Annotated in this window: 60 protein-coding genes and 2 tRNA genes (1 of these 62 only partly in view); 32 read left to right on the top strand and 30 right to left on the bottom strand. The window is 68.4% G+C overall.

Annotated elements, in window-relative coordinates; all coding sequences use genetic code 11:
* Positions 1 to 1,024: the 3' portion of an MATE family efflux transporter gene (locus G7B71_RS05590; RefSeq protein WP_243406116.1), read on the top strand. It extends 314 nt beyond the left edge of the window; only the last 1,024 of its 1,338 coding nucleotides appear in the window; its start codon lies off the left edge, out of view; it ends in the stop codon at positions 1,022 to 1,024.
* A gap of 103 nt (positions 1,025 to 1,127) precedes the next feature.
* Here the strand turns inward: G7B71_RS05590 and G7B71_RS05585 are convergent, their stop codons facing one another.
* Positions 1,128 to 1,811, bottom strand: a complete 684-nt coding sequence (locus G7B71_RS05585; RefSeq protein ID WP_166038725.1) for a DUF4197 domain-containing protein — start codon at positions 1,809 to 1,811, stop codon at positions 1,128 to 1,130.
* A 99-nt stretch (positions 1,812 to 1,910) separates the two neighbouring features.
* Between G7B71_RS05585 and G7B71_RS05580 the strand changes: the two genes are divergently transcribed.
* A complete protein-coding gene (locus G7B71_RS05580; RefSeq protein WP_166038723.1) occupies positions 1,911 to 4,076 on the top strand; it encodes a primosomal protein N' in 2,166 nt (721 codons plus the stop codon).
* A gap of 10 nt (positions 4,077 to 4,086) precedes the next feature.
* Here G7B71_RS05580 and G7B71_RS05575 read toward each other — a convergent pair whose 3' ends face one another.
* Together G7B71_RS05575 and G7B71_RS05570 are read right to left on the bottom strand one after the other, a co-directional pair.
* Positions 4,087 to 4,359: a hypothetical protein gene (locus G7B71_RS05575; protein WP_166038721.1), complete on the bottom strand. Its 273-nt coding sequence runs from the start codon at positions 4,357 to 4,359 to the stop codon at positions 4,087 to 4,089.
* A 274-nt stretch (positions 4,360 to 4,633) separates the two neighbouring features.
* Entirely contained in the window at positions 4,634 to 5,071 is a 438-nt protein-coding gene (locus G7B71_RS05570; protein ID WP_166038719.1) for a DUF488 domain-containing protein, read from the bottom strand.
* A gap of 85 nt (positions 5,072 to 5,156) precedes the next feature.
* On the opposite strand from G7B71_RS05570, the gene trmFO reads away from it, so the two are divergent.
* Complete coding sequence (gene trmFO / locus G7B71_RS05565; protein ID WP_166038717.1) at positions 5,157 to 6,503, top strand: methylenetetrahydrofolate--tRNA-(uracil(54)-C(5))-methyltransferase (FADH(2)-oxidizing) TrmFO; 1,347 nt, start codon at positions 5,157 to 5,159, stop codon at positions 6,501 to 6,503.
* A gap of 23 nt (positions 6,504 to 6,526) precedes the next feature.
* Here the strand turns inward: trmFO and G7B71_RS05560 are convergent, their stop codons facing one another.
* The 6 genes from G7B71_RS05560 to eno all read right to left on the bottom strand — a co-directional run bounded on the left by G7B71_RS05560 (position 6,527) and on the right by eno (position 11,975).
* Positions 6,527 to 6,976, bottom strand: coding sequence for an EF-hand domain-containing protein (locus G7B71_RS05560; RefSeq protein WP_166038716.1), 450 nt, complete (start codon positions 6,974 to 6,976; stop codon positions 6,527 to 6,529).
* Positions 6,977 to 7,060: 84 nt separating this feature from the next.
* Entirely contained in the window at positions 7,061 to 7,705 is a 645-nt protein-coding gene (locus G7B71_RS05555) for a squalene/phytoene synthase family protein (protein ID WP_166038714.1), read from the bottom strand.
* A gap of 6 nt (positions 7,706 to 7,711) precedes the next feature.
* Positions 7,712 to 9,127: a pyruvate dehydrogenase complex E1 component subunit beta gene (locus G7B71_RS05550; RefSeq protein ID WP_166038712.1), complete on the bottom strand. Its 1,416-nt coding sequence runs from the start codon at positions 9,125 to 9,127 to the stop codon at positions 7,712 to 7,714.
* Positions 9,127 to 10,179 carry a pyruvate dehydrogenase (acetyl-transferring) E1 component subunit alpha gene (gene pdhA / locus G7B71_RS05545; protein WP_166038710.1) on the bottom strand — a complete coding sequence of 351 codons (1,053 nt, stop codon included), beginning with the start codon at positions 10,177 to 10,179 and terminating at the stop codon, positions 9,127 to 9,129. Before pdhA ends, G7B71_RS05550 begins: the two co-directional genes overlap by 1 nt.
* Before the next feature lie 105 nt (positions 10,180 to 10,284).
* Positions 10,285 to 10,596 carry a septum formation initiator family protein gene (locus G7B71_RS05540; protein ID WP_166038708.1) on the bottom strand — a complete coding sequence of 104 codons (312 nt, stop codon included), beginning with the start codon at positions 10,594 to 10,596 and terminating at the stop codon, positions 10,285 to 10,287.
* Positions 10,597 to 10,700: 104 nt separating this feature from the next.
* A complete protein-coding gene (gene eno, locus G7B71_RS05535) occupies positions 10,701 to 11,975 on the bottom strand; it encodes a phosphopyruvate hydratase (RefSeq protein WP_166038706.1) in 1,275 nt (424 codons plus the stop codon).
* A gap of 179 nt (positions 11,976 to 12,154) precedes the next feature.
* Between eno and G7B71_RS05530 the strand changes: the two genes are divergently transcribed.
* The 5 genes from G7B71_RS05530 (at position 12,155) to G7B71_RS05510 (ending at position 14,287) form a co-directional block, all read left to right on the top strand.
* Positions 12,155 to 12,805: a hypothetical protein gene (locus G7B71_RS05530; RefSeq protein WP_166038704.1), complete on the top strand. Its 651-nt coding sequence runs from the start codon at positions 12,155 to 12,157 to the stop codon at positions 12,803 to 12,805.
* Positions 12,798 to 13,199, top strand: coding sequence for a phage holin family protein (locus G7B71_RS05525; protein ID WP_166038702.1), 402 nt, complete (start codon positions 12,798 to 12,800; stop codon positions 13,197 to 13,199). Before G7B71_RS05530 ends, G7B71_RS05525 begins: the two co-directional genes overlap by 8 nt.
* Positions 13,196 to 13,618 carry a DUF3618 domain-containing protein gene (locus tag G7B71_RS05520; RefSeq protein WP_166038700.1) on the top strand — a complete coding sequence of 141 codons (423 nt, stop codon included), beginning with the start codon at positions 13,196 to 13,198 and terminating at the stop codon, positions 13,616 to 13,618. Before G7B71_RS05525 ends, G7B71_RS05520 begins: the two co-directional genes overlap by 4 nt.
* A gap of 3 nt (positions 13,619 to 13,621) precedes the next feature.
* Positions 13,622 to 13,984 carry a hypothetical protein gene (locus tag G7B71_RS05515; RefSeq protein ID WP_166038698.1) on the top strand — a complete coding sequence of 121 codons (363 nt, stop codon included), beginning with the start codon at positions 13,622 to 13,624 and terminating at the stop codon, positions 13,982 to 13,984.
* Positions 13,985 to 14,062: 78 nt separating this feature from the next.
* Entirely contained in the window at positions 14,063 to 14,287 is a 225-nt protein-coding gene (locus G7B71_RS05510) for a DUF4170 domain-containing protein (protein ID WP_166038696.1), read from the top strand.
* On the opposite strand, the gene G7B71_RS15825 is transcribed toward G7B71_RS05510, so the two are convergent.
* The 3 genes from G7B71_RS15825 to G7B71_RS05495 all read right to left on the bottom strand — a co-directional run bounded on the left by G7B71_RS15825 (position 14,284) and on the right by G7B71_RS05495 (position 16,781).
* Positions 14,284 to 14,583: a Smr/MutS family protein gene (locus tag G7B71_RS15825; protein ID WP_347708440.1), complete on the bottom strand. Its 300-nt coding sequence runs from the start codon at positions 14,581 to 14,583 to the stop codon at positions 14,284 to 14,286. The two genes, G7B71_RS05510 and G7B71_RS15825, sit on opposite strands and share 4 nt — an antisense overlap.
* Before the next feature lie 217 nt (positions 14,584 to 14,800).
* Entirely contained in the window at positions 14,801 to 16,057 is a 1,257-nt protein-coding gene (locus tag G7B71_RS05500; RefSeq protein ID WP_166038692.1) for a murein transglycosylase A, read from the bottom strand.
* Between the two features lie 73 nt (positions 16,058 to 16,130).
* On the bottom strand, positions 16,131 to 16,781 hold the full coding sequence (locus tag G7B71_RS05495) for a Tim44/TimA family putative adaptor protein (RefSeq protein WP_166038690.1): 651 nt from the start codon (positions 16,779 to 16,781) through the stop codon (positions 16,131 to 16,133).
* Between the two features lie 194 nt (positions 16,782 to 16,975).
* Between G7B71_RS05495 and secB the strand changes: the two genes are divergently transcribed.
* From secB to G7B71_RS05475, 4 genes are all read left to right on the top strand, one after another.
* The gene (secB, locus tag G7B71_RS05490; RefSeq protein ID WP_166038688.1) at positions 16,976 to 17,497 is read left to right on the top strand and encodes a protein-export chaperone SecB; all 522 of its coding nucleotides are present in this window, start codon (positions 16,976 to 16,978) and stop codon (positions 17,495 to 17,497) included.
* Positions 17,498 to 17,528: 31 nt separating this feature from the next.
* Entirely contained in the window at positions 17,529 to 19,145 is a 1,617-nt protein-coding gene (gene murJ / locus G7B71_RS05485; protein WP_166038685.1) for a murein biosynthesis integral membrane protein MurJ, read from the top strand.
* 1 nt (position 19,146) lies between these two features.
* Positions 19,147 to 20,145, top strand: a complete 999-nt coding sequence (gene trpS, locus G7B71_RS05480; protein WP_166038683.1) for a tryptophan--tRNA ligase — start codon at positions 19,147 to 19,149, stop codon at positions 20,143 to 20,145.
* 87 nt (positions 20,146 to 20,232) lie between these two features.
* Complete coding sequence (locus G7B71_RS05475) at positions 20,233 to 20,895, top strand: DUF4136 domain-containing protein (protein WP_166038681.1); 663 nt, start codon at positions 20,233 to 20,235, stop codon at positions 20,893 to 20,895.
* A 78-nt stretch (positions 20,896 to 20,973) separates the two neighbouring features.
* Here G7B71_RS05475 and G7B71_RS05470 read toward each other — a convergent pair whose 3' ends face one another.
* The 4 genes from G7B71_RS05470 to mutM all read right to left on the bottom strand — a co-directional run bounded on the left by G7B71_RS05470 (position 20,974) and on the right by mutM (position 24,811).
* Complete coding sequence (locus G7B71_RS05470; RefSeq protein ID WP_166038679.1) at positions 20,974 to 21,375, bottom strand: VOC family protein; 402 nt, start codon at positions 21,373 to 21,375, stop codon at positions 20,974 to 20,976.
* Between the two features lie 431 nt (positions 21,376 to 21,806).
* Positions 21,807 to 23,180 (bottom strand): chromosomal replication initiator protein DnaA, encoded by a 1,374-nt coding sequence (gene dnaA / locus G7B71_RS05465; protein WP_166038678.1) that lies wholly within the window; start codon positions 23,178 to 23,180, stop codon positions 21,807 to 21,809.
* A 448-nt stretch (positions 23,181 to 23,628) separates the two neighbouring features.
* The gene (gene rpsT, locus G7B71_RS05460) at positions 23,629 to 23,892 is read right to left on the bottom strand and encodes a 30S ribosomal protein S20 (protein WP_166038676.1); all 264 of its coding nucleotides are present in this window, start codon (positions 23,890 to 23,892) and stop codon (positions 23,629 to 23,631) included.
* Between the two features lie 106 nt (positions 23,893 to 23,998).
* Positions 23,999 to 24,811, bottom strand: a complete 813-nt coding sequence (gene mutM / locus G7B71_RS05455; protein WP_166038674.1) for a bifunctional DNA-formamidopyrimidine glycosylase/DNA-(apurinic or apyrimidinic site) lyase — start codon at positions 24,809 to 24,811, stop codon at positions 23,999 to 24,001.
* Between the two features lie 59 nt (positions 24,812 to 24,870).
* On the opposite strand from mutM, the gene G7B71_RS05450 reads away from it, so the two are divergent.
* The 5 genes from G7B71_RS05450 (at position 24,871) to G7B71_RS05430 (ending at position 29,605) form a co-directional block, all read left to right on the top strand.
* Positions 24,871 to 25,599 carry a class I SAM-dependent methyltransferase gene (locus tag G7B71_RS05450; RefSeq protein ID WP_166038672.1) on the top strand — a complete coding sequence of 243 codons (729 nt, stop codon included), beginning with the start codon at positions 24,871 to 24,873 and terminating at the stop codon, positions 25,597 to 25,599.
* 13 nt (positions 25,600 to 25,612) lie between these two features.
* Entirely contained in the window at positions 25,613 to 27,145 is a 1,533-nt protein-coding gene (gene ubiB / locus G7B71_RS05445; protein ID WP_166038671.1) for a 2-polyprenylphenol 6-hydroxylase, read from the top strand.
* Between the two features lie 4 nt (positions 27,146 to 27,149).
* Positions 27,150 to 28,334 (top strand): bifunctional phosphopantothenoylcysteine decarboxylase/phosphopantothenate--cysteine ligase CoaBC, encoded by a 1,185-nt coding sequence (coaBC, locus tag G7B71_RS05440; protein WP_166038669.1) that lies wholly within the window; start codon positions 27,150 to 27,152, stop codon positions 28,332 to 28,334.
* Positions 28,335 to 28,406: 72 nt separating this feature from the next.
* Positions 28,407 to 28,844, top strand: a complete 438-nt coding sequence (dut, locus tag G7B71_RS05435; RefSeq protein WP_166038667.1) for a dUTP diphosphatase — start codon at positions 28,407 to 28,409, stop codon at positions 28,842 to 28,844.
* Positions 28,844 to 29,605 (top strand): HesA/MoeB/ThiF family protein, encoded by a 762-nt coding sequence (locus G7B71_RS05430; RefSeq protein ID WP_166038770.1) that lies wholly within the window; start codon positions 28,844 to 28,846, stop codon positions 29,603 to 29,605. Before dut ends, G7B71_RS05430 begins: the two co-directional genes overlap by 1 nt.
* On the opposite strand, the gene G7B71_RS05425 is transcribed toward G7B71_RS05430, so the two are convergent.
* From G7B71_RS05425 to plsY, 8 genes are all read right to left on the bottom strand, one after another.
* Positions 29,598 to 30,827, bottom strand: a complete 1,230-nt coding sequence (locus G7B71_RS05425) for an FAD-dependent oxidoreductase (protein WP_166038665.1) — start codon at positions 30,825 to 30,827, stop codon at positions 29,598 to 29,600. The two genes, G7B71_RS05430 and G7B71_RS05425, sit on opposite strands and share 8 nt — an antisense overlap.
* A gap of 1 nt (position 30,828) precedes the next feature.
* Positions 30,829 to 31,290, bottom strand: a complete 462-nt coding sequence (locus tag G7B71_RS05420) for an FKBP-type peptidyl-prolyl cis-trans isomerase (protein WP_166038663.1) — start codon at positions 31,288 to 31,290, stop codon at positions 30,829 to 30,831.
* Positions 31,291 to 31,295: 5 nt separating this feature from the next.
* On the bottom strand, positions 31,296 to 33,824 hold the full coding sequence (gene topA, locus G7B71_RS05415; RefSeq protein ID WP_166038661.1) for a type I DNA topoisomerase: 2,529 nt from the start codon (positions 33,822 to 33,824) through the stop codon (positions 31,296 to 31,298).
* Positions 33,825 to 33,979: 155 nt separating this feature from the next.
* Positions 33,980 to 34,153, bottom strand: coding sequence for a YdcH family protein (locus G7B71_RS05410; protein WP_166038659.1), 174 nt, complete (start codon positions 34,151 to 34,153; stop codon positions 33,980 to 33,982).
* 91 nt (positions 34,154 to 34,244) lie between these two features.
* Positions 34,245 to 34,598: a hypothetical protein gene (locus G7B71_RS05405; protein WP_166038657.1), complete on the bottom strand. Its 354-nt coding sequence runs from the start codon at positions 34,596 to 34,598 to the stop codon at positions 34,245 to 34,247.
* Positions 34,599 to 34,702: 104 nt separating this feature from the next.
* Complete coding sequence (locus tag G7B71_RS05400) at positions 34,703 to 35,356, bottom strand: YciC family protein (RefSeq protein WP_166038655.1); 654 nt, start codon at positions 35,354 to 35,356, stop codon at positions 34,703 to 34,705.
* The gene (gene dprA, locus G7B71_RS15630) at positions 35,356 to 36,435 is read right to left on the bottom strand and encodes a DNA-processing protein DprA (RefSeq protein WP_166038653.1); all 1,080 of its coding nucleotides are present in this window, start codon (positions 36,433 to 36,435) and stop codon (positions 35,356 to 35,358) included. Before dprA ends, G7B71_RS05400 begins: the two co-directional genes overlap by 1 nt.
* 5 nt (positions 36,436 to 36,440) lie before the next feature.
* Positions 36,441 to 37,049 carry a glycerol-3-phosphate 1-O-acyltransferase PlsY gene (gene plsY / locus G7B71_RS15625; protein ID WP_243406115.1) on the bottom strand — a complete coding sequence of 203 codons (609 nt, stop codon included), beginning with the start codon at positions 37,047 to 37,049 and terminating at the stop codon, positions 36,441 to 36,443.
* Positions 37,050 to 37,215: 166 nt separating this feature from the next.
* Between plsY and murI the strand changes: the two genes are divergently transcribed.
* The 7 genes from murI (at position 37,216) to rpsD (ending at position 43,140) form a co-directional block, all read left to right on the top strand.
* Positions 37,216 to 38,007: a glutamate racemase gene (gene murI / locus G7B71_RS05385; RefSeq protein ID WP_243406114.1), complete on the top strand. Its 792-nt coding sequence runs from the start codon at positions 37,216 to 37,218 to the stop codon at positions 38,005 to 38,007.
* 83 nt (positions 38,008 to 38,090) lie between these two features.
* The gene (gene hemA / locus G7B71_RS05380) at positions 38,091 to 39,305 is read left to right on the top strand and encodes a 5-aminolevulinate synthase (protein ID WP_166038649.1); all 1,215 of its coding nucleotides are present in this window, start codon (positions 38,091 to 38,093) and stop codon (positions 39,303 to 39,305) included.
* A 77-nt stretch (positions 39,306 to 39,382) separates the two neighbouring features.
* On the top strand, positions 39,383 to 39,838 hold the full coding sequence (rpiB, locus tag G7B71_RS05375) for a ribose 5-phosphate isomerase B (RefSeq protein WP_207774721.1): 456 nt from the start codon (positions 39,383 to 39,385) through the stop codon (positions 39,836 to 39,838).
* On the top strand, positions 39,835 to 41,169 hold the full coding sequence (locus tag G7B71_RS05370; protein WP_166038645.1) for a serine hydroxymethyltransferase: 1,335 nt from the start codon (positions 39,835 to 39,837) through the stop codon (positions 41,167 to 41,169). Before rpiB ends, G7B71_RS05370 begins: the two co-directional genes overlap by 4 nt.
* On the top strand, positions 41,170 to 41,631 hold the full coding sequence (gene nrdR, locus G7B71_RS05365; RefSeq protein WP_166038643.1) for a transcriptional regulator NrdR: 462 nt from the start codon (positions 41,170 to 41,172) through the stop codon (positions 41,629 to 41,631). It abuts the gene before it with no gap.
* Positions 41,632 to 41,648: 17 nt separating this feature from the next.
* On the top strand, positions 41,649 to 42,380 hold the full coding sequence (locus G7B71_RS05360; protein WP_166038641.1) for an RNA methyltransferase: 732 nt from the start codon (positions 41,649 to 41,651) through the stop codon (positions 42,378 to 42,380).
* A 145-nt stretch (positions 42,381 to 42,525) separates the two neighbouring features.
* Complete coding sequence (gene rpsD, locus G7B71_RS05355; RefSeq protein ID WP_166038639.1) at positions 42,526 to 43,140, top strand: 30S ribosomal protein S4; 615 nt, start codon at positions 42,526 to 42,528, stop codon at positions 43,138 to 43,140.
* Between the two features lie 63 nt (positions 43,141 to 43,203).
* Here the strand turns inward: rpsD and G7B71_RS15620 are convergent, their stop codons facing one another.
* A complete protein-coding gene (locus G7B71_RS15620) occupies positions 43,204 to 44,370 on the bottom strand; it encodes a S9 family peptidase (RefSeq protein WP_243406113.1) in 1,167 nt (388 codons plus the stop codon).
* 1,045 nt (positions 44,371 to 45,415) lie between these two features.
* Here G7B71_RS15620 and G7B71_RS05345 point away from each other — a divergent pair.
* From G7B71_RS05345 to aguB, 3 genes are read left to right on the top strand one after another with little or no spacing between them, the layout of a single operon-like run.
* Positions 45,416 to 47,020, top strand: a complete 1,605-nt coding sequence (locus tag G7B71_RS05345) for a M28 family metallopeptidase (protein ID WP_243406120.1) — start codon at positions 45,416 to 45,418, stop codon at positions 47,018 to 47,020.
* Entirely contained in the window at positions 47,017 to 47,994 is a 978-nt protein-coding gene (locus G7B71_RS05340; protein WP_166038635.1) for an agmatine deiminase family protein, read from the top strand. The genes G7B71_RS05345 and G7B71_RS05340 overlap by 4 nt, the downstream gene beginning before the upstream one ends.
* A gap of 12 nt (positions 47,995 to 48,006) precedes the next feature.
* On the top strand, positions 48,007 to 48,855 hold the full coding sequence (gene aguB / locus G7B71_RS05335) for an N-carbamoylputrescine amidase (protein ID WP_166038633.1): 849 nt from the start codon (positions 48,007 to 48,009) through the stop codon (positions 48,853 to 48,855).
* A gap of 1 nt (position 48,856) precedes the next feature.
* Here aguB and G7B71_RS15770 read toward each other — a convergent pair whose 3' ends face one another.
* Positions 48,857 to 48,988 carry a hypothetical protein gene (locus G7B71_RS15770; RefSeq protein WP_279338392.1) on the bottom strand — a complete coding sequence of 44 codons (132 nt, stop codon included), beginning with the start codon at positions 48,986 to 48,988 and terminating at the stop codon, positions 48,857 to 48,859.
* Between the two features lie 46 nt (positions 48,989 to 49,034).
* A complete protein-coding gene (locus G7B71_RS05330) occupies positions 49,035 to 49,727 on the bottom strand; it encodes a uracil-DNA glycosylase (RefSeq protein WP_166038631.1) in 693 nt (230 codons plus the stop codon).
* Positions 49,728 to 49,750: 23 nt separating this feature from the next.
* On the opposite strand from G7B71_RS05330, the gene folK reads away from it, so the two are divergent.
* The 3 genes from folK to G7B71_RS05315 all read left to right on the top strand — a co-directional run bounded on the left by folK (position 49,751) and on the right by G7B71_RS05315 (position 50,436).
* Entirely contained in the window at positions 49,751 to 50,233 is a 483-nt protein-coding gene (gene folK, locus G7B71_RS05325) for a 2-amino-4-hydroxy-6-hydroxymethyldihydropteridine diphosphokinase (RefSeq protein WP_166038629.1), read from the top strand.
* Positions 50,234 to 50,272: 39 nt separating this feature from the next.
* Positions 50,273 to 50,348, top strand: a tRNA-Lys gene (locus tag G7B71_RS05320).
* 25 nt (positions 50,349 to 50,373) lie between these two features.
* Positions 50,374 to 50,436, top strand: a tRNA-OTHER gene (locus G7B71_RS05315).
* 87 nt (positions 50,437 to 50,523) lie between these two features.
* Here G7B71_RS05315 and G7B71_RS05310 read toward each other — a convergent pair.
* The gene (locus tag G7B71_RS05310; RefSeq protein ID WP_166038627.1) at positions 50,524 to 50,739 is read right to left on the bottom strand and encodes a hypothetical protein; all 216 of its coding nucleotides are present in this window, start codon (positions 50,737 to 50,739) and stop codon (positions 50,524 to 50,526) included.
* A 256-nt stretch (positions 50,740 to 50,995) separates the two neighbouring features.
* On the opposite strand from G7B71_RS05310, the gene G7B71_RS05305 reads away from it, so the two are divergent.
* Both G7B71_RS05305 and G7B71_RS05300 read left to right on the top strand, forming a co-directional pair.
* Positions 50,996 to 51,715, top strand: coding sequence for a response regulator (locus G7B71_RS05305; protein WP_166038625.1), 720 nt, complete (start codon positions 50,996 to 50,998; stop codon positions 51,713 to 51,715).
* Positions 51,712 to 53,082, top strand: a complete 1,371-nt coding sequence (locus tag G7B71_RS05300) for an ATP-binding protein (RefSeq protein ID WP_166038623.1) — start codon at positions 51,712 to 51,714, stop codon at positions 53,080 to 53,082. The genes G7B71_RS05305 and G7B71_RS05300 overlap by 4 nt, the downstream gene beginning before the upstream one ends.
* Here the strand turns inward: G7B71_RS05300 and G7B71_RS05295 are convergent.
* Entirely contained in the window at positions 53,079 to 53,315 is a 237-nt protein-coding gene (locus G7B71_RS05295) for a hypothetical protein (protein WP_166038620.1), read from the bottom strand. The genes G7B71_RS05300 and G7B71_RS05295 overlap by 4 nt on opposite strands.
* A gap of 111 nt (positions 53,316 to 53,426) precedes the next feature.
* A partial coding sequence (locus tag G7B71_RS15555) for an EF-hand domain-containing protein (protein ID WP_207774720.1) occupies positions 53,427 to 53,886 on the bottom strand: 460 nt, incomplete at its 5' end.

The raw sequence follows: 53,886 nt of genomic DNA, 5'->3' as shown, positions 1-53,886 counted from the left end.
CGGGATCGTGTTGCTCCTGCTCATGCCGGTCGCCATCCCGTTCGGAATCGACCTGCTCAGCGCCGGCGGCGGCGTGGCAGCCGAGGCCTCGACCTATGTCGGCATCCGCTACTGGGGCGGCGTTCTCTGGCTGGCCAATGCGGCCGTGGTCGGCTGGTTGATCGGGCGCAAGCGGGTGCGCGCGGTGCTCGCGATCGAGGTCGCTGCGAACGTCATCCATATCGGCCTCGACCTGCTGTTCGTGCTCGGCTTCGGCTGGGGCGTCGCGGGAGTCGCAGCCGCCACCTTGCTTTCGGAATTCGGCAAGCTCGCGGCCGCTCTCGTCGTCGCGGGGCGCGAGCCGCCCTTCGCCGGCGTCTTCACGCTCGCAGGCCAGGCCGAGACCTGGAGCCGGACCGCGCTCGGCCAGCTCTTGCGGCTCAACCGCGACCTGTTCCTGCGCACCCTGCTTCTGACCGCGGCGATCCTGCTCATCACCCGCGACGGCTCGCGCGAAGGGCCGCTGGTGCTCGCCGCCAATGGCATCATCTATCAATTCTTCATCCTGTCGGCGCTGATCCTCGACGGGTTCGAGAGCGCGGCGCAGGTGCTGTGCGGCGAGGCCGCCGGCGCCCGCGACCGCCGCCGCTTCGAACGCATCGCCGGTGCCTGCATTATGTGGGGCCTCGGCCTCGGCGCGGTGATCAGCCTGCTCTATGTCGCCTTCGGAGCTTCTCTCGCGGCGACGTTCAGCACCAACGAAGCGGTGATCGCGACCACCCTCGCCTATTTGCCCTGGGCGATGCTGATGCCGCTGCTCGGCGTCACCTCCTACGTCTTCGACGGAATCTATATCGGCGCGACCTGGACCCGAGCGATGCTGGTGACGATGGCAGCCGCCTTCGCGGTCTACGGCCTGCTCCTGTTCGTCACCGGCCCGCTCGGCAATCACGGCCTGTGGCTCGCCTTCTGCGCCTTCCTGGTCGCCCGCGCCGCGGGACAGGCCCTGCTGATGCCGCGGCTGAGCCGGGCGAGCTTCGCCTAGCCTTATCGCCGGCTACCTGAGCCTGTCGAAGGCCTCTCCTTCTTTCTGGCGCGGAAAGAAAAGAAGGGCTCTTCGACGAGCTCAGGGAAGTCGAGTGGTGGGATTAGCGCAGCAGCCCGAACATGCTTGTGATGAGCGGATCGTTGGCGCTTTGCGGATTGGCGCGGATGGCGGCTTCCTCGCGGCCGATGGCGCGGTAGATGCCGTTGGCGGCGGCTTCGGAGACGTGGCGCTGGAGGCCGGCGAAGCTGATCCCGGTCGCCGCCTGGACGACCTGGTTGACGATGCCGTTGTCGAACAGGCGAAGCGCGTTGCCCACGCCCGGGAACATCGCGTCGACGATCGCGGTGCCCATGGCGCGCTGGAGGAAGTCGGTCGCCGCGGTCGGGCCGCCTCGCACCAGCGCCATCGCGTCGCCGATCGTCATGTTGCGGATCGAATCATAGACGACCGGCGCCGCCGCTTCGGCTGCGTTCGCTGCCGCGCGGTTCATCACGCCGAGCAGCTGATTCTGCACCGCCGGCGAGCGCAGCAGGGCAGAGGCGATGCCGCCGGCGCCGGCAAGCTGCGGCGGCAGCGGCACGCGAGCGAGCTCGTCGGAGAAGAAGCCGTTGTCGGTGAGCAGGTTCGCGAAGGCCCGCTGCGACGAGACGGTGAGCAGGCGGCGAAGGGCATTCTCGAAGCCGAAGCCCCCGAGGTCGCCGAGCGTAGTGCAGGCGGGGAGCGTCGCCAGCGGGAGCGCGGCGACGGCGAACATCAGGCGGCGGCGGGTAAGCAACGGGTCCATTGGACGGGTCCTCGATCGTGACGCGCACAGAACGTTGCCGGGCGGCGAGTGGTTTCGCCGCCTTGCCTTTTCGCGGCGCGCTCCCGATTGAGGCGGCGCATGTCGCGCGTCCGCGTCCTTCTCCTGAACGCCGCCCTGGGGCCGCTCGATTATCGGGCGCCGGCCGGAGTCGACGTGCCCGCGGGTTCGGCGGTGGTCGTGCCGCTGGGGCCGCGCCAGGAGCTTGGCGTCGCGTGGGAGCCGGAGCGGCTGCCGGCGAATGAGATCGACGAGGCGCGGCTGCGGCCCTTGCTCCAGGTGATGGACTCGCCGCCCCTCCCCGCGCCACTTCGGCGGCTAATCGAATGGACGTCGGACTATTATCTCGCGCCGCTGGGCGCGGTGCTGCGCATGGCGCTGCCGTCGACCAGCGCGCTCGGCGGGGCGCGGATCGTCACGGAATATCGGCCGACCGGCGTCTTCCCGGACCGCATGACTCCGCAGCGCGAGCAGGCGCTGGAGCGGATCGTCGGACGCCAGGGCCTGATCGGGGAGCTCGCCGCGGCGGCGGGCGTGTCCGACGCGGTGATCCGCGGGCTGGTGAAGGCGGGAGCGATCGAGGCGGTCGAGGTCTCGACCGACCACCCGTACCCACTCCCCGACCCGGATTTCCATGTGCCGGCGCTGGAGCCTGCTCAGGCCGAGGCCGCGGAGGCACTGCGTGCTTCGGTCCGCGACCGGGCGTTCCAGCCGTTCCTGCTCGACGGAGTCACCGGATCGGGCAAGACCGAGGTCTATTTCGAGGCGATCGCCGAGGCGCTTCGGCAGGGGCGGCAGACGCTCGTTCTCCTCCCAGAGATTGCTCTGACCGAGCCGTTCCTCCAGCGCTTCACAGCCCGCTTCGGCTGCGAGCCGGTCGCCTGGCATTCGGGGCTGAGGCAGTCGCAGCGGCGACGGGCCTGGCGGGCGATCGCTCAGGGCGAGGCCAAGGTGGTCGTGGGCGCGCGGTCGGCCCTGTTCCTGCCCTATCCCGATCTCGGCCTGATCGCGGTCGACGAGGCGCACGAGACCAGCTTCAAGCAGGAGGACGGAGTCCACTATCACGCCCGCGACGTGGCGGTGATGCGCGCCAAGCTGGAGGAGGTGCCGGTCATCCTCGCCTCCGCCACGCCGGCCATCGAGAGCCGCCACCAGGTGGCCCAAGGCGTGTACAAGGAGCTGAAGCTGCCCGAGCGGTTCGGCGGTGCCGAGATGCCGGCGGTCGAGGCATTGAACCTCGTCGCCGATCCGCCGCCGCGCGGGCGCTGGCTCGCCCCGCGCCTGGTCGAGGAGCTCGAGAAGAACCTCGCGGCGGGCGAGCAGTCGCTGCTGTTCCTCAACCGCCGCGGCTATGCGCCGCTGACCCTGTGCCGTCATTGCGGGCATCGCTTCCAATGCCCCAACTGCACCTCGTGGATGGTCGAGCACCGCTTCACCGCGCGTCTCGCCTGCCACCATTGCGGCCATGTCATGCCGGTGCCGCGCATGTGTCCGGAATGCCATGAGGAGGAGAGCCTGGTCGCCTGCGGGCCCGGCGTCGAGCGAATCGCCGACGAGGTCGCGGCTTTGTTCCCGGACGCGCGCACCGCGGTGGTGACCTCCGACACGATCTGGTCGCCGGCCAAGGCCGCCGATTTCGTCGCTCAGATGGAAAGCGGCGCGGTCGACATCGTCATCGGCACCCAGCTGGTGACCAAGGGCTATCACTTCCCCAACCTCACCCTGGTCGGCGTGGTCGACGCCGATCTCGGCCTGTCGGGCGGCGACTTGCGCGCGGCCGAGCGCACCTTCCAGCAGATCCGCCAGGTCTCGGGCCGCGCCGGCCGCGGCGAGAAGCCGGGGCGCGTGTTCATCCAGAGCCACGACCCCGATGCGCCGGTGATCGACGCGCTGGTCCGCGGCGACGTCGACGGTTTCTACGCGGCCGAGACGGACGCCCGCCGCGAGGCCGCGATGCCGCCGTTCGGCCGCCTCGCCGCGATCATCGTGTCATCCGAGAAAGAAGCCGACGCCAAGGAGGCCGCAGCCCGCATCGGCCGTGCCGCGCCGAGCGTGGACAACATGATCGTGCTCGGCCCCGCCCCGGCGCCGCTGGCGATGCTGCGCGGCCGCCACCGGCTGCGCCTGCTCGTCCACGCCAGCCGGAGCATTCCGCTTCAGGACATCGTGCGCGAGTGGCTCGGCGCACTGGAATGGCCGCGCGGCGTCCGGGTCGCCGTCGACGTCGATCCCTATTCGTTTCTGTGAGGCTCGGCGCTCACTGGCCGTAGAGCATGCCTTTCGCGAACATGTCGCCGATGAAGCGGCCGCTGTCGTCCTTGTCGGCGATGGTCTGGAGCAGCTGGATGGTGCGCAGCGCCGGCCCGTCGAAATACCAGGTGAGATTTTCGAAGTGGCACCCCTCGAAATAGGGAAAATCGCCGCCCGAGTAGCGCACGGTCGCCGAGTTGAAGGTGCAGTTGAAGAAGTTGGTGTTGTCGCCGTCGACGGTCTCGCCGGGATTGAAGGTGCGGTCGCGATATTCGGTCATTGGAAGCCTTCGGAAGGGATGAACGCGAGCCGTCGGTCATAAAGCGGCGTCCCCGCTTGTCGAGCGGGTTGGGCCCCGCCCATGTGATCCGCGACCGGCTCGCCGCGCGGCACCAGGGCTGAGGGCGCAGGCGTGCCGCGCCGGGACACGCGATGGGGCCCACGCGGTTGCCGAAATTTGCGAACGGGCGCAGTCTCTTGCCGGGCAGATAGCTCAACGAGAGCGGGCCGCAGATCACGGCTCGATGCAGGCTCGACGCCTGCTCTGCCCACCATCAGGCGAACAGGTCGATCACCTCCGAGTTCCCGGCGATGGCAGCGACCAGCATGCTTCGGTGGCAGTCCGCCGGCTCCCGCTCGTAGCACAGCAGCGCGGTCGGCTGGGCGTCGATGCGGTAGAGGAGGATGGCTGCGGCCGCCTGCGCCTCGGGCAGCTCGAGCTGGCCGGCATAGACACGCTCAAGCGTCGCCTGGTCGCCGCGCTTGGCGGCCTCGCGGCCTTCCTTCGGCGTGCCGAGCGCGCGCAGATGCTCGTAGGCGATGCCCGCTTCCTGGAGGGCGCCGCCGAGCGCCGTCTTGGAGAAGCCGGGCCGCCGCGACGCGGCGACCGCGCGCACGTCGACGACCCGCTCGACGCCCGCAGCCTGAAGCGCCGCGATCAGTTCGGCGACGGTGGTCTGCTCGTAGCCGATGGTGAAGACGCGCCGGGCCATGCCCCCAGGCTACTTCGCCGCGGGCATGAAATGAAGCGGGGATCCGCCCTTCCGCAGCGGCGCTGCAATCCCTATCGAGACGCGCATGACGGATCGGGTTCACATCATCGGCGGGGGCCTCGCGGGCTCGGAGGCGGCATGGCAGCTGGCGCAGGCGGGCGTGCCCGTGCGCCTGTCGGAAATGCGCGGCGGCGGCGACATGACGCCCGCCCATCACACGGATGGGCTGGCCGAGCTGGTCTGCTCCAACAGCTTCCGCTCGGACGATGCCGAGAACAATGCGGTGGGGCTCCTGCACGCCGAGATGCGCGCGCTCGATTCGCTGATCATGCGCTGCGGCGACGCGCACCGGGTGCCGGCGGGCTCCGCGCTCGCGGTCGACCGCGATGGCTTCTCGGAAGCCGTCACCCGCGCCTTGCAGGAGCATCCACTGATCGAGGTGGTGCGCGAGCGGGTCGACGGCCTGCCCGATCATCCCGCGATCATCGCCACCGGCCCGCTCACCGCCGCTCCGCTCGCCGAGTCGATCGCGGCCGCGACGGGGCGCGACTCCCTCGCCTTCTTCGATGCCATCGCGCCGATCGTCTACAAGGACTCGATCGACATGGACGTCGCTTGGATGGCGTCGCGCTGGGACAAGAATGCGGAAGGGTCGGACGGCGACTACATCAATTGCCCGATGACCAAGGAGCAGTATGTCGCCTTCCGCGAAGGCCTGCTCGCCGGCGACAAGACCGAGTTCCGCGAATGGGAGAAGGACACGCCCTATTTCGAGGGCTGCATGCCGATCGAGGTGATGGCGGAGCGCGGCGAGGACACGTTGCGCTACGGCCCGATGAAGCCGGTCGGCCTCGACGATCCGAAAACCGGCCGTTGGCCCTATGCGGTCGTCCAGCTGCGCCAGGACAATGCGCTCGGCACCTTGTGGAATATGGTCGGCTTCCAGACCAAGCTGAAGCATGCCGAGCAGGTGCGGCTGTTCCGCACCATCCCGGGCCTCGAGAATGCCGAGTTCGCGCGACTGGGCGGCCTCCACCGCAACACTTTCCTCAATTCGCCGCAGCTGCTCGACGGATCGCTGCGGCTGAAGGCGGCGCCGCACATCCGCTTCGCCGGCCAGATCACCGGCTGCGAAGGCTATGTCGAGAGCGCCGCGATCGGCCTGCTGGCGGGGCGTTTCGCCGCCGCAGAGCGGGCCGGGCACGACTTGGCGCCGCCGCCGGTGACGACCGCTTTGGGCGCGCTGCTCGGCCACATCACCGGCGGCGCTGATGCCGCGAGCTATCAGCCGATGAACGTCAATTTCGGCCTGTTCCCGCCGGTCGAGGGCAAGGTGAAGAAGGCCGAGCGCAAGAAACGCTACACCGACCGCGCTCGCGAAGCCCTGTCCGACTGGCTGCGCGAGGACGCGCTTGCGGTGAGCTCAGCCTAACCCCGCCGATCTGCGTCAGTTTCTCAGCAGTCGCAGGCCGGCCGCCGCGCGGGGGCCCGCCGCCTTGGAGCGGTGGTCGCATATTCCTCGCGCGTCAACTGCTGGTCGCGGTTGCGGTCGGCCTCGTTGAAGCGGGTGGTGGTGCGGATCGCCCATTCCTCGAATGACAGGCGACCATCGCCATTTGTGTCGAGCCGGGCGAAGGCGCGGCGGCGCGGCTGGTGAAGTTCGCCGAGCGTGATGCGGCCGTTCTTGTCCTTGTCGGCGCGATCGAAGCGGCGCTGCTCCTTGGAGCGGGAATCGGCGGAGGGCGGCGGCGCGGGGCCGTCTTCATCCTCGTCGCTCTCGGCCTGGGCGGTTTGCGGCGGTGGCGGCGGCACGCTCTCCTCGCGCTGCGCCAGGCTCTGCCAATAGAAGAAGCCCGCAAGGATCAGCAGCAAGGCGGCCCCGGCGCCCGCAGCGAAACGAAGCATAAGCTTGTCCCCCTTTTCGGACGACAAGGTTAACGCAAGTATCGGTCAAGTCCAAGCCGGTGCCGAAAAGGACCTTCTTCCCGATCAGATTCCGGTCAGGCGGTGCCGCATCATTCGGGCCGCGCGCGGCGGGCTGCCAGGTTCTTCCCATCGCGCGGGGCCGCGCTCGAGATCGCGTTTAGTCAGCGCCGCGAGCATGCCGAGCGGGCGAAGCGCCTTCGGCCAGCGCCGAGGAAGCGGTCGCTCCCGTGCCGCCGCCAGTGCCGCCTCGGCATCGGTCGCCTCGGTGCTGTGCCGGGCAAGGTCGACGAGCGCCCAGGCCTCGCCTGCCAGCCCGACATCCACGCCGCCGCCGAGCAGTCGGGCGGTGAAGCGAAACAGCAAGGCGCCGCGCGCCGCGGCATAGGCGTCGAGGTCCTCGCGGGTGATCGGCTCATCGCCGGGCAGCAAGGCCCAGCCGGGCTCCATCTCGGCGAGCTCGGCGCCGCGAATGCCGCGGGGCAGCACGTTGCGCGCCAAACCCTCGAGCACCGGTTCCTTCGGCGGCGGCTCCCGGTCGAGCCGTTCCAGCGCCTCGCGCCACCAGGCGAGGCGGATGCGGCTGATCATCGGCTCGCGTCCGGTGGCGAGCACGCGTCCCAGCGCCTCGTCCAGCGCCCACAAGGCATGCACGGCCGCCCGCGCAGGCTCCGGCACGCTTGCCAGAGCCAAAGCGACGTCAGCGTTCATCGTGGATCAGCGGTACGTGACCTTTTTGGCCGCCTCGACCACATCCGCCGCCTTGATCAGCGCCAGCTTCTCGAGGTTCGCGGCATAAGGCAGCGGCACGTCCTCGTTGGTCACGCGAAGCACCGGCGCGTCGAGGTCGTCGAAGCCTTCCTCCATCGCGATCGCCATGATCTCCGAGGAGATCGAGCAAACCGGCCAGCCTTCCTCGACCACGACCATTCGGTTGGTCTTGGCGAGGCTCTTGAGCACCGTCGCCTTGTCGAGCGGGCGAAGCGTGCGCAGGTCGACGACTTCCGCGTCGATGCCCTGCTCGGCGAGCTGGTTGGCCGCGTCCAGGGCGACTCCGACCCCGATCGAGTAGCTGACCAGAGTCACGTCCTTGCCCTCGCGCGCGACCCGCGCCTTGCCGATCGGAAGGACATAGTCGTCGAGCTTGGGGACGTCGAAGCTCTGCCCGTAAAGCAGCTCGTTCTCGAGGAACACGACCGGGTCCTGGCTTCGGATCGCCGCCTTCAGAAGGCCCTTGGCGTCGGCCGCGCCGTAGGGCGCAATGACGATGAGGCCGGGCACGTTGGCGTACCAGGGACCGTAATTCTGGCTGTGCTGGGCGCCGACGCGGCTCGCGGCGCCGTTGGGGCCGCGGAACACGATCGGGCAGCGCATCTGGCCGCCGGACATATAGTTGGTCTTAGCCGCCGAGTTGATGATGTGGTCGATCGCCTGCATGGCGAAGTTGAACGTCATGAACTCGATGATCGGCCGCAGGCCGCCCATCGCCGCGCCGGTGCCGACGCCGGCAAAGCCATATTCGGTGATCGGCGTGTCGATGACTCGCTTGTCGCCGAACTCGTCGAGAAGGCCCTGGGTGACCTTGTAGGCGCCCTGATATTCGGCGACCTCCTCGCCCATCACGAAGACGCGCTCGTCCTTGCGCATCTCCTCGGCCATGGCGTCGCGGAGCGCCTCGCGAAGGGTCTGGCGGACGGTTTCGGTCCCCTCCGGAACTTCCGGCGGTTCCGGCGCGCGCTCGGCGGCGGCGACCAGCTGGTAGGCGCCCGAGTCCTTCGGCGTCTGCGCCTCGTTGCCGGGAACGGGCTCGGTCTTTTGGTCCGCTGGCAGCTCGATCGGCTTGGCCTTGGCCGCCGGCGCAGGCGCAGCGGACTCGGCGGAGACGTCCTCGCCGTCGGCGGCGAGGATCGCGATGACGGTGCCGACCTTCACCTCGTCGGTGCCTTCGGGAACGAGGATCTTGGCGACCTTGCCTTCGTCGACCGCTTCGAACTCCATCGTCGCCTTGTCGGTCTCGATCTCGGCGAGGATGGTCCCGGAGGTGACCTCGTCGCCTTCCTTGACCAGCCACTTGGCGAGGGTGCCCTCCTCCATCGTCGGGGAGAGCGCGGGCATCTTCAGTTCGATCGGCATCAGTAAGTCTCGACCAGGACGTCGGTGTAAAGCTCGCTCGGCTCAGGCTCGGGCGACTGCTCGGCGAAATCGGCGGACTCCGCGACGATCGCGCGGATCTCCTTGTCGAGCTGCTTGAGCTCGTCCTCGCTGACCCCGAGCTTCTCGAGGTCGCGCTTGGCCGCCTCGATCGGGTCCGACTTCTCGCGCACCGCCTGCACTTCCTCGCGCGACCGGTATTTGGCCGGATCGGACATGGAATGGCCGCGATAACGATAGGTCTTCAATTCCATCAGTACCGGGCCCTTGCCGCTGCGCACCCAGTCGACGACCGTCTCGGCTGCGCCGCGCACCGCGAGCACGTCCATGCCGTCGACCTGAATGCCGGGGATTCGGAAGCTCTCGCCGCGCTTGTAGAGCTGGTCCTCGGCCGACGCGCGGTTAACGCTCGTGCCCATGGCATATTGGTTGTTCTCGATCACGAAGATGATCGGCAGGTTCCAGAGCTGGGCCATGTTGAAGCTCTCATAGACCTGGCCCTGATTGGCGGCGCCGTCGCCGAAATAAGCGAGGCAGATGCCGCCGTCGCCAGAATATTTGTGGCCGAAGGCGAGGCCGGTGCCGAGGCTGACCTGGGCGCCGACGATGCCGTGGCCGCCATAGAATTTATGCTCGGTCGAGAACATGTGCATCGACCCGCCCTTGCCGCGCGAGATGCCCGCCTCGCGGCCGGTGAGCTCGGCCATGATGACCTTGGGATCGATGCCGTAGGCGAGCATGTGGCCATGGTCGCGATAGCCGGTGATGACGCTGTCATGGCCGGGCTTCATCGCCGACTGGAGGCCGACCGCGACCGCTTCCTGGCCGATATAGAGGTGGCAGAAGCCGCCGATCAGGCCGAGGCCGTAGAGCTGGCCCGCGCGCTCTTCGAAGCGGCGGATGAGCAGCATCTGGCGGTAGAATTCGAGAAGCTCCTCCTTGGTCGCCTCGTAGCGCTTGGGCTCGGGCGGACGCTCGCGGTTGGGAGTGGGGGGAGCGGCGGCGGACGCGCGCTTGGTTGCTGCTTTGGCCATGCGGGAGTGGCCTCCTCTCTCTATGCTGCGGCAAGTTTGGCGGCTCTATGGCCGCAAACGCAGGGGGGTGCAACGGGCGGCGATCCACCCTCCCCGCGGGGCCGATCAGTCGAGGGGAACCACGACCTCGTCGGAGCGCACCACGCCGAGCTCGCGCCGGGTCATCTCCTCGGCGAGGTCGGGATCGGTGCGGCTAGGGTCGAGCAGCTGGGCGCGGTGAGCGAGCCGGGCATGCTCCTGCTGCAACCGCGCCAGCTCGGTCTGGCGCTCGGTCTTGGCGGCGCGATATTCGCCCCACGACATGACGCCATTGTCGCCGATCACCGCCGCGCCGAGGAAATAGGCGATGATGATCAACGCGAACGCGGGACCCGCGGCGCGGCGCATCAAGGCGACAGGTTTCTGGGCGGCAGGCATTAACCACTCTAGAATCAGGAAAAGTCGCGCGAATCAACTGGTCCGCGCGAATTTTTCTCAAACAGCGGGACGAAGCGGCCCGCCGGCGAGTCGAACGGTCCGTCTCAGCCGAAACAATCGCGCCCGGCGTATATCGCTGCGGCGCCCAGCTCCTCCTCGATGCGGAGCAGCTGGTTGTACTTGGCGAGCCGGTCGGAGCGGGCGAGCGAGCCGGTCTTGATCTGCCCGCAATTGGTCGCGACGGCGAGGTCCGCGATGGTCGTGTCCTCGGTCTCGCCCGAGCGGTGCGACATCACCGACGTATAGGCGGCGCGGTGCGCCATGTTCACCGCCTCGAGGGTCTCGGTCAGCGTGCCGATCTGGTTGACCTTGATGAGGATCGAGTTGGCGAGGCCTTCCGCGATGCCGTCCATCAGTCGCGCCGGATTGGTCACGAACAGATCGTCGCCGACGAGCTGGACGGCGTCGCCGATCCGCTCGGTGAGCAGGGCCCAGCCGGTGCGGTCGTCCTCGCCCATGCCGTCCTCGATCGAGCGGATCGGATAGGCCGAGGCGAGCTGGGCGAGATAGTCGACCATCTCCTCGGAGCTGTAGCGCCGCCCCTCGCCTTCAAGGACATAGGCGCCGTCCTTGAAATATTCGGTCGCGGCGCAATCGAGCGCGAGCACGACGTCGTCGCCGGGCTTGTAGCCGGCGCCCTCGATCGAGCGCATGATGAGGTCGAGCGCTTCCCTGGGAGAGCCGATGTTGGGCGCGAAGCCGCCCTCGTCGCCGACCGAGGTCGACAGGCCGGCAGCCTTGAGATTGGCCTTGAGGGTATGGAAGATCTCGGCGCCGCAGCGCAGCGCCTCGGAGAAGCTCTCCGCGCCGACCGGCATGACCATGAATTCCTGGAAGTCGATCGGGTTGTCGGCATGGGCGCCGCCATTCAGGATGTTCATCATCGGCACCGGCAGGGTGCGCGCCGAGACTCCGCCGACATAGCGGTAGAGCGGCAGCCCGCGGGCGTCGGCGGCCGCCTTGGCGGTGGCGAGCGACACGCCGAGAATGGCGTTGGCGCCGAGCCGCATCTTGTTGTCGGTGCCGTCGGCCTCGATCATCAGCTCGTCGATCTCGACCTGGTCCTCGGCCTCGTTGCTTATGACGAGCTGGGCGAGCTCGGAATTGACGCTCTCGACCGCCTGGTCGACGCCCTTGCCGAGCCAGCGCGCCTTGTCGCCGTCGCGCTTCTCGACCGCCTCGTAGGCGCCGGTCGACGCACCCGAGGGGACCGCGGCGCGGCCCATGCTGCCGTCCTCGAGCAGCACTTCGACCTCGACCGTGGGCTGGCCGCGGCTGTCCAAAATCTGGCGCGCATGAACATCGATGATCGCGGTCATTGTTTCATCCCCGTTATGACTTATCTGGAGGTTGGGAGCAGCTTTGGCCGGCGGCTTATCGGCCGCCCCGCGGCGACGCAACTTTCGCGTCGGCGGCGGAACGGGAAGCCGCCGGCATGTGTTCTCGCGGTGAGGCCAGGACATCTGGCGCCAGCGTCAATTTCGTGAGGGAGATCAACATGCCGCCTCGGGATCCGAGCCTGCCGGAAGGCACCGACAAGATCATCGACACCAATGCCATCGGCACCGGCAGCGGCGCCACCGGCGGCGGCTCCGGGAAGCCGGCCGGCGGCGGGACGACGTCCGGCAAGACGGCCGATACGAAAGGCGGCGGCAGCGGCGGATCGGCCTTCACCTTCGAGAAGAGCGGCGACGGCGACGGCCGCGGCGCGGTCAGCAAGACCGCCGACACCATCGTCAACCAGCTCAAGGAGCAGGTCAGCTCGGTGCGCGGCACCGCGACCGACCGCGCCCGCACCATGGCCGACGACGGCAAACGCCAGGCGAGCGATTTCCTCCAGACCGTCGCCGAGATCATCCAGGACGCCGCCGGCTCGGTCGAGAAGAAACTCGGCAGCCAATATTCCGGCTATGGAAGCCGCGCCGCCGACGGCGTCAATTCGCTGGCGCGCAAATTGAACGAGCGCAGCGTCGACGACCTGATCGAAGACGCCCGCGACTTCGTCCAGCGCAGCCCTGCCGTCGCGATCGGAATCGCCGCAGTGGTCGGCTTCGCCGTCGCCCGAGTCATCCGCGCCGGCATCGACGACGCGCGCGGCGGAACGACCGACGCGGGCGGCACCGGCAGCAACGGGACCGGCGGTGCTTAAACGCGTCGACGCGACCCCGCCGGACATCGCGCCGGGCGACGAGTCGATCGGCGAGCTGTTCAGCCGGCTCGTCGAGGACGGCCGCGCTTATGCCCGGGCCGAGCTCGACCTCGTCCGGCAGATCGCTCGGCATCGCGCGGCCAAGGCCAAGACGGGCGCGATCCTGCTCGGCGTAGGAATCACCTTGCTGCTGTGCTCGCTGACTGCGCTGGTCCTCGCGCTGGTGCTCGGCCTCGCCACCCTGATCGGGCCGTTCGGCGCCGGCATGGCGGTGTTCCTCGTCCTCGCTGCCGCCGGCGGCCTGCTCGCGCGGGCCGGCGCCAAGGGCCTCGCGGCGCTCGGCGGCGACGAGGAGGAGAAAGCTGCGCTCGCCAAGGCGGAGCAATTGCCATGACCGCCGAGGCCCCCGAAACCATCGTCCAGGCCAAGCGCAACGCGGCGCGGGCGCGGGCGCGAGTCGACACCGACGTGGCCGCGCTCCAGCACCGGCTCCATCCGCGCACCATCGCCGACACCGCGATCGACTCGGTCCGCGACAAGAAGGACCAGGCGGTCGGCGCGGCGCGAAAACGCCCGGCGATCACCGCCGTCGCCGGCGGCGCCGTCGCACTCCTCGTCCTGCGCAAGCCGCTCAAGGGCCTGTACCGGCTCGTCGGCCGCCGGCTGCGCAAGGGCGACGACACCGACGACGACAGGGCCGAACCGCGCCGCAAGGAGAATGGCGCCGCCCCCGACAGCGTCTCGCCGCCCCCCGACGACCTCATCCCCCATGCGGCGATCCCCCGCGCCGCCACCAAAGCCAAGCAGGAGTAAGCCATGGCGACGACAACCAACAATTCCGCCAACACGGATGCCCGAGCCGGGGCGCGCGAGCGCACCACCGCAGCCTATGAATCCACGCGCGACGCGGCGCGGCGGGCCGGCCAGTCGATCACCGGCAACCCGGCGGCCGCAGTGGCCGGCGGCTTCCTGGTCGGAGCGCTCGTCGGAGCGCTGGTGCCGGCGACCCGCAAGGAGCGCGACGCGCTTCAGCCGCTCGGCCACAAGCTCAGCGGGCAGGCCCGCGACGCCGCCCGCAAGGCGGCCGGGGCAAGCCGCGACAAGATGGACCAGCTGACCGGCCAGGTCGTGAACAAGGTCGGCAGCGCCGTCGTCGACGCGGTCGCGGCCAAGGATTAAGGGAGCTCAACCTTGCGGAGTGGCGCGGACCTCGCCTAACCGGCGCGCAACGCCATTCCGCAAGGACCTCTCGGAACCATGAGCAAGCTTCACCTCGTCTTCGGCGGGCGCGTCCGCGACCCGCAGGGGCTCGACTTCGTCGACCTCAACCAGATCCATCTCGTCGGAGTCTATCCGAACTATGCCGAGGCCGTGGACGCGTGGCGCGCCAACGCGCAGCGCACCGTCGACGACGCCGAGATGAAATATGTCGTCGTCCACCTCCACCGACTGCTCGAGCCCGAGCTGGGCGAGAAGGCCTAAGGCCGCTTCCTTCTGAGCACGATGTACAGCGCGCCCGAGCCGCCATGGCGCGGGTGGGCGCCCCTCACCGCGGCGATGTCGCCGGCGTGGCGCGAGGCGGCGAGCCAGTCCCCGACCGCGGCGCGAATGGCGCCCCGCCCCACCGGCCGGCGATCGTCGGTCGGCGGCTTGCCGGTCACCAGTAGAAGGACTCGTGCGCCGTGGCCAATCGCGCGCTCGAGTTGCCGGTCCAGCAGGTCGTAGGCGGTCGCGAGATTGTGGCCGTGGAGGTCGACCGTCGCGTCGGGCTGAACCAAGCCGCGCGACAGCCGCTTGTCCCAGCCGCCATCGAGCGTGACCCCGGGGACCGGACGAGGCGCCGATTTTGGCTCCTTCGCCGGAGCGGCTGATGGGCGCGGAACCGCTCGGCGTGCGGGAACGGCTGGCAGCGCAGGAGCGGCTTCAGGCGCGGCCGCCGCTCTCCGGTGCAGCGGCTTCACCGAAGCGACCACCTTTTCCCAAAGCGCGCGCTCCTCAGGGTTGAGTCGCCGCATCCCGCCTGCTCAGCCGCTCGAGGGTGCCGCGCGGCAGCAGCAGCAACGACCGCCCGCGTGCCTGCATCGGCCCAGCGATCGCTTCCGCCTCGGGCCCTGCGCCCCAGAAGGTGTCGAAGCGGTTGGCGCCGCGGATCGCCCCGCCGGTATCCTGGGCCACCCACAGGCCGTCGGCGCGCGGCTCGCTCATCCGCATCAGGAGCACCGGCGCACCGTAGGTGACGTAAACCGGGTCGACGGCCACGGTGCCGCGCGGCGTAACCGGAAGGCCGAGCGATCCGAGCGGGCCGGGGCCGGTCAGCACGCGGAAGAAGACGTAGCTCGGATTCTCGCGCATCAGCAGCTGGCCCTCGCCGGGATTGGCGCGAAGCCAGGCCTGGATGGTCTGAAGGCTGATCTGGACTGGCGGCAGCAGGTTGCGCTCGCGCATCAGCCGGCCGAGCGCGACATAGGCATGGCCGTTCTGCTGGGCATAGCCGAGCCGGATCACCTCGCCGTCGGGCGTGCGCAGCCGGCCCGAGCCCTGGATCTGGAGAAAGAACAGGTCGACCGGATCGGCCGCCCAGGCGATCTCCAGCCCGCGCCCCGCGAGCGCGCCTTCCTCGATCTCGGTGCGGCTGAAATAGGGACCGTAGCTGCCGTCCGGCATGACCCGGCCGCGGCCGCGCTCGCCCGTGCGCGGATCGGCGAGGAGAAGATCGGCGGGGACCCCGTAGATCGGCGTTTCGCAGCCCGGCTGGCGCGTGCGACAGCCGCGGATCTCGGGCTCGTAATAGCCGGTCGCGAAGGCGTTGCCGTCGCCGACCTCGACCGTTTCGAACCAGGAATTGAAGAAAGTCACCGAGTCGCTGTCCGCCCAGTTCCGCGCGGCGGCGCAGGCACTGGTCCAGTCGCTGGGCCGGGTCAGGCCGGTCCGGTCCTCGCGGCGGGTGACGGTCGAGCAACTGACCCTGAAGGTGGCGAGGCCGCGCGCGGCCTGCGTCGGAGCCAGGTTGAGGCTGGCGACGGTCGGACCCGGCCGGAGCCCTGCCTCGACGGCCATCTGGGGCGATCGCCCTTCGATGGCAGGCACCGAGGGCAAGGGCGCGCGCTGGAGCGTCGGCGGAGTCGTGGGCTGCGGAGTCACCGGCGCCGGCCTGGCCGGCTGGGGAGCCGGCTGGCGCGGCGGCGGAACGGCTCGCGTGGCGCAGGCGGACAAGCCGAGGACAACGGCGGCGAGGATGAGGGAACGCAGCATCCGACCGGGTTAGCGGCCTAAGCAGGCGGTCGGAAGCTCAAAACTCCCCGCTTCTTGCGGGTCGCGCGGAGAATTACTCGCCGGCTTCGTCGGTCTCGACAAGCAGCCAGTTGGGATCGTCGCTCTTGAGGTCGCGGCGGAAGGTCCAGATGTCGTGGGTCGACACCGCATCGGTCAGCGACCCGGCGACCACTTCGCCTTCCGCATCGCGGGTGACCGCGGCGACATAGGCGTCGAAACGCACCTCGATGGTGGCGACGCGGCTCTCGACGCTGGCATTCTCGATCGCCGTCCGCTCGACCGCGATCAGGCGGTTGTCGAGGCGGTGGCCGGCGGCGTCGCGCTCCGTGATCGCCTCCTCGAAGGCGGCGCGGACCTCGTCGCCGACCAGCTCGGCCAGCGTTTCGCGGTCGCCCTTCCAGAACGCCTCGAGGATCATCCGGTAGGCGGCCTGGGCGCCGTCGAGGAATCGGGCGGTGTCGAAGCTCGGATCGGCGGCGATCAGCGAGCGCAAGGCGGCGGCGGTGCTCTTATCGAGCGTGATTCCGCTCGGCTCCGTCACCGGCTGGGGCTCCGCGGTCGGCACCGCGGCTTCCGGCTTGGCCGCCGGCTGCGGCGGGGCCACCGGCTGCTGTTCGTGACCGGTGCGCTGGCCAAGCACGGCATAGAGCCGCAGGCCCACGAAAAGGGCCACCATGGCGAGCAACACGATCTCGACGGTCAAAACCAAATACTCCTTCGCGGGCGAAACACCTACATAAGCCCGTTGGGTCCCTCTTTCAAATCAGGATGTCGGGCGCAAGGCCGGCGGCGGCGTTGCGTCGCCCTTTGCGGGCTGCTAGTCGCCCGCACAATCCTCGCCACGGCCGGACGCCGCGGCCTTTTCTCTCAGACAAGTGACTGGAAGGTTTGAAATCGATGGCCGAAGATCAGGGCGCTCCGCAGACCGACGGACAGGCAGGCGACGTCAACGGAAACGCGCCGCAGGTCGGCATCCTTGCCCAATATGTGAAGGACCTGTCGTTCGAGAATCCGAGCGCCCCGGCCGTGTTCCAGTGGCAGGGCCAGCCGCAGATGGACGTCCAGGTCAATATCGGCGCGCAGGCCGTCGGCAACGACGTCCACGAAGTTCAGCTCAAGATCGACGTGGCCGCCAACACCGAGCAGGGCACCGCCTTCCGCGCAGAGCTGCTCTATGCCGGTCTGTTCGCGCTTCGCAACGTGCCGGCCGAGCAGATCCAGCCGTTCCTGCTCGCCGAAGGCCCGCGCCTGCTCTTCCCGTTCGCGCGCCAGATCATCGCCGACGTGGTGACCAATGGCGGCTTCCCGCCGCTGCTGCTCGACCCGATCGACTTCGGCGCGCTCTACATGCAGCGCGCCGCCCAGGCCCAGGCCGAGGCAACCGGCGGCCAGGCCGGCGAGGTGACCGGGCAGGCCTGATCGGCCGGCCGGTCCCGGGGAGCGGCTCCACATGAATCTCGTCAAGGCGATCGGGACGATCGGCGGGCTGACCATGGTCAGCCGCGTGCTCGGCTTCGCGCGCGACATGATCGGCAGCCGAATCCTCGGCGCCAGCCACGCCAACGACGCGTTCAACGTCGCCTTCACGCTGCCCAACATCTTCCGTCGCCTGTTCGGCGAGGGCGCCTTCGCGTCGGGCTTCGTGCCGCTGTTCAGCCGCCGCCTCGCGTCCGGCGGCCATACCGACGCCCAGCAATTCTCGAACGAGATCCTCGCGGTGTTCATGCCGACCTTGCTGGTCGTCACCGCGATCTTCGAGATCGTCATGCCGGGTTTCCTGTGGCTGATCGTGTCCGATTATGGCGACACGCCGGGCAAGTTCGAGCTGGCGGTCGAGCTCACCCGCTGGACCTTCCCCTACCTCCTGTTCATCAGCCTGGTCGCCCTGCTGTCGGGCGTGCTCAATTCGCTGACCCGCTTCGCGGTCGCAGCCTTCGCCCCTGCCCTGCTCAACATCGCGCTGATCATCGCCCTGCTCCTCGCGCCTGGCGGCGACAGCCCCGCGGAACAGGCGACGACGGTTCGGCTGATGGCGATCGCGGTGCTGCTCGGTGGCATCGCCCAGTTCGGCCTGTGCTGGTATGCCGTGCGCAAGGCCGGCATCCACCTGCATTTCGGCCGGCCGCGCCTGACCCCGGCGGTGAAGGAGCTGATCGTCCTGATCCTGCCCGCGACGGTGGCGGCGGGCGTCTACCAGATCAGCCAGCTCTTCTACACCTTCTTCGCCTCGCGGCTCGGCGAGGGGGCGCTGACCAATCTCGGCTATGCCGACCGCCTCAACCAGCTGCCTCTGTCGATCATCGGAACGGCGCTCGGCACCGCCATCCTGCCGACGATCAGCCGCTCGATCGAGCGCAAAGACGAGGCCGGCGCCGCCGATACCCAGGCCCGCGCCTTCGACCTCGCCATGCTGCTGACCCTGCCGGCGACGCTGGCGCTGTCGGTCACCGCCTTTCCGATCATCGCGGCGCTGTTCCAGGGCGGCAACTACACGGTCGACAACGCGGTCATCACCGGCAACATCCTGTCGATCCTGGTGCTCGGCCTGCCCGCCTATGTGCTGGTCAAGGTGCTCACCCCCGGCTTCTACGCCCGCAAGGACGTCAAGACCCCGGTGTGGATCGCCATGTCGATCCTCGGCGCCAGCGTCGTCGCCAACTTCCTGCTCATTCCGGTGATGGGCATTTACAGCCTCGCCACCGTCACCTCGGCGGGCGCCTGGCTCAATTTCCTGCTGCTGTTCGCGATCCTCGCCGCGCGCGGCCATTTCACGATGCCGGGCTGGCTGGTGGCGCGGGTCGCCAAGCAGCTGATCGCCACGGCGGCGATGGGCGCGGCGTTGTTCTTCCTGCAGCGCTACCTCGGCGACCTCCTGCTCGGAAGCGGGGGCTGGGGCGACGCGGGCAAGTCCTTTGGCCGGTTCATCGGTGTCGGAATCCTCGTCGGCATCGGCGGCGTACTCTATTTCGGGATCGCCTGGTTCATCGGCGGAATCGACCGCGGCGACATCAAGACCCTGTTCCGGCGCGCGAAGCCGGAAGAAGCGCCGCTTTCGGAAGGCAACTGACATGCGCATCGTGTCCGGCATCCAACCGACCGGCAATCTCCACCTCGGCAATTATATCGGCGCGATCCGGCGCTGGGCGGCGATGCAGGACGAGGCGGAGTGCTTCTACTTCCTCGCCGATCTCCACGCGATCACCGTCTATGTGAGCCCGGACGAGCTGCGCTCCAACGTGCGCGAGATGGCCGGCGCCCTGCTCGCCTGCGGCATCGATCCCGAGCGCTCGGTGCTATTCAATCACGCGCGGGTGGCCGCCCATGCCGAAATGGCCTGGCTGCTGTCCTGTGTCGCCCGAATCGGCTGGCTCAACCGGATGACCCAGTTCAAGGAGAAATCGGGCAAGAACCGCGAGGGGGTCAGCGTCGGCCTGTACAGCTACCCGATCCTCCAGGCCGCCGACGTGCTGCTCTACCAGGCGACCCACGTCCCGGTCGGCGAGGACCAGAAGCAGCATGTCGAGCTGATCCGCGACATCGCGACCAAGTTCCACAACGATTATGGCCAGGAGGTCTTCACCCTGCCCGACGCCCACATCGGCGAGACCGGAGCGCGGATCATGAGCCTTCGCGACGGCACCGCCAAGATGAGCAAGTCGGACCCGTCCGACATGAGCCGGATCAACCTGATCGACGACAGCGACACCGTCGCCCAGAAGATCCGCAAGGCCAAGACCGACGCCGAACCGCTGCCCGACAGCTTCGACGCGCTCGACGGCCGTCCTGAAGCGCGGAACCTCGTCACCATCTACGCGGCGCTGAGCGACCGAACGCCGCAATCGGTGGTCGAGGAGCATTCCGGCCAGGGCTTCGGCGCGTTCAAGCCGAAGCTCGCCGAGCTGCTCGTCGAGACTCTTCGGCCGATCGCCGCGCGGCTCAACGACTATCGCGCCCATCCCGACGCCGTCGACTCGGTGCTCGAGCGCGGCGCCGAGCGCGCGGCGGCCGTCGCGGCGCCGACATTATCGGCTGCTTACAAGGCGATGGGCCTCTTCGCCCGGCATTAACACCCGGTTCACGTACAGCCGTTGTTCAGCCTGCTTGTGAGAGGTAAGCTGTTCAAACTCAAAGGCGAATCGTGGAAGGGTAAATCCATGCTGCTCAAGAAGATGGCCCTGGGCCTGGCGGCGCCAGTTGCGCTGCTCGGGCTGGCGGGCTGCGCGACCGGCTTTCCGGCACAGGTGCAACGGTTCCAGGCGCTCCCCGCCCCGCAGGGACAGACTTTCATCATCCAGGCCGCGGACGCGGAGAATCGCGGCGGCCTCGAATTCGGCCGCTATGCCGGCCTGGTGCGCCAGCACCTCATCCAGCAGGGCTTCACCGAGGCCGGCCCGGGTCAGGGCGCGTCGCTGATCGTCACGCTCGACTATGGCGTCGACAACGGCCGCGAGCGCATCGTGTCCAGCCCGGGCTTCGGCTATTCGGGCTTTTACCGGCCGCGCTTCTCGCGGTTCGGCTATTTCGGCGGGCGCCGCCACCCCTTCTACTGGGGCTGGCACGACCCGTTCTGGGGCGACCCGTTCGGCCATGACGTGCGCAGCTATACGGTCTACACCAGCTTCCTCGACATGGACATTCGCCGCGCCGGCGACGGCCAGGCGGTGTTCGAAGGGCTGGCCCAGGCGCAATCGCGCACCGACGACCTGCCGGTGCTCGTTCCGAACCTGATCGAGGCCATGTTCACGGGTTTCCCGGGCAACAATGGCGAGCGGGTGCGGATCACCGTTCCGGACGGTCCGCGCGCACCGCGGTACTAAATTGGCTCGTCCCGGCTTCCGCCGGGCGGTAAGCGGCATGGAGAGAGGCGGCGTCCCCGGGGCGTCGCCTCTTTCGTGTCAGCGCTTGCTCGGCGCGCCGATGGACCAGCGCACGCCGAACGGATCCTCGAGCTGGCCGTAGCGGTCGCCCCAGAACTGATCGCCGATCGGCATGACCACCGCGCAGCCGGCACCGACGGCGCGGTTCCACCAGGTGTCGGCATCGTCGACCTGAAGGTGCATCACGTAATTGGGCGACGGCGTGCGGCTCATGCCGAACTCGTCGAAGATGTCGTTGAGCATCAGCGTGCCGCCGTTGATGGCGAGGTGGGCGTGCATCAGCCGCTTGCCGTCGTCATGATAATGTTTGGCGAGCTCCTCGGCCGCGAACGCCTTCTTGTAGAAATCGATCGCGGCGTCCGCGCCTTCGACGCTGAGATGCGGAGTGACGCCGCCGACCGGCGATTGCTTCTCTGCCACCTACCCTGCTCCTCCCGACTCCCCCGTCCGGAATCTAGTCCGCTCCTGAACCTGCGGATAGTACGGTGCTCAGGCCTCTGATTTCACACGGGATTCTCGCGCAACCCTGAAGGGACATGCGCGTTATTGATGCAAATCAGCTGAGGAGGCGGTCATGGTGATGACGACTCCCCGGCGTTACATCATCGCAGTGGCGCCCCATGCCAATGCGGGGATCGGAGATGCACTTCGCAGGGCGTATGGTGAGCCTGAGCTGAGCAAACCGGTGACGATGTTCGAGCGATTGATCGCACGACTGGATCAGTGCCGAACGATGGACCGTCGGGATACCTGAAGGAGGGAGAGTGGCCAGGCCGCTCTCCCTTTTTCGTCAAAGTCCTGGTTGTCGCGGTCGCCGGGCCGGCGGGCGATGCCACCCACCTCGCAACCGCTTAGCCCTCGAGCTGGCGGGTCAGCAGGCGGATGTCGTTGTCCAGCTCGCTGTCCTGGGCCCGCAGCTTCTCGATTTGGCGCACCGCGTGGATCACCGTGGTGTGATCGCGCCCGCCGAAGCGGCGGCCGATCTCGGGCAGCGAGCGCGGGGTGAGCTGCTTGGACAGGTACATGGCGACCTGGCGCGGGCGCGCGACCTCGCGGGCGCGGCGGGCGCTGGTCATCTCCGCCTTGCGGATTCGGTAATGCTCAGAGACCTTGGTCTGGATCTCGTCGATCGAGACTCGGCGCTGGTTGGCGCGCAGGATGTTGGCGAGCACCTCGGCGACGAAGTCGATGTTGATCGGCCGATTCTGCATCACCGAATAAGCGGCGATGCGGTTGAGCGCGCCTTCCAGCTCGCGGACGTTGGAGCTGATCCGCCGCGCGAGGAAGCCGATCACGTCGTCCGGCACCTTCACGTCCGGAAGCGCTTCCAGCTTCTTGTGGATGATTGAGAGCCGGAGCTCGAGATCGGCGGCGTTGATGTCGGCGACCAGACCCCAGGACAGGCGCGAGAGGATGCGCGGCTCGATGCCGTCGAGGTCCTGCGGGGCGCGGTCCGACGAGATCACCAGCCGGCGGCCGGCCGAGATGATCTCGTTCATCGTGTGGAAAAACTCTTCCTGAGTCGATTCCTTGCCCGCGATGAACTGGACGTCGTCGATCATCAGCAGGTCGGCGGACCGCAGCTGCTGCTTGAACTGCAGGGTCTCGTTCGAGCGCAGGGCCGCGACGAACTCGACCATGAACTTCTCGGCCGACATGTAGATGATCTTCGCCCGCGGCCGCAGGCGGTGGAATTCGTGGCCGATCGCGTGAAGCAGGTGAGTCTTGCCGCGACCGGTGCCGCCGTGGAGGAACAGCGGGTTGAAGGCGACATTGTCGGCGGCGGCCAGCGTCTTGGCGGCGTTGAACGCGACTTCGTTGGCCTTGCCGACGACGAAATTCTCGAACCGGTAGCGCGGCTCGAGCGCGACCGAATAAGCGCACTTGGCCGGGCCGCGCTGATCGCGCTCCTGATGCGCTTCCGGCGCCGGGATCTGAACGATCGCGGCGGTCAGCGGCGCGGCCGGGCCGACTCCGATTCGGATTTCCTTCACCTCGGGCGCATGCGCGCGCCAGGCAAGGGCGAGCCGGTCGGCATGATGATTCTGGACCCAGTCGGCCATGAACTTGGACGGCAGATTCAAGAGCAGGGTGCCGGTGGCCGAATCGAAGCCGTTGAGCGCGATCGGCCGCAGCCAGGCGTCGAACATCCGGGCGCCGCAATCACGGCGGAGGTTGGCGCGAATCACCTCCCAAGCCTTCTGCATCTTGTCCGTCACGCTCATGTCCGTGTCCAACACAGCACCACTGGTCGCACTATTCGCCACCTATTCCCCCTCCTCGCGGGCGGCGCAAGCGCGCCGGCTCTCGGGCAAAGTCTTCCCCTTGCGGCGAAACGCTCTCGCGCAGCCGCTCCCGTCATGTCATTTTCGTTTTAGCCCGACCGGGAATCTCCGGCCCGGGGAGCCGTTGTAGGAACCCCGATTGATTCCCTGCAAGCCCGAAAACTGTCCCCGGTTCAAATAACGGGGATTGACATAGGATTCGTGCGGCTCTCCGCAGGGGGTATGGGATTTACGTTGTAAATCAGTGACTTACCGTGTTGCCAAACCGCGACATCGGCGTGAACCCGCAGAAATGCGCGAGTCGCAAAAGTGTAACATGCGTCATAATGAAAAACCCGCCGGCGCTGCTGGCGCCGACGGGTTTCGGAACGGGACGGAAATGAAGGGGTCAGCCGAGCGCGACGACCCGCTTGGTCAGGCGCGACAGCTTGCGGGCCGCGGTGTTCTTGTGAACAACGCCCTTGGCGACGCCGCGCGCCAGCTCCGGCTGGACCCGCTGCAGCGCCGTGCGCGCCGTATCCTTGTCGCCAGCCGCGAGCGCCGACTCGAGCTGCTTGATGAAGGTACGGATGCGGCTCACCCGCGCGCCATTGACGATCGCCCGGTTGGCGTTGCGACGGATGCGTTTACGTGCCTGCGGCGTGTTCGCCATGCTTCAAGTGCCTCTTCGAAATCTGAAAATCGCGGGGCGCAGCGCACCCGAACGAGCGGGCGCATCTAAGGGAGGGCGCCGCCAAGGTCAAGGGTGGCCGCGACCGTCATCGCTGACAGCGCGGACAATAGAAAGTGGAGCGGCCGCTGTCGGTCCGGCGGCGCACCGGCGACCCGCAGGCGCAGGCCTGTCCTTCCCGGCCATAGACCAGGAATTGCTTGGAGAAATAGCCGAGATTGCCGTCCGGACGGGCATAGTCGCGCAGGCTCGATCCGCCCGCCTCGATCGCGGCGACCAGTACCTCCTTCACCGCTTGGGCGAGCCGGTCGAGTCGAACGCGGGCGATCCGTCCCGCCTCCCGGCTCGGCGCGATCCCGGCCATGTGGAGCGCTTCGCAGACATAGATGTTGCCGAGGCCGGCGACGACTCGCTGATCGAGCAGAAGCGCTTTCACCGGTGCGATCCGGCCGTCGAAGGCGCGCGCGAGATAGGCGCCGTCGAAGCCGTCCGACAACGGCTCCGGTCCCATCGCGGCGAAAGGGGGATAGGCTGCGAGATCGCCGGTCGGCGCCAGGTCCACGAAGCCGAACCGGCGCGGATCGTTGAGCGCCAGCCGCCTCCCCTCCGCGGTGTCGATGACGAAATGGTCGTGGCGGCCGATCTCGGCCGGATCGATCCGCCAGCGCCCCGACATGCCGAGATGGAAGATGCAGGTGTCGCCGCGGTCGGTGTCGATCAGGCCATATTTTGCGCGCCGGCCAAGGCCGGTGACCCGCGCGCCGGTGAGCCGCTGGCGCAGGTCGGGGGGGAACGGCGCGCGCATGTCCGGGCGCCGAGTCTCGACGGAGACGAGTCGCTGGCCCTCGAGCACCGGCCGCAGACCGCGGACCGTGGTTTCGACTTCGGGAAGCTCAGGCAAGATTATGCCTTCAAACGGGGAGTGCACATCAACGCCCTCCCCTGCTAGAGCGCGCGCCCATGGACAAGGTGTCTTTCGGCCACGAGCAGGTGGCGCCCGAGGAAAAGACGGCCCGCGTGCGCGGCGTCTTCTCAAGCGTCGCGGGCAGCTACGACCTGATGAACGACCTCATGTCGGGCGGCCTTCACCGGCTTTGGAAGGACGATTTCGTCCGCCGCGTTCGGCCGCGCGCCGGCGAAGCGATCCTCGACATGGCCGGCGGCACTGGCGACATCGCCTTTCGAATGGCCAGCCGCGGCGCCGCGGTCACCGTCGCCGACATCAACCCCGAGATGCTCGCCGTCGGCATGGAACGCGCCAAGCGGCGCCGCATCGAGGGACTGGCCTGGGCAGAGCAGAATGCCGAGAAATTGAGCTTCGCCGACAGGAGCTTCGACGCCTACACGATCGCCTTCGGGATCCGGAACGTCACCCATATCGACCAGGCGTTGAAGGAAGCGCATCGCGTGATGAAGCGCGGCGGCCGCTTCTTCTGCCTCGAATTCTCGACCACGACCTGGCCGGGCTTCTCCGAAATCTACCGCAGCTATTCGCGCAACCTGGTGCCGCGGATCGGCCGGATCGTCGCCAAGGATTCCGACAGCTATCGCTACCTGATCGAGTCGATCGAGCGCTTCCCGGCCATGCCCGAATTCGCGCGGATGATCGGCGCCGCCGGCTTCGCCAACGTCAAGGCCGAGTCGATCCTCGGCGGCCTCGTCGCCATCCACAGCGGCTGGAAGCTGTGAGCCGCCCCGGCGCATGACCCAGCCGACCGTCCATCTGTTGCGGCTCCTCAAATGGGGCCGGGTGCTGGCGCGGCACGGGGTTCTGGCTCCGGTTGAGCGCGATCCAAGCACCCCGCGAGTCGTTCGTCGCATCGCCCGTCTCGCCCGCTTCGGCACCCGCGTCCCGGCCAAACCGGCTTATGCCGACGCGTTCGTCGCGGTCGGCCCGGCGGCAATCAAGTTCGGCCAGGCGCTGGCGACCCGCGCCGACCTGGTCGGCGAGCAGGCCGCGCTCGAGCTCCAGTTGCTTCAGGACCGGCTTCCGCCGGCGCCCTTCCCGCTCATCCGAGCTGCCGTCGAGCAGGCGCTCGGCAAACCGATCGAGGAGCTGTTCCTCGAATTCGACGAGGTGCCGGTCGGCGCCGCCTCGATTGCCCAGGTCCACCGCGCCATCACCACTGACGGTCGTCAGGTTGCGGTCAAGGTATTGCGCCCGGGCATCGAGGAAGAGTTCGAGAAGGCGATCGAGACCTATGAATGGGCCGCCGCCCAGGTCGAGGCGATGGGCGGCGAGGTCGCTCGGCTGCGCCCCCGCGCCACGATCGCGATGTTCAAGCAGTGGACGGCGCGCGAGCTGGACCTCAGGCGGGAGGCCGCCTCGGCCTCCGAGCTGCGCGAGAACATGCTGCCCGAGAGCGCGTTTCACGTTCCCGACATCGACTGGAGCCGAACCGCCCAGCGCGTCCTGACGCTCGAATGGATCGACGGCATCAAATTGACCGAGCGCGACGCTCTGATCGCCGCCGGCCATGATCTGCCGCAGCTCGCCCGGATCCTGGTCCGCGCCTTCCTTCGCCAGGCGGTGGTCGACGGATTCTTCCATGCCGACCTTCACCAGGGCAATCTGTTCGCGCTCGCCGACGGCCGCCTCGCCGCCGTCGACTTCGGAATCATGGGCCGGATCGACCGCCAGGCACGGCTGTGGCTCGCCGAGATCCTCTACGGCCTGATCACCGGCAATTACCGCCGGGTCGCCGAGATCCATTTCGAGGCGCAGTACGTCCCCGGCCACCACAATATCGACGAGTTCGTGACCGCTCTGCGCGCCGTCGGCGAGCCGATCCGCGGCCTTCCGGTCAAGGACATCTCGATCGGCCACATGCTCGAGGGCCTGTTCAAGATCACCCGCGACTTCGACATGCCGGTCCAGCCGCACCTGCTGCTCCTGCAGAAGACGATGGTGATGGAGGAAGGCGTCGCGACCAACCTCAATCCCGACATCAACATGTGGGAGACCGCCGCCCCGTTCATCGAGGAATGGGTGCGCAGCGAACTCGGCCCCGAGACGCGCGCCGCGGACGCGATCATCGAGCATGTGAAGACCTTCGCCAAGATCCCCGAGCTCATCCGCCGAATCGACTATTATTATCCGCCGCCCGGCGCCGCGCCGCCGCCGGTCCCGCTCCCCGAAGTCATGGTGATCCGCCCGTTCGGCTGGCTGCGCTACGCCGTCACCGCGCTGCTCGGCGCCGCGGCTGGCGTGGCGGGACTGTTAATCCTAACTTGAGCTCATGCAGGGCAAGCGCATCCTCCTGATCGTCGGCGGCGGAATCGCGGCCTACAAGGCGTGCGAGCTCGTCCGGCTGATCCGCAAGGCGGGCGCTTCGGTGCGCTGCGTGCTGACCGAGGGCGGGGCGCAGTTCGTGACGCCGATGACCCTCGCGGCCTTGTCCGAGCAGCCGGTCCACACCTCGCTGTGGGACCTCAAGGACGAGGCGGAGATGGGCCATATCCAGCTCAGCCGCGAGGCCGACCTGGTCGTGGTCTGCCCGGCGACGGCGGATCTCCTTTCGAAAATGGCCACGGGCGCGGCCGATGATCTCGCCTCTACCCTGCTGTTGGCGACCGACAAGAAAGTGCTCGCCTGCCCGGCGATGAACGTCCGGATGTGGCTTCATGCCGCGACGCAGCGCAACATCGAGCGGCTGCGCGGAGACGGAGTCACGGTGCTGGAGCCCGACGAGGGCGACATGGCCTGCGGTGAATATGGGCCGGGACGGCTGCCCGAGCCGGAGCGCATCCTTGAGGCCATCTCAGCGGCGCTCGGTGGATCGGGCGCGCTGTCGGGCAGGCATGTCGTCGTCACCGCCGGTCCGACCCACGAGCCGATCGACCCGGTGCGGGTCCTCGCCAACCGGTCGTCCGGCAAGCAGGGCTTCGCCATCGCCGAGGCGCTCGCCGGCATCGGCGCCCGAGTCACCCTGATCGCCGGCCCGGTCGCGCTCGCAACGCCCGCCGGCGTGGACCGCGTCGACGTCGAGACCGCGGCGCAGATGCAGGACGCGCTGCAAACGAGCCTCCCGGCCGATGCCGCGGTGATGGTCGCCGCGGTCGCCGATTGGCGGGTCGAGGCGTCGCCGCACAAGCTCAAGAAGCAGGACGGCGGGCTTTCCGGCCTGCGCTTCGTCGAGAATCCGGACCTGCTCGCGGAGCTCGGCGCCTCGCCCGAACGCCCGCGCCTGCTCATCGGCTTCGCCGCCGAGACGGAGGCGGTGGTGGATCATGCCCGTGCCAAGCTCGACCGCAAGGGCGCCGACTGGATCGTCGCCAACGACGTGTCGGGCGACGTGATGGGCGGCGACGACAATTGCGTCCATCTCGTCACGCGCAACGGCACGGAAAGCTGGGACCATATGTCCAAGGCCGCGGTCGCGCGCCAGCTCGCCGCCCGCATCGCCGAGGCGCTGCGCGACTGACGGAATCCCGTTTGCGGCGCCGGGACCGGGCCGCTACGCCGTCGATCCCATGTTAGAAGTCAGGGAGCGGCGATGATCGACATCCAACTGAAGCGGCTGGTCCATGGCGAGGGCCTGCCCCTTCCCGCTTATGCGACCGAGCATGCCGCGGGCCTGGACGTCGTCGCCGCCGAGGGCGTGACGCTGGCGCCCGGTGCGCGCCATGCCGTCGCCACCGGCTTCGCCATCGCCATCCCGCATGGCTACGAGGTCCAGGTCCGGCCGCGCTCCGGCCTGGCGCTCAAGCACGGCGTCACCTGCCTCAACACCCCCGGCACGATCGACAGCGACTATCGCGGCGAAGTGAAGGTCATCCTCGCCAACCTCGGCAGCGAGCCGTTCGAGGTCCGCCGCGGCGAGCGCATCGCCCAGCTCGTGCCCGCGCCGGTGCTTCAGGCGCGCTTCACCGAGATGGATGAGCTCGAAACGACGTCCCGCGGGACCGGCGGCTTCGGCTCGACCGGACGGTGATCGAGCTCAGCGACGCGCAGCTCGACCGCTACGCGCGGCACATCGTCCTCAAGGAGATTGGCGGCCACGGGCAGCAGAAGCTTCTCGCGGCGTCGGTCACCCTGATCGGCGCCGGCGGGATCGGGTCTCCGGCCATCCAATATCTCGCCGCCGCCGGGGTCGGCCGCCTGGCGGTGATCGACGACGACCAGGTCAGCCTCGACAATCTCCATCGCCAGATACTGTTCGGCACCCCCGATATCGGCCGGGCGAAAGCCGAGGCGGCGGGCGAGGCGGCGGCGCGGCTCAACCCGGACGTCGCGTTCGAGGCTCGGCGCGAGCGGCTGACGAAGGCCAATGTCGCGGCGCTGCTCGCCGGCGCCGGCGTGGTGATCGACGGCTCCGACAACTTCGCGACTCGGCTGGTGGTGTCGGACCATTGCACCGCGGCGCGCATTCCCCTGGTTTCGGCGGCGATCGGCCAGTTCCAGATCCAGATCGGCACGTTCCGCGGCTGGGAGCCGGATCGGCCCTGCTACCGCTGCTATGTTGGCGACGCGTTCGACGCCGACGATTGCGACAGCTGCTCGGAGCTCGGCGTGCTCGGGCCGGTCGCGGGCATGGGCGGCATCTTCGCGGCGCTGGAAGCGGTGCGAGCGATCACCGGCTTCGGCGAGTATCCGGGGGGCAAGCTCCACATGTTCGACGCTCTCAAGCCGGCGATGCGGACCTTGCGCATCGTCAAGGATCCCGCCTGCAAAGGCTGCGGCGGAATCAGCTGAGCGAGGCGATCGCCGCCTCGGCGGCTTCGACCCCGGTCGCGTAGGCGCCATGGGCGGTCGAGAAGTCGCTCGCCGAGCAGGCTTCGCCAGCAAAGAAGATGCGGTTTTCGACCGAGGCGGCGAGTCGGGCGCGGGCATCGGCCTTGCCCGGCAGGGCGTGGCTGTAGGAGCCGCCTAACAGCGGATCGGCGCCCCAGCGCGTTTCGGCGAGCGGGGTGAGGCGTCGGCGCGTGTCGCTGCCGAGCAGTCCGACCAGTTGCTGAATGGCAAAGTCGGCAGCGGCACCCTCGCCCTCAGTCTCCAGACTTCGCGCGCCGGCGCCCCCGAAGAAGCATTCGATCAGCGGACGGCCGAACGGGCGGAGGTAATAGCTGCCAGTCGCCGGGTCATGCGGGTCTCCGAGCAACTGGGTGTCCCGCTCGAAGGGCTCCGGGCGGTCGAGAAGCAGGAAGGCCTTGTTGGCGAGGCCGAGCGGCAGGTCGGCGGCAGCCTCGACCTTGTCGGGAAGCGGCGGGTCGAACCGCAGCCTCTCCTCAGCCAGCACATTGGTCGGCACCGCGACGATGACTCGGTCGGCGGTGACTGAACCCCAAGGTCCGGTCGCGCGCAGCGGCGTCGTTCGCCGGTCGATGGTGGTGACGGGTGCGGCGAGCCGGACCGGCAGGTCAGTGCCGGCGGCGGCGACCAGCGCGCCGTAGCCGTCGGGCAGGCGCCAGTTCACGTCGCTGTCGGCGTCCTCATAGGCAAGGTAGTCGGCGATCGAGAGGCAGCCGAGCTCGGCCCCGTTGATGTAGCCGCTCAGCGCCTCCAGCCACGCGTTCCAGCGACAGCCCGGCTCGAGGGCATCGGCGGCGCGGTCGCTGGGCGGGGCCTCTTCGCGAAGGCGTTTATCGAAGGCCTCGAAGGCGGCGAGCGCGTCGCGTTGCTCGGTCCCGGAGAAGCCGATCTCCTGCCACTGCTCACGCCAGGCGGGCGGGGTCCTGTCGATCGGCCATCCCTCGGCTTCGGCGAGCCTGGCCCAGGGATTGCGGTCGGCGGAGTGCAGCCAGCCGCAGCCGAGGTCGAGCTTCATGCCCGCGAGGCTCGTGGTGAACGCGCGGCCGCCGAGGCGGTCGCCGGCTTCGAGCAGGAGGACCGAGTGGCGGCCGCCGGCGAGGCGGCGGGCCGCGGCGATTCCGGCCGCTCCACCGCCGACGATCAGGATGTCGACATGGCCGGGCATGTCAGCCCTGGCCGCCGATTCCGATCAGGCCGATGGTGAAGTGGAGCGTCGAATTCGCCGGGATCGGACCCGCCTCGGAGGCTCCGTAGCCAAGCTCGGGCGGGATCACGAACTCGTAGATGTCGCCGACGCTCATCAGCGGCACGCCTTCGCGCCAGCCCGGGATGAGCGACGGCAGCGCCATCGTCACCGGCTCGCCGGCGCGGAACGAGCTGTCGAACTCGGTGCCGTCCATCAGCTTGCCGACATAGTGGATCGTCACCGTGTCGGTCTGGCTGGGCTTCGGGCCGGTGCCGGCGCCGCTGATTCGGCGATAGCGGATTCCGCTCGGCGTGGTCTGCCACTCGGTCGCGTTGGATTGCTGGGTAGAACCCAAGCTGTTTGCGGTCGACGCCGGGGGGGCCTCGTTCTGCTGCCCGCAAGCGGCGGTCGCCGCGAGGAGCGTGAGCAAAAGCAAGCGCATGTGGATCACTTCTTCTTTCCCTTCGCGGCGGCTTTCTTCGGCGCGGCCTTCTTGGCGGGCGCCTTGCGGCCCTTGCCTTTGGCCGGCCCCTTGGCGGCGCGCTCGTCGATCAGCTGGGCGGCTTCCTCCAGAGTCAGCTCCTCCGGCTTCACCGTCTTGGGCAGGGTCGCGTTGGTCGTGCCGTCAGTGACGTAGGGGCCGAAGCGGCCCTCCATCACCTTGAGCTCCGCCTCGGTGCGCGGGTGCGGGCCGAGAACCTTCAGCGCCTCGCGCGAGCCGCGGCCCCGGCCACCGCCGGCCGCAGCGTCGGCGAGCTTGGCGACGGCGGCGTTCATGCCGGTCTCGAACACCTCAGCGGTCGAGCCGAGCTTGGCGTATTCGCCGTCATGGGCGAGATAGGGCCCGTAGCGGCCGATGCTCGCGGTGATCGGCTTGCCACTCTCTGGGTGGGCGCCGACCTCACGCGGCAGCGACAGCAACTTCAGCGCCCAGCCGAGGTCAACGTCGGCGAGCGGCACGTCCTTCGGCACCGACGAGCGCTTGGCGTCCTTGGCGTCGCCGAGCTGGACGTAAGGACCGAAGCGACCCGTGCGCAGCGACACGTCGACGCCGCTGTCGTCCTGCCCGAGCAGCTGCGGGCCGGTATCCTCCGCGGCGCCCTCACCGCCCTGGGCGAAGCGGCGGGTGAACTGGCACTCGGGATAGTTGGAGCAGGCGACGAAGGCGCCGAAGCGCCCGCCGCGCAGCCCGAGCCGGCCCTCGCCGCAGGCCGGGCACAGGCGCGGATCAGTACCGTCGGCCTTGTCCGGGAACAGGAAGGGCGCGAGGAACTCGTCGAGCGCCGCGGTGATGTCGGAGGGCTTCTGCTCCATCACCTCGGCGGTCTTCGGCTTGAAGTCGCGCCAGAATTCCTCGAGCACCGCCTGCCAGTTCATCCGGCCGCCGGAAATGTCGTCGAGCTCGTCCTCGAGATGGGCGGTGAAATCGTAGCTCACATAGCGCTCGAAGAAGCGTTCGAGGAAGGCGGTGAGAAGCCGGCCGCTCTCTTCCGGGTGAAGGCGGTTCTTCTCGGCGCGGACGTAGGAACGGTCCTTCAGAGTCTGCAGGGTCGCGGCGTAGGTGGACGGCCTGCCGATGCCGAGCTCTTCCATCTTCTTGACCAGGCTCGCTTCCGAGTAGCGCGGCGGCGGCTGGGTGAAATGCTGCTCGGCATGGACCCGGCGTTTGTCTGGCGTGTCGCCCTGCTGAAGCTTGGGCAGCCGGCGCTCGTCCTCGGCCGCCTCGTCGTCGCGGCCTTCCTCGTAGAGGCCGAGGAAGCCGGGGAAGAGCACGACCTGGCCGGTGGCGCGAAGCGCATGCTTGCCGCTCTCGTCGGTCAGCTCGACGGTGGTGCGCTCGAGCCGCGCCGACTCCATCTGGCTCGCCAGCGCGCGTTTCCACACGAGCTCGTACAGCCGGCCCTGATCGCCGGAGCCAACATGGTCGCGCTCGAAATCGGTCGGCCGGATCGCCTCGTGCGCTTCCTGCGCGTTCTTGGCCTTGGTCTCGTATACCCTCGGCTTGCTCGGCACATTGTGCGGGCCGAAGCGGCGCTCGATCGCGGCGCGGGCGTCGCGGATCGCCTCCGGCGCCATCTGCACGCCATCGGTTCGCATGTAGGTGATCGCGCCGCTCTCATAGAGATCCTGCGCCACCCGCATCGTGTGGCTGGCCGAGAAGCCGAGCTTGCGCGCCGCTTCCTGCTGCAACGTCGAGGTGGTGAACGGCGCGGGCGGATTGCGGGTGAACGGCTTGGTCTCGACCGAGGCGACGGTGAAGCGCCCCGCCTCGACCGCGGCCTTGGCGCGCATCGCCGTGCCTTCGTCGCCGATCGTCAGGCGATCGATCTTGTCGCCGTCGAAGCGGACGAGGCGGGCGAGGAACTCGGTCCCCTCCTGTGCCAGAGTCGCGGTGACGCTCCAATATTCCTGCGGCTTGAAGATTTCGATCTCGCGCTCGCGGTCGACGATCAGGCGCAAGGTCACCGACTGGACCCGGCCGGCCGACTTGGCGCCAGGAAGCTTGCGCCACAGCACCGGCGAGAGCGTGAAGCCGACGAGATAGTCGAGCGCCCGGCGGGCGCGGTAGGCGTCGATCAGATCCTCGTCGAGCTGGCGCGGCTTCTCCATCGCCTGGGTGACCGCCGACTTGGTGATGGCGTTGAACGTCACCCGCTCGACCTGCTTGGGCAATATGCGGCGGTTCCTCAGGATCTCCTGCACGTGCCAGCTGATCGCCTCGCCTTCGCGGTCGGGGTCGGTCGCGAGGATCAGGGTGTCGGCCTTCTTGGCCTCGTCGGAGATGGCGCGGACCTGCTTGGTCTTGTCCGCATAGGTCTCCCACTGCATGGCGAAGCCGGAGTCCGGATCGACCGAGCCGTCCTTGGGCGGCAGGTCGCGGACGTGGCCGTAGGAGGCGAGCACCCGGTAGCCGGGGCCGAGATATTTCTCGATGGTCTTCGCTTTGGCGGGCGATTCAACGACGACAAGCTTCATATGGAGCGGCAATCCCTCACGTGTACGCGCATAGGGTGGTGAGGCCCTGCGAGGCGCGTCAAGGCGCGATTGTCGCGGCGGTCAAGCGTTCGACGTCACTTCGTTGATGAAAGGCCGGCGCCCGGAGAGGACGGGCGCCGGCCATGACCGCCAGATCAGGCGGTCACTTCCCTACGCATCAGCGCGGTGAGCCGGTCCTTCACGGCCAGCTTCATCTTCTTGAGCCGCAACAGCCGAAGCGAGTCGGGCAGGCGGCGCCGCGCCTCCTTGCGGATCGCCTCGTCGAGGCTGCTGTGAATGCGGGTCAGGCGATAGGTGGATGCAGACATGGAAAACTCCAGCATCATGGGTTCGCCGAAGCGCGAGGCTCGGCGGTGACCATCGTTCGATCGTGCGATGATGCCGCCGAAGCGGCCGAACTCAGGCGGCTGGAGGCGCCCGGGCCCGGTAGAGAACGTGCGGAGCGAGCGCTGCGGCGTTTGCAGCCGCCGGCACGGTCGCCGCCGCGGGGCGAACCGACGCGAGCTCGGTAACCACCTGGGGAGCGGGTGGAACAAGCGCGAGCTTGGCATCGTCGGGATTTTCGTCGCTTGCCCGGCTGGGGGCGCGAAGGCCCGCGGCCGCCCGGATGACCTCGCCATTGCCGAGCCGGGCCGAAGCGGGATCGGGCTGGAGCTGTGCGCCCGGGCCGGAAAGCCCGAGCAGAAGGCCGAACAGGAGCGTGAGGACCGTCACCGGTCCCTGCTTCCCCTTCGTCTCAACTCGCTCAGACACGCTCTCGCTCCTGACAAGGGATCAGTTAGGGTCCTGCCAGCGCCGTAACAATGGGTGCGCCGAGGATTTACGACGAGACGCGTCGACCGCCGGGTCTAAGCCGGTCAGGCGAACACCTCCGCCAAGCGCCCGCCCGGGCGGCTGGTCAGCAAATGCACTGCGGTCGCCGCGTACCAGACGGCAATCGTCGCCGCGTTGACGACGATGTTGATCAGCAGCGCCGGGACGACACCGAATGGCTCGTCGCCGACGAAAAAAACTGACCACAGGAGTATAATGGACGGGAGGAAAAGAAGTCCGAATACCGGGAGCAGCGGCCAGAAATGGTCCTCCGTCCGCTGCCAGCTGAAATCCATCGCGTCGCGGACCGTGAGATCTTCCTCGACCAGCGCCGGCACGCTCGCGGCGAGCCGAATGCTCAGAATGACCCCCGGGATCACCAACAGGAGAAGACCGATCGAGACGCCGATCGAGACGATCAGGCTGAGAATGAAGAAGCGGCCGAACAGGCTTCCGGGTGCGGGTGGGCGGCCCGCCGCCTTCAATGCGTGGCGGGTAAGCCAATATTGGGCGGCGATCGCGATGATAGACTCCGCGACGATCGCCATGCCCGCGGCGTCGGCGCCGCCAAGCAAAGCGTCCGCAACCGTTCCCAACGCGACGAGCGGCAAGCAGAAAGCAAGGATGGGAACGACACCATCCCGCATCAGCTCGGCAGTTCTAGCGAAGATGATCGAGGCGGTAAGAACTTTCCCCATCACGCGAGGCTCACCCGGCCGCCGGCGTGGCGCTCGAGACGGCCGGCGAGCTCCAGCTCGAGCAGCACGGTCTGGACCGTCGCGGGCGCAAGGCCGCTCTGGCGGACCAGTTCGTCGACCGGAACGGGCACCGGGCCGAGCAGGTCGGTGACCCCACGGCGCTCGGCTTCCTCGGCGTCGGCCGGCGCCGGTTGAACCCCGAAGTCGCGGCCGGGCTGGGCGATCGGACCGAGATGCAAGGGTCGCAACGCCTCGAGCACGTCGTCGGCGCTCTGCACCAGGGTGGCGCCCTCGCGGATGAGCAGGTTGCAGCCTTGAGCGCGCGGGTCGAGCGGCGAGCCGGGGACGGCCATCACCTCGCGGCCGAACTCGGTGGCGCAGCGGGCGGTGATCAATGAGCCGGACTTGGGCGCCGCCTCGACGACGATGGTGCCGTGGGCGAGGCCGGCGATGATTCGGTTGCGATAGGGGAAGTGGCGGGCGCGCGGCTCGGTGCCGGGCGGCTGCTCGGCGACCAGCAGGCCCTGCTCGGCGACCGCGGCCTGGCGGGCCTCGTTCTCGGGCGGATAGACGACGTCGATTCCGCCGGCGATGACCCCGACCGTGCCGGTGGCGAGGGCGCCGTCATGGGCGGCGCTGTCGATGCCGCGGGCGAGGCCCGAGATGACCACGACGCCGGCCTCGCCCAGCGCCTGGGCGAGCATCCGGGCGAAGCGGCACGCCGCGGCGGACGCGTTGCGGGCGCCGACCATGGCGGCGGCCTGGCGTTCGAACAAATGGCGGTGGCCCCTGACGATCAGGGCCGGCGGCGCGGTCTCGAGCTCGGCGAGCAAAGCCGGATAGCCGGGCGTCCCGAGGAAGATGTAGTCGGCGCCGAGGCGGGCGACTTCCTCCATCTCGCGCTCGACCTGCGCCTTGGACGCGAGGCGCGGCGCTCGGCCGCCGCCGCGGGCCGCGAGATCGGGGATGGCGGCGAGCGCGGCGTCGGCCGAGCCGAAGCGGGCGAGCAGCTGGAAATAGGTGACCGGGCCGATATTGTCGGAGCGGATCAGCCGCAGGCGGGCGATCTGGTCCGCCACGCCGCTCACTCCTTGCGGCCCACCTTGGGTTCGGTGCCGGCGATCAATCGGCGGATATTCTCGCGGTGCTTCCAGACGACGAGCAAGGCGACCGCGGCGAACAGCAAGGTCAGGCGCGGCGCGCCGAGCCACCAGGCGGTGATCGGGGCGCTCAGCGCCGCGGCGAGGCCGCCGACCGACGAGATGCGGACCAGCGCCAGCCCCAGCAGCCAGACCGCCGCGGCGACGGCGCCGATCGGCCAGGCGAGCGCGAAGGCGATTCCGAGGAAGGTCGCGACGCCCTTGCCGCCCTTGAAGCCGAGCCAAACCGGATAGATGTGGCCGATCAGCGCGGCGCCGGCGGCGAGCGGCTCGAGCAGCTCCTTGTCGACGGGGACGCAGCAGCGCACGATGAGCACCGCGGCGACGCCCTTGCCGGCGTCGAGCAGCAGGGTCGCCGCGGCGATGCCCTTGTGGCCGGTGCGAAGCACGTTGGTCGCGCCGATATTGCCCGAGCCGATCGACCGAACGTCGCCGAGGCCCGCGGCGCGGGTCAGCAGCAGGCCGAACGGGATCGAGCCGAGCAGATAGCTCAGCACGACGACGAGCGCGGGAAGGATCAAGTCGGAAGTCAAAGGATTGCCCCCACGGCGCCCTGACTAACCAACCTGTCATTCCCGCGAAAGCCGGAATCCAGCTGCCTTCAGGGGTGTCAGCGTAAAGAAGCTGGTTCCCCGCTTTCGCGGGGATGACAATAACGCGGGGATGACAATAAGGGGTTCGTGCGGCTACCCGACCCGCGTGAAACGCCCCCTCCTCATCTTCGATTCCGGCGTGGGCGGCCTGTCGGTCGTCGGCGCGGTGCGCAAGCTGCTGCCGACCGCGCCGATCGTCTATGCCGCCGACAGCGCCTTCTACCCCTATGGCACCAAGGACCCGCACGAGATCGACGCGCGCGTGCCGGCCCTGCTCGGCCGGCTCGCCGAGCGCTACGATCCCGAGCTGATCGTCATCGCCTGCAACACCGCCTCGACGATCGCGCTCGACACGGTGCGCGCCGCGCTTGACCTCACCATCGTCGGCACGGTCCCGGCGATCAAGCCGGCGGCCGCGATCTCGAAAAGCCGGGTGATCGGCGTGCTGGGCACCGCCGCGACGGTCGTGCAGCCCTATGTCGACCGGCTCGCCGCCGACTTCGCCGCCGACTGCACGATCCTGCGCCACGGCTCCCATCGCCTGGTCGAGCTCGCCGAGGCGCAGCTTCGCGGAGAGGAGAATCCTCTCGACGAATATCGCGCCATCCTCGGCGGCCTGCTGACCCAGCCGGGCGGTGCGGAGATGGACACGGTGGTGCTCGCCTGCACCCATTTTCCGCTGGTCGAGGCGCAGCTCGCCGCCGCCGCGCCGCGTCCCCTCAATTTCGTCGACGGCAAGGAAGGCATCGCCCGCCGCGTCGCCTGGTGGACCCGCGACATCGACTGGCCGGACGCGCCTGGCGACGATCTTGCCGTCTTCACCGGCCGCGACTTCGACCCCGCCCCGCTCGCCCCTGCCCTCGCCCGCTTCGGGTTCACCCGGATCGCGACACTCTGAGCAGAGTTGAGAATCGTTCTCACTCGCCTTAGGGGGCCATTTTCCGCTAAACATGCTCGCGAAGCGCAGGGAACAGCTCAGCCTTGGACTATCAACGCATCTTTGCGGACGCGATCGACCGCCTGCACGAGGAGGGTCGCTACCGCGTCTTCATCGACATCCTCAGGAACAAGGGCGCCTTCCCCAACGCGCGCTGCTTCGCCGGCCATAACGGCCCGAAGCCGATCACCGTGTGGTGCTCGAACGACTATCTCGCCATGGGCCAGCACCCCAAGGTGATCGCCGCGATGGAAGAGGCGCTTCACGACGTCGGCGCCGGCTCCGGCGGCACCCGCAACATCTCCGGCAACAGCCATTATCATATCCAGCTGGAAGCCGAGCTGGCCGACCTCCACGGCAAGGAAGCGGCGCTTCTGTTCACGTCGGGCTACGTCTCGAACGAGGCGACCCTGTCGACGCTCGCCAAGCTGCTCCCCGGCTGCATCGTCTTCTCCGACTCGCTCAACCACGCGTCGATGATCGCCGGCATCAAGAATTCGGGCTGCGAGAAGCAGGTCTTCCGCCACAACGATCTCGAGCATCTCGAGGAGCTGCTGGCGGCGGCGCCGGAGGACTCGCCAAAGCTGATCGCGTTCGAGAGCGTCTATTCGATGGACGGCGACGTCGCTCCGATCGCCGCGATCTGCGATCTTGCCGACAAGTATCGCGCGCTCACCTATCTCGACGAGGTCCACGCGGTCGGCATGTACGGCGCGCACGGCGGCGGCATTTCCGAGCGCGACCAGGTCGCGCACCGAGTCGACATCATCGAGGGCACGCTGGCCAAGGCGATCGGAGTGATGGGTGGCTATATCGCGGCCGGCAAGAACGTCATCGACGTGATCCGCAGCTACGCGCCGGGCTTCATCTTCACGACGTCCTTGTCGCCGGTGCTGGTGGCGGGCGCGCTCGCCAGCGTCAGGCATCTCAAGGAGTCGAGCAGCGAGCGCGAGGGGCAGCAGGCGTCCGCGGCGTTGCTCAAGCGGCTGTTCGCCGAGGCGGGCCTCCCGGTCATGCCGTCGGAGACCCACATCGTGCCGCTGATGGTCGGCGATCCGGTGAAGGCGAAGCGGATCAGCGACATCCTGCTCGCCGAATACGGCGTCTATGTGCAGCCGATCAATTATCCGACCGTTCCACGCGGCACCGAGCGGCTGCGCTTCACCCCCGGTCCCGCCCATGACGAAGCGATGATGCGCGAGCTCACCACCGCGCTCGTCGAGATCTGGGACCGGCTGGAGATGCGCCAGGCGGCCTAAATCACGCAATCTGCGGTGGCGCGAGGCGGCGCCGGGCCCTAGATGTGGGGCAATCCCAATCGCCAGAGAGTCGCGTCGTGTCCCGCATCGCCATCGCTTCCGATCACGCCGCTTTCGAGCTGAAATCGACGCTTGCCGACCATCTGCGCGGCCAGGGGCATGAGGTTATCGACCTCGGTCCGCCTTCGACCGATTCCGTCGATTATCCGCTTTACGGATACAAGCTCGCCGAAGCGATCGCCTCGGGCGCCGCGGACAAGGGCGTGGCTTTGTGCGGGTCGGGCATCGGCATCTCGATCGCGATCAACCGCAACCCGGCCTGCCGCTGCGCATTGGTCAGCGAGCCGCTGTCGGCCAGCCTCGCGCGCCAGCATAACGACGCCAACGTCCTCGCGATGGGCGGGCGCCTGATCGGAGCGGAGATGGCCAAGGCCTGCCTCGACGCTTTCCTCGACACCCCCTTCCTCGGCGACCGCCATCAGCGGCGAGTCGACCAGCTGTCCAACCCCGTTTCCGCCAAGGAACCTGCATGAGCACTGAGACCAGCACCCTGACCCGACCGGCGGAGACGAGCGAGAGCATCCGCAGCGAAGGCTTCTTCAGCGACGATTTGCGCGCCGTCGACAAGGCGGTGGCCGACGCGGTGGGGTCCGAGCTCGACCGCCAGCAGAACCAGATCGAGCTGATCGCGTCGGAGAACATCGTTTCAAAAGCGGTGCTCGAGGCGCAGGGCTCGGTCCTCACCAACAAATATGCCGAGGGCTATCCGGGCCGCCGCTATTATCAGGGCTGCGCGCCGTCCGACGCGGTCGAGACCCTGGCGATCGAGCGGGCCAAGCAGCTGTTCGGCTGCGGCTTCGCCAACGTGCAGCCGCATTCGGGCGCCCAGGCCAACGGCGCGGTGATGCTGGCGCTGACCAAGCCTGGCGACACCATCCTCGGAATGAGCCTCGACGCCGGCGGCCACCTCACCCACGGCGCCAAGCCAGCGATGAGCGGCAAATGGTTCAACGCAATCCAGTACGGTGTTCGGCCGGACGACCATCTCATCGATTTCGACCAGGTCGAAGCGCTCGCCCGCGAGCACAAGCCGACCCTGATCATCGCCGGCGGATCGGCCTATCCGCGCCACATCGATTTCGCCCGCTTCCGCGCCATCGCCGACGAGGTCGGAGCGATCTTCATGTGCGACATGGCGCATTTCGCCGGCCTCGTCGCCGCGGGCGAGCACCCCTCCCCGTTCGGCCACGCCCATGTCGTCACCACAACCACGCACAAGACCCTGCGCGGCCCGCGCGGCGGCATGGTGCTGACCGATGACGAGGCGATCGCCAAGAAGATCAACTCCGCGGTGTTCCCAGGCCTTCAGGGCGGCCCGCTGATGCACGTCATCGCAGCCAAGGCGGTCGCCTTCGGCGAGGCGCTGCAGCCGGAGTTCAAGACCTACGCCAAGGCGGTGATCGAGAATGCCAAGGCGCTCGCCGGCCGCCTCAAGGAGCGCGGCGCCGATCTCGTCGCGGGCGGCACCGACACGCACCTCGCGCTGGTCGACCTTCGCCCGCTCGGGATCACCGGCAAGGACGCCGACGAGGCGCTCGAGCGCGCCGGAATCACCTGCAACAAGAACGGCGTCCCGTTCGACCCGCTGCCGCCGGTCAAGACCAGCGGAATCCGCGTCGGCTCCCCGGCCGGCACGACCCGCGGCTTCGGCGTGCAGGAATTCCGCGACATCGCCGACATGATCGCCGACGTGCTCGACGGCCTCAAGGCGAATGGCGAGGAGGGCAATTCGGCGGTCGAGCGCGAGGTCAACCAGCGCGTCCGGGCCCTGTGCGCCCGCTTCCCGATCTACGCGGAGAAGTAATTGCGCTGTCCGTTCTGCAGCCACGAAGACAGCCAGGTTAAGGACAGCCGGCCGACCGAGGACGGCTCGGCTATCCGCCGCCGGCGCCAGTGTGAGGATTGCGGGGCCCGCTTCACCACCTTCGAGCGGGCGCAGCTTCGCGAGCTGACCGTGGCCAAGTCAGGCAACCGCCGCGAGCCGTTCGACCGCGCCAAGCTCGAGCGCTCGCTCGCCATCGCCTGCCGCAAGCGGCCGGTCCCGCCCGAGCGGATCGAACGGCTGGTCAGCTCGATCCAGCGCCAGCTGGAGACGACCGGCGACAGCGAGATCACGTCCGAGATGATCGGCGAACTGGTGATGGACGGCCTCAAGGCGCTGGATCCAGTCGCCTATATCCGCTTCGCCTCGGTCTATAAGGACTTCCGCGAAGCCCGCGATTTCGAGGCATTTGCCGGCTCCGTCGGCGAGTTGGGGCGGGAGTGAGCGCCACCTCCTCTCCAATGCCCGCCATCGTTCTCGTCCGGCCGCAGCTCGGCGAGAATATCGGCAAGGCGGCGCGGGCGATGCTCAATTTCGGGGTGAGCGACCTGCGCTTGGTCAATCCGCGCGATGGCTGGCCCAACCCGGCGGCGGGACCGGCCGCGTCCGGCGCTGACGTCGTGCTCGCGAAGGCGAAGGTGTTCGACACGGTCGCCGAGGCGGTCGCCGATTGCCCCAACGTGTTCGCGACGACGGTGCGCAAGCGCGGGCTGGTCATCCCGGTGGCGACGCCGGAGGAAGCGGCGCGGCAGATTCGCGCGACCGGCGAGCGCTCGGCGATCCTGTTCGGGGCCGAACGATCGGGCCTCGAGACCGAGGAGGTCGCGATCGCGGGAACGATCATCACCGTGCCGGTCAATCCGGACTTCCGTTCGCTCAATCTCGCCCAGGCGGTGATCCTCGTCGCTTACGAATGGTCCAAGCATGTCGACCTCGCCATCCCGACCGAGAGCGAGGAGTTCGAGCCGCGGGCGCCGCACGAGCATCTCGAAGGGCTGATCGGGCAGATCGAGGAGGATCTCGATGCCTCCGGCTATTTCTGGCCGCCCGACCGGACTCCGGCGACGAAGAACACGATCCGGACGATCCTCACCAAGCCCGGCTGGTCGACACGCGAGATCCAGGCGCTGCGCGGAATGATCCGGACCCTGGTCCATCCGCGCGAGCGCGGGCGCCGGTCACGCGAACCTTGACTTTGACGGCGGCGGCGGCCATGTGCCCGCCTTCGCAATTGGCCCCGCACCCCTGGTGAAGCGGTGGCCGCGCTGGACTGTACGGTCCGGCGGTGCGAATCCAGGGACTTTCGCCCCTCGGGGCCACAGCAGATTGGATCAGAAAATGTCGAAGCGCTCTAGCGCCAAGTACAAGCTCGACCGCCGCATGGGCGAAAACGTCTTCGGTCGCCCGAAGAGCCCGGTCAACAAGCGCGAATATGGTCCCGGCCAGCACGGCCAGCGCCGCAAGGGCAAGGTCTCCGACTTCGGCCTGCAGCTGCGCGCCAAGCAGAAGCTGAAGGGCTATTACGGCGACGTCACCGAGAAGCAGTTCAAGCGCGCTTACTCCGACGCTTCCAAGATGAAGGGCGACACCGGCCAGAACCTGATCGGCCTGATGGAGCGCCGCCTCGACGCCGTCGTCTACCGCGCCAAGTTCGCCCCGACCATCTGGGCCGCGCGCCAGATCGTCAACCACGGCCACATCCGGGTCAACGGCAAGAAGCTCAACATCGCCTCGGCCAAGGTCAATGTCGGCGACGTGATCGAGCTCGGCCCGAAGGCGCAGGAGATGGCGCTGGTGCTCGAGGCGCAGAGCCTCGCCGAGCGCGACATTCCCGACTACCTGTCGCAGGACGGCACGTCGAAGGTCACCTTCACCCGCGTGCCGACCCTCGACGAAGTGCCCTATCCGGTCCGCATGGAGCCGAACCTCGTCGTCGAGTTCTACTCGCGCTAAACGGGTTCCACATCCGGACCTTCGAAAAGGCCCCGGCGGTTCGCTCCGCCGGGGCCTTTTTCATTACAGGCCGAGCGACTGCCTGAGAAAGGCGTCGGCGCGGCGCAGCATGTCGGAACGCGCCGAGCTGTCGTCGATCTGGTGATCGAGGCCGGGATAGGCGATGAGCTCCGACCGCCGGCCGGCGGCGCGCAGGCGCTGGTCCATTTCCCGCGCCTGGGCGATGCCGACATTGCGGTCGAGATCGCCATGGAACATCAGCACCGGCGACCGGATGGCGGCGGCGTTCTGAAGCGGCGAGCCCTCGCGGATGTGCGGGCCGCTGCCGAAGAAGTCGCGGACGTTGGCGGCATTGCTGAAGCCGCGCCATTCGTTGCGCGCCATGTCGAGATCGGTGACCGGCGCGATCGCGACGACCGCCTTGAACAGGCTTGGATCGACGACGTTGGACTGGAGCGCGGCATAGCCGCCATAGGACCAGCCGACGATGGCGAGCTTGGCCGGATCGGCGATTCCTTCGGACGCGAGCCAGCGGCCGGCATCGTTGATGTCGCCGATCGCGGTGCGCCACGATACGAAGCCGTTGCGCTGGAACCAGGCCTCGCCATAGCCGGCCGAGCCGCGGAAATTGGGCTGAAGCACGGCATAGCCGCGGTTGGCGAAATATTGCGCGAGCCAGTCGAAACCCCATTCGTCGCGCGACGACGGGCCGCCATGGGGCATGACGATCGCGGGCAGGCCGCGCCCGCTACTGCCCGGCGGCAAAGTCAGGTAGGCGGGGATTTGCGTTCCGTCGGCGGCGCGATAGGTGATCGGCCGCACCTCGGCGAGGGTGACGTTCTCGAGCTCCGGCCGCGCCAGCATGATCTCGTTGAGCTGTCGTGTGCCCTTGTCATAGATGTAGTAGCGGCCAGGATCGATGTCGCTTCCCGCCCAGATGAGCAGTCGCTGCTCGTCCTCCGACGCGTCGACGAACTGGATGAGCGGCAGGTTCGGAAGGGCCCGGTGGAACCGGTCGGCGAGGGCCCGCAGCTCCGGATCGAAATAGATGACCTGGCGCCGTTCGGTTGCAAAGCTTGCGCCGACCACGCGGTTGCGCCGGCCAATCCGAATCAACCCATCGACGTCGACATGGTCGTGGCTGGCCACCTCGCGCTGCATCGAGCCGTCGAGCTTTACTCGGAACAGGGCGGTGCGGCCATTGTGGGGTCCGAAAGGCGTAGGCAGCATTGAGCCCGGGATCGACCGCGACTGGGAGAAACCCGCTCTCCTCACGCTCGTCATATGCGCCGAAATCATGCCATTCGCGGGAATCGGCGGGACGATATTGATAATTGACGACGGGCGAGTCCTGGCCGGTCGAGCCGCGCGTGCCGCGCGTCGCGATGATGCGAACCGTCCCGCGACCGTCCGCGATATAGCGAACCGCATCGCGCCGCGGCGCCTCGGCGATCGTGAAGCGGTTGGTTCGGGTGTCCATCCTGACGACGCCGAAGCCTTCCTGGCGCCGTTCCAGCCGGGTTGCCTGGCGCTGTTCCGGAATGAACGAATGGGACATCAACATCGCGCCGTCGGTCCCCGGAAGCCAGTCGATCACGTTCCCGGTGAAGGTTCGGACGTAGCGCTGGTAGAAGGAATCCGATTCCCCCAGGACCACGAGGTTCGAGCCGTCTGCGTCCAGCGCGACGAGCCGCGACACCGGGACCAGCAGACCGTTGTAGCTCCCCACCCCCCAGACTGTGCAGACCAGCCGTTGGTTGGACACGAACTCGCAGCCCCCCAGGCGCTGATCGCTGCCGTCAGCGGCGGTGACCCGCCTCGGCTCCGTTCCGGCGGCGAGATCAACCGTATAGAGGATCGCGCCCTGGCCGACGCTCGGCTCGACGAACGCGATGCGCCGGCCATCCGGCGACAAGGCGATCGACTGCACGCTCTCGCGCGCTCCGAACGCGGCGGCCGGGTCAAAATTCGGTGCAGGAGCCGGGGATTGCGCTTGCGCCTGTCCCGCCGTGCCCCCCGATACTTGCGGTATAGCAATGGCAATCGCAGCGGCTGCTGCGTGCAGCATCAACTTCATCGTTCCCCCCTGCACTTTTACTTATGTTATAGGCTCAAGGTGGCCGAGACTCCGCCTTAAGGCAAAAGCGGCGGCAATCTTGCGGTGCCGGTCCGGGGCTGGCATGAGCCGCGGCGTCTCCTCCCCTCGCGAAGGTTCCTCGAGATGCGCCAACTCCTCCTTCCCCTGCTCGCTCTTGCCGCGGCCGGTTGCACGACCATGGCCGATGGCGGTTCCAACGGCGCCGCCGCGGCGCCGCAGATCAACCTCGCGACGCTTCAGCGCGTGACCCAAGAGCTGTCGTCCGACGAATTCCAGGGCCGAGCGCCCGCTACCCCCGGCGAGGAGCTGACCGTCGCCGCTTTGATCCGCGAGTTCCAGCGCGCCGGCCTCCAGCCGGGCAACAACGGCAGCTGGACCCAGGACGTGCCGCTGGTCGAGATCGGCGCGACCAACAATCCCGGGCTCACCGTTACCGGCGGCGCCCAGCCGATGACCTTCAATTACCGCACCGACATGGTCGCCGCCTCCTATCGCGCGCAGCCTCGGGTCGCGTTCGACAACAGCGACATCGTCTTCGTCGGCTACGGCATCAACGCGCCCGAGCGCGGCTGGAACGACTATGAAGGCGTCGACGTGCGCGGGAAGACGGTGATCATCCTGGTCAACGATCCCGATTGGCAGTCGCAGACCACCACGGGCACCTTCAACGGCCGGGCGATGACCTATTACGGCCGCTGGACCTACAAATATGAGGAAGCGGCGCGCCAGGGCGCCGCAGCGGCGCTGATCGTCCACGACACCGCGCCGGCCTCCTATGGCTGGATGACGGTCGAGAACAGCTGGACCGGCCCGCAGCTCTACATGGACGACGGCCGCGGCGGCGCCGACCAGACCGCCGCAAACGGCTGGCTGACCAACGAGGCGGCGCGGCGCCTGCTGTCCGCGGCCGGCCATGACCTCGACGCCCTCACCCGCCGCGCCCAGCAGCCGGGCTTCCGCGCGGTGCCGCTGAACCTGCGCGCGTCGATGACGATCGAGAATTCGATCCGCCGCCAAGCCTCCAAGAACGTGATCGGAATCCTTCCCGGTCGGACCCGGCCGGACGAACATGTCCTCTACACCGCCCACTGGGACCATCTCGGCATCTGCACCGAGAGCGGCGAGGACCGCATCTGCAACGGCGCGGTCGACAATGCATCGGGCACCGCGGCCTTGGTCGCGCTCGCCGAGGCGCATGTCCGCGCCGGCGCGCCCGAGCGCAGCCTCGTCTTCCTCGCGGTGACCGCCGAGGAATCGGGCCTGCTCGGCTCGGCTTATTATGCCGCCAACCCGGTTTTCCCCCTCGCGCGCACGGTCGGCGGAATCAACATCGACGGCCTGCAGCTCGCCGGTGTCAGCCGCGACTTCATCGCGATCGGCGCCGGCAAGTCGGAGCTCGACCAATATCTCCAGCGCGCCATCGGCCCGCGCAACTTGACGCTGGTGCCGGAGCCGTCGCCGGAAGCGGGCTATTATTACCGCTCCGACCATTTCAGCCTCGCCAAGCAGGGCGTGCCGATGCTCTATGCCGAAGGCGGCGAGAACCTCGTCAACGGCGGACCGGCGGCCGGCGCGGCATGGGCGGCCGACTATCGCGCCAACCGCTATCACGGCATCAACGACGAATATGATCCCAATTGGGATTGGTCGGGCGCCGTGCGCGACCTCGAAATCTATTTCGACATCGCCAATGCGCTGGCCAACACGACCGCCTGGCCGAACTGGCTGGAAGGCGACGAATTCCGCGCCATCCGCGACCGCACCGCGAGCGAGCGCCGGTGACGTTTCGCCAGCCTCCCGAATGGGCGCCGCACAAGGCGGTGTGGATCGGTTTTCCGAGCCATGCCGACTTGTGGGAGGATGATCTTGAGCCCGCCCGCGCCGAGGTCGCCGCCTTCGCGCTCGCGGTCCATGCCGAGGGCCGCGGCGAGGAGGTGAGGCTGGTCGCCGCCGATCCGGACAGCGCCCGCGCCGCCGCCGTCCGAGCGCCGTTCGCGACGATCGTCGAGGAGGCGTTCGGCGACATCTGGCTGCGCGACACCGGGCCGCTGCTGGTCAGCGACGGCAGCCGGGCCGCCGCCCGAAGCTTCCGCTTCAACGGCTGGGGCGGAAAATATGAGCTGGAGGGCGACGACACGGTCGGCCTCAGGCTGGCGAGCACGATCGACATGGACGCCGACCGTCTCGACTGGATCCTCGAGGGCGGCGCGATCGACGTCGACGGCACCGGCCTCGCGGTCACCACCGAGCAATGCCTGCTCAATCCCAACCGCAATCCCGGCATGAGCCGCGAGGAGATCGAGGCGCGCCTTAAGTCGGACCTCGGCATCGAGCGCGTGCTGTGGCTCGGCGAAGGTCTGCTCAACGACCATACCGACGGCCATGTCGACAATCTCGCCCGCTTCGTGGCGGAAGGCGTGCTCGCCCTCCCCGTCCCGGACGGCGACGACGATCCCAATGCCGCAGTCTATCGCGACGCCCGCGCCCGCGCCGAGGCGTTCGGCCTCAGGATCGCCGACATCCCCTCCCCCGGCCGAGTGCTGAGGGATGGCGAGATCATCCCGGCTTCCTACATGAACTTCTACATCGGCAACGCCGCGGTGGTGGTGCCGCTCTACGGCGCGGCCAATGACGAGGCCGCCGTGGCTGCAGTACAGGCGCTGTTCCCCGACCGGCGGACGATCGGCTTTCGCGCCGATCACATTCTGACCGGCGGCGGCAGCTTCCACTGCATCAGCCAGCAAGTGCCGGCCTAGGAGTTTTTCGACGTGTCCGAGATCAACGTTGCCGCGCTTCAGCTCGCCTTCACCGACGACGTCGAGGAGAATATCCGCGCCGTCTCCGAGCTGGTGCGCGAGGCCGCGGGCAAGGGCGCCAAGCTGATCCTGCCGCCCGAGCTGTTCGAGGGCCATTATTTCTGCCGCACCCAGGACGAGGGCCATTTTGCTCGCGCCCTGCCGGTCGGGGAGCACCCCGCCGTCCTCGCCATGCAGAAGCTCGCCGAGGAGCTGAACGTCTATATCCCGACCAGCTTCTTCGAAGCCGAGGGCCATCACCATTACAACAGCCTGGCGATGATCGACGATCGCGGCGCGGTGATGGGCGTCTATCGCAAGAGCCACATCCCCGACGGTCCCGGCTATTCTGAGAAATTCTACTTCCGGCCCGGCAACACCGGCTTCAAGACCTTCAAGACCGCCTATGGTCGCGTCGGCCCGGCGGTCTGCTGGGACCAATGGTATCCCGAGACGGCGCGCGCGCTGATGCTCGATGGCGCCGAGATCCTGCTGTTCCCGACTGCGATCGGCACCGAGCCCCACGACCCCGACCTCGACACCAGCCGGCTGTGGCGGCGGGCGATGATCGGCCATGCCGTGTCCAACGTCGTGCCGGTGGTCGCCGCCAACCGCATCGGCACCGAGCACGGGCAGCGCTTCTATGGCCATAGCTTCATCTGCGACGAGCGCGGCGACATTCTGGCGGAGTTCGGCGCGACGGAGACCGGCGTGATCACCGCGACACTCGACCTCGCGGCCGCCAAGCGCCACCGCGCTGCTTTCGGTTTCTTCCGTGACCGGCGGCCAGAGCTTTACGGCCGCCTCGCTCAGGACCTCTAGGTCAGAGCATCGGATCCACGACCGTGATGAGTCCGTGGAAGAAGCCCAGGGTGCCGAGCATGAACAGGACGCCGCGGGCCGGGGAGACCGGCTGCGGATCGCGCGGGGCGACGGGCTGGGTGCGTCTGTTCATGGGACCGGCCTAGGCCGGGTGCGACGAAGCTGCGAGTGTTATGCTGCTAACACAGCGGATCGGGCGACGAATGGGCATCGCGCAGATCGAGCGCGCGCGCGAACACCGCCTCGAACATCTCCCGGGTGAGCCGCCCGGTGTTCTGATTGTAGCGCGAACAGTGGTAGCTATCGATCAGGATGCGGCCGTCGGGCAGGCGGTGTTCGGCGAGATGCCCGAACGGATGGGCCGACAGCTTGCCGCCCGAGGTACGCACCGCCGAGCCGTGAGCGATCTGGCCGAGCGCGACCACCACCCGAACCGTCGGGAGCTGCGCCAGCGCCGCTTCGTAGAAGGGCCGGCAGGTGGCGATCTCCTGAGGCGTCGGCTTGTTCTGCGGGGGCAGGCATTTGACCGTGTTGAGGATGATCAGGCCGTTGAGCCTCAGGCCGTCGTCGGCACGCTCCGTGTATCGCCCCTCCGCGAATCCGAATTTTCCCAGCGTCTCGAACAGCAGGTGGCCGGCATGGTCGCCGGTGAACGGTCGGCCGGTTCGGTTGGCGCCCCACATGCCCGGCGCAAGCCCGGCGATGGCGACCCACGCTTGCGGATCGCCGAAATGCGGCACCGGCGCGTTCCACCAATCGGGATGTTCCAGCCTCAGCGCCTCGCGGAACGCCGCCAGCCGCGGGCACAGCGGGCAGTCGCGCGGCGGCTCGACATGCGGGAGCGGGCTGGCAGGCGGCGTGACAGCAAGCATGGCGAGCGTCTAGGCGGCGGATCATGGCCACGACAAGCTACGCCATCGCTTTGGGATCGAACCGCCGGCACGTCCGCCATGGCGGACCCGAGGGCGTGGTGCGCGCGGCGGTCGCGGCGCTCGGCGAACTGGGCGAGGTGGAGGGCGTCTCCGCCATCCACCGCACTCCGGCGCTCGGCCCCGCCGGCCGCAGCTTCGCCAATGCAGCGCTGCTGCTCGCCAGCGAGCTTCCGCCGCTCGAGCTGCTCGCGGCGATCAAGCGCATCGAGCGCCGCTTCGGCCGCCGCCCTGGCCGCCGCTGGGGCCCGCGCGTGCTCGACCTCGACATCATCCTGTGGTCGCAAGGCGCCTTCCGCGCCCCGCGGCTCGCCATTCCCCATCCGGAAATGGCCCGGCGCGACTTCGTGCTTCGCCCGCTCGCCGAGATCGCCGCCGAATGGCGCGATCCCTTGAGCGGCCGCAGCGTTCGCCAGCTCGCCGCCTTGCGCACGCGCAACCGCAGTTGACCGGACAAGCGCCCGCACGTAGGGCCGAACCCCGCCAAGGGGCCCTTAGCTCAGTCGGTAGAGCAACTGACTTTTAATCAGTAGGTCGCTGGTTCGAATCCAGCAGGGCTCACCATTTCACCTTCGCGAAGCGAACCAGCGAGTCCTTGGCGGCCAAATCGCCAAGTCGATTTGGCGTGGTTCGAATCCAGCAGGGCTCACCAGCCTTCGCCAAGGCTCCGGCTGACAAGCCGGAATTTGGCGAGGCTGCCCGCGATAGCCTTGGCGAAGGCGGGCCATACACCCGCGCCTCAGGCGACGGGGAAGACGCTCTGCGAGATCGCGAACAGGATGAGGGCGGCGGCCAGGGTCAGCGACAGGGCGGTCATCGTCCAGCCGGCGGCGACGAGAACCCGCTCCTCGCCGGCGCGAAGCTCGTTGTTCTTGCCGAGCCGGAAGATCAGGAAGCCGGCAAAGGTCCCGTAGAGGAAGACCAGAAAAGGCAGATAGTCGGACACGTCGCTCACCTTCGGCGTCTCGTTGGACGGGCCGTTCCCCGCGAACGGTCCGATCAGGCCAGGTTGTGGCGCCGCGACTGGATTGCCCCGACCCCCACGCTCGGACCGCCGCATGCGACGATCCCCTTCCCCGAGCCCCTTATCCCGCGTTTACCTTACTACAAGCTTGCAGGAGTTGAAAAAAATACGAGCAGGCCGGTCCTTGCGACAAACTGCGACGTTCGCGTGATTTGACCGACACAGGTGTCACGCTAGGGAAGCTGCCATGGCCGACGAAGCCCATATCCTGCTGGTCGACGACGAACGCGACATCCGCGAGCCGCTCGCCGCCTATCTCGCCCGCAACGGCTACCGGGTCAGCAAGGCGGAGAATGCCGCGGCGGCGCGCACCCTGCTCAACGCCAAGGACGTCGATCTCGTCCTCCTCGACATCATGATGCCCGGCGAGGATGGCCTGTCGCTGACCGGCTTCATTCGCGCGACGGTCAACGTGCCGATCATCCTGCTGACCGCCAAGGCGGAGGAGACCGACCGAATCGTCGGCCTCGAGATCGGCGCCGACGACTATGTCACCAAGCCATTCAGCCCGCGCGAGCTGCTTGCCCGAATCAAGGCGGTGATGCGCCGCGCCGGCGAGGGCCCGACCAAGGTGCGCGCGCCCGAGGTCGACAGCTACGCCTTCGGACCCTGGGTGCTGAAGACCGGCGAGCGCGAGCTGGTCGACGGCGAGGGCGTCGCCATTCCCCTGTCGACCGGCGAGTACAATTTGCTCCATGCCTTCGTCACCCATCCGCGCCGGGTGCTGAGCCGCGAGCAGTTGCTCGACTTCAGCCAGGGCCGCGAGCTCGCCGCGTTCGAGCGAAGCATCGACAACCACATCTCGCGGCTCAGGAAAAAGATCGAGGAGAACGCCTCCGATCCCAAGCTGATCAAGACGGTGTGGGGTGGCGGCTACATGCTGGCGGCCGAGGTGACTCGACTGTGAGCCGGCTTTCGCGGCTGATGCCGCGCAGCCTGATCGGGCAGATCGCGCTGGTCATGGCGCTGGTGCTGCTGCTGCTCCAGGCGCTCAACTTCGCCAACGTCAACAACGAGCGTGCGCGGTTCAACCAGGCCCAGCTCGAGGGGCCGGTGATCACCCGCTTCGTCGCCGGCGTCACGCGGATGTCGGAACGCAACTGGAATCGCACCGGGATCAACCGCCGCGGCCGGATCGCCATCGCCGACGAGAGCCAGGTCGCGGCCGAAGCGAGCGATCCTGAGCTCGCCAACCGGCTGCGCGAGACTGCAGCCGCCAACGGCCTGCAGGTTCGCGACTCGCGCGCCGCCATCTCGGACACGCTGCCGCCGGCGCCGCCGTTTCGCTCCGATGGCACGCCGCGCACGGCGAGATCGGAGCGCGAGCGCGCCGAGCGCTTCCGATCGCTGCTACTGTCGGTCCAGCTGCCCGACGGCCGCTGGGTCAACGGCCAGATGCAGATCCTTCGGCCCAATCCCTGGCCGCTGATCCGCCTCGCCGGGGGCACCCTGCTTCTCTATCTCGTGCTGCTCGCCGCCCTGATCCTGGTGCTGACCCGGCTGATCCGGCCGCTCCGCGACCTCACCCGCGCGGCGCAGCTCTACAAGGGCCACGGTACCCCGCCCCAGGTCGAGGTGCGCGGTCCATCCGACATCCGCCGGGCGATCGAGGCGTTCAATGCGATGGGAGCGAGGGTCGGCAGCCTGATCGTCGAGAAGGACCGCATGCTCGGTGCGATCGGCCACGACCTGCGCACTCCGCTCGCGTCGATGCGGATTCGCGCCGAGAGCATGGACCCGGTCGACGAGCGCGAGCGGATGATCGCGACGATCGAGGAGATGACTCTGCTGCTCGATGACACGCTCGATCTCGCCCGTTCCGGCCAGTCGAAGGAGCCGGCGCGGGCGATCGACGTGTCGGCGCTGGTCGACGCGGTGGTCGAGGAGCTGCGCGAGCTCGGCCAGCCGGTGACGTTCAGTAATGGCACGCGAGTCGTCGCGTCGCTGCGGCCCAACCTCATCCGCCGGGCGGTGCGCAACCTCGCCGACAATGCCGTCAAATATGCCGGCTCGGCCGAGGTCTCGGTCGGCGCGCGCGACGACCAGGTCGTGATCGAGATCCGCGACCGCGGCGCAGGCATTCCCGAGGATCAGCTGACGAGCGTTCGGGAACCGTTCGTGCGGCTCGAGCAGTCGCGCAGCCGGGAGACCGGCGGCTCAGGGCTCGGCCTCACCCTCGCCCGCGCGGCAGCTTTGGTCCATGGCGGCGAGCTGGAGCTGAGCAACTGCGCCGACGGCGGCCTCAGCGCCCGAATCGTGCTGTCGCGGGGCTAGCCGCGGCGCTCGCCGACGGCGGGGAAGGCGCGGACCTTGCGGGTGCCGGACCACAATTCGAGCGGGCGGCCGCCAATGAAGTCCTCGGCGCGGAGCACGGCCTCGCCATCGTCGGCCGCGTCGATCTCCTCGAAGCCGACGAACCGCCCTTCCGGGGCGCTCAGCACATAGAGCCGGTAATAAGCCACGAATCCCCCTGCGATGCCGGCGCGGACGATGGCATGGCGACACACACAAAGCCTTAAACTGCATCAACGCTCGCGCGGTACCATGCGCCTGATCTCAAATGGAAAAAGGGCGGCGCCATTGCTGGCCCCGCCCTCCATTCCCGCTCAGGAAAGTGCCTAGTTGCGCGGCGCCGCGCGGGGGCTCTGACGCTCGGCGCGGAGGCGCTGGCGCGCTTCCTGGCGCTCGGCCGCGGTGATCGTGCCGTCACGGTTGGCGTCGAGCCGCTCGAAGCGCTGCAGCGCCTGGGCTCGGAACTCCTCGCGGGTGACGACGCCGTCAGCGCCGAACATGCGGCCGGCGCGCGCCTGCATGCCGCCCATGCGGTGCATGCCGCGACGGCCGCCGCGCATGGCGCGGCCTTCGCGCCGCTCGCCGCGCATCGCCTGGCGCTGACCGAACTCCTCGCGCGAGAGCTGGCCGTCGCGATTGGTATCGAGGCGGTCGAAACGCTGACCCTGGCGCTCGGCGCGCCGCGCCTGGCGAACCTGGCGCGCCTCGTCGGCGGTGACGCGGCCGTCGCGATTGGCGTCGAGGCGGGCGAAGAGAGCGGGAGAGCACACGTCCGTACTGCAGTCA

The sequence above is a fragment of the Sphingosinicella sp. YJ22 genome (assembly GCF_011320075.1).
Lineage (GTDB): Bacteria > Pseudomonadota > Alphaproteobacteria > Sphingomonadales > Sphingomonadaceae > Allosphingosinicella.
This window is presented reverse-complemented; position numbering and strand designations above follow the sequence as displayed.

What these genes read in the sequence shown, in the direction of transcription:
- G7B71_RS05585 (WP_166038725.1), bottom strand. Translation starts at nt 1,811, where the DNA reads ATGGACCCGTTGCTTACCCGCCGCCGCCTGATGTTCGCCGTCGCCGCG.
- G7B71_RS05580 (WP_166038723.1), top strand. Translation starts at nt 1,911, where the DNA reads ATGTCGCGCGTCCGCGTCCTTCTCCTGAACGCCGCCCTGGGGCCGCTC.
- G7B71_RS05575 (WP_166038721.1), bottom strand. Translation starts at nt 4,359, where the DNA reads ATGACCGAATATCGCGACCGCACCTTCAATCCCGGCGAGACCGTCGAC.
- G7B71_RS05570 (WP_166038719.1), bottom strand. Translation starts at nt 5,071, where the DNA reads ATGGCCCGGCGCGTCTTCACCATCGGCTACGAGCAGACCACCGTCGCC.
- trmFO (WP_166038717.1), top strand. Translation starts at nt 5,157, where the DNA reads ATGACGGATCGGGTTCACATCATCGGCGGGGGCCTCGCGGGCTCGGAG.
- G7B71_RS05560 (WP_166038716.1), bottom strand. Translation starts at nt 6,976, where the DNA reads ATGCTTCGTTTCGCTGCGGGCGCCGGGGCCGCCTTGCTGCTGATCCTT.
- G7B71_RS05555 (WP_166038714.1), bottom strand. Translation starts at nt 7,705, where the DNA reads ATGAACGCTGACGTCGCTTTGGCTCTGGCAAGCGTGCCGGAGCCTGCG.
- G7B71_RS05550 (WP_166038712.1), bottom strand. Translation starts at nt 9,127, where the DNA reads ATGCCGATCGAACTGAAGATGCCCGCGCTCTCCCCGACGATGGAGGAG.
- pdhA (WP_166038710.1), bottom strand. Translation starts at nt 10,179, where the DNA reads ATGGCCAAAGCAGCAACCAAGCGCGCGTCCGCCGCCGCTCCCCCCACT.
- G7B71_RS05540 (WP_166038708.1), bottom strand. Translation starts at nt 10,596, where the DNA reads ATGCCTGCCGCCCAGAAACCTGTCGCCTTGATGCGCCGCGCCGCGGGT.
- eno (WP_166038706.1), bottom strand. Translation starts at nt 11,975, where the DNA reads ATGACCGCGATCATCGATGTTCATGCGCGCCAGATTTTGGACAGCCGC.
- G7B71_RS05530 (WP_166038704.1), top strand. Translation starts at nt 12,155, where the DNA reads ATGCCGCCTCGGGATCCGAGCCTGCCGGAAGGCACCGACAAGATCATC.
- G7B71_RS05520 (WP_166038700.1), top strand. Translation starts at nt 13,196, where the DNA reads ATGACCGCCGAGGCCCCCGAAACCATCGTCCAGGCCAAGCGCAACGCG.
- G7B71_RS05515 (WP_166038698.1), top strand. Translation starts at nt 13,622, where the DNA reads ATGGCGACGACAACCAACAATTCCGCCAACACGGATGCCCGAGCCGGG.
- G7B71_RS05510 (WP_166038696.1), top strand. Translation starts at nt 14,063, where the DNA reads ATGAGCAAGCTTCACCTCGTCTTCGGCGGGCGCGTCCGCGACCCGCAG.
- G7B71_RS05500 (WP_166038692.1), bottom strand. Translation starts at nt 16,057, where the DNA reads ATGCTGCGTTCCCTCATCCTCGCCGCCGTTGTCCTCGGCTTGTCCGCC.
- secB (WP_166038688.1), top strand. Translation starts at nt 16,976, where the DNA reads ATGGCCGAAGATCAGGGCGCTCCGCAGACCGACGGACAGGCAGGCGAC.
- murJ (WP_166038685.1), top strand. Translation starts at nt 17,529, where the DNA reads ATGAATCTCGTCAAGGCGATCGGGACGATCGGCGGGCTGACCATGGTC.
- trpS (WP_166038683.1), top strand. Translation starts at nt 19,147, where the DNA reads ATGCGCATCGTGTCCGGCATCCAACCGACCGGCAATCTCCACCTCGGC.
- G7B71_RS05475 (WP_166038681.1), top strand. Translation starts at nt 20,233, where the DNA reads ATGCTGCTCAAGAAGATGGCCCTGGGCCTGGCGGCGCCAGTTGCGCTG.
- dnaA (WP_166038678.1), bottom strand. Translation starts at nt 23,180, where the DNA reads ATGAGCGTGACGGACAAGATGCAGAAGGCTTGGGAGGTGATTCGCGCC.
- rpsT (WP_166038676.1), bottom strand. Translation starts at nt 23,892, where the DNA reads ATGGCGAACACGCCGCAGGCACGTAAACGCATCCGTCGCAACGCCAAC.
- G7B71_RS05450 (WP_166038672.1), top strand. Translation starts at nt 24,871, where the DNA reads ATGGACAAGGTGTCTTTCGGCCACGAGCAGGTGGCGCCCGAGGAAAAG.
- ubiB (WP_166038671.1), top strand. Translation starts at nt 25,613, where the DNA reads ATGACCCAGCCGACCGTCCATCTGTTGCGGCTCCTCAAATGGGGCCGG.
- coaBC (WP_166038669.1), top strand. Translation starts at nt 27,150, where the DNA reads ATGCAGGGCAAGCGCATCCTCCTGATCGTCGGCGGCGGAATCGCGGCC.
- dut (WP_166038667.1), top strand. Translation starts at nt 28,407, where the DNA reads ATGATCGACATCCAACTGAAGCGGCTGGTCCATGGCGAGGGCCTGCCC.
- G7B71_RS05425 (WP_166038665.1), bottom strand. Translation starts at nt 30,827, where the DNA reads ATGCCCGGCCATGTCGACATCCTGATCGTCGGCGGTGGAGCGGCCGGA.
- G7B71_RS05420 (WP_166038663.1), bottom strand. Translation starts at nt 31,290, where the DNA reads ATGCGCTTGCTTTTGCTCACGCTCCTCGCGGCGACCGCCGCTTGCGGG.
- topA (WP_166038661.1), bottom strand. Translation starts at nt 33,824, where the DNA reads ATGAAGCTTGTCGTCGTTGAATCGCCCGCCAAAGCGAAGACCATCGAG.
- G7B71_RS05410 (WP_166038659.1), bottom strand. Translation starts at nt 34,153, where the DNA reads ATGTCTGCATCCACCTATCGCCTGACCCGCATTCACAGCAGCCTCGAC.
- G7B71_RS05400 (WP_166038655.1), bottom strand. Translation starts at nt 35,356, where the DNA reads ATGGGGAAAGTTCTTACCGCCTCGATCATCTTCGCTAGAACTGCCGAG.
- G7B71_RS05370 (WP_166038645.1), top strand. Translation starts at nt 39,835, where the DNA reads ATGAGCACTGAGACCAGCACCCTGACCCGACCGGCGGAGACGAGCGAG.
- G7B71_RS05360 (WP_166038641.1), top strand. Translation starts at nt 41,649, where the DNA reads ATGCCCGCCATCGTTCTCGTCCGGCCGCAGCTCGGCGAGAATATCGGC.
- rpsD (WP_166038639.1), top strand. Translation starts at nt 42,526, where the DNA reads ATGTCGAAGCGCTCTAGCGCCAAGTACAAGCTCGACCGCCGCATGGGC.
- G7B71_RS15620 (WP_243406113.1), bottom strand. Translation starts at nt 44,370, where the DNA reads ATGCTGCCTACGCCTTTCGGACCCCACAATGGCCGCACCGCCCTGTTC.
- G7B71_RS05345 (WP_243406120.1), top strand. Translation starts at nt 45,416, where the DNA reads ATGGCCGATGGCGGTTCCAACGGCGCCGCCGCGGCGCCGCAGATCAAC.
- G7B71_RS15770 (WP_279338392.1), bottom strand. Translation starts at nt 48,988, where the DNA reads ATGAACAGACGCACCCAGCCCGTCGCCCCGCGCGATCCGCAGCCGGTC.
- G7B71_RS05330 (WP_166038631.1), bottom strand. Translation starts at nt 49,727, where the DNA reads ATGCTTGCTGTCACGCCGCCTGCCAGCCCGCTCCCGCATGTCGAGCCG.
- folK (WP_166038629.1), top strand. Translation starts at nt 49,751, where the DNA reads ATGGCCACGACAAGCTACGCCATCGCTTTGGGATCGAACCGCCGGCAC.
- G7B71_RS05305 (WP_166038625.1), top strand. Translation starts at nt 50,996, where the DNA reads ATGGCCGACGAAGCCCATATCCTGCTGGTCGACGACGAACGCGACATC.